The 57,671-nt window shown below is 71.4% G+C and carries 40 protein-coding genes and 1 tRNA gene; 21 read left to right on the top strand and 20 right to left on the bottom strand.

All coding sequences use genetic code 11. The features are described 5' to 3' along the window. The first annotated feature begins 60 nt into the window (after window positions 1–60). Window positions 61–2,319, top strand: coding sequence for an SF1B family DNA helicase RecD2 (gene recD2 / locus AC5P1C_RS23920; RefSeq protein ID WP_493867954.1), 2,259 nt, complete (start codon window positions 61–63; stop codon window positions 2,317–2,319). Between the two features lie 181 nt (window positions 2,320–2,500). After that, window positions 2,501–3,793 (top strand): citrate synthase, encoded by a 1,293-nt coding sequence (locus AC5P1C_RS23915; protein ID WP_493867953.1) that lies wholly within the window; start codon window positions 2,501–2,503, stop codon window positions 3,791–3,793. A 455-nt stretch (window positions 3,794–4,248) separates the two neighbouring features. Here AC5P1C_RS23915 and AC5P1C_RS23910 read toward each other — a convergent pair whose 3' ends face one another. The 4 genes from AC5P1C_RS23910 to AC5P1C_RS23895 all read right to left on the bottom strand — a co-directional run bounded on the left by AC5P1C_RS23910 (window position 4,249) and on the right by AC5P1C_RS23895 (window position 8,490). Further along, window positions 4,249–6,486, bottom strand: a complete 2,238-nt coding sequence (locus AC5P1C_RS23910) for a heavy metal translocating P-type ATPase (protein ID WP_493867952.1) — start codon at window positions 6,484–6,486, stop codon at window positions 4,249–4,251. Window positions 6,487–6,568: 82 nt separating this feature from the next. After that, on the bottom strand, window positions 6,569–6,889 hold the full coding sequence (locus AC5P1C_RS23905) for a heavy-metal-associated domain-containing protein (protein ID WP_493867951.1): 321 nt from the start codon (window positions 6,887–6,889) through the stop codon (window positions 6,569–6,571). 132 nt (window positions 6,890–7,021) lie between these two features. Further along, window positions 7,022–7,219 (bottom strand): MarR family transcriptional regulator, encoded by a 198-nt coding sequence (locus tag AC5P1C_RS23900; RefSeq protein WP_493867950.1) that lies wholly within the window; start codon window positions 7,217–7,219, stop codon window positions 7,022–7,024. A gap of 371 nt (window positions 7,220–7,590) precedes the next feature. Next, entirely contained in the window at window positions 7,591–8,490 is a 900-nt protein-coding gene (locus tag AC5P1C_RS23895) for a sugar phosphate isomerase/epimerase family protein (protein WP_493867949.1), read from the bottom strand. Between the two features lie 135 nt (window positions 8,491–8,625). On the opposite strand from AC5P1C_RS23895, the gene iolC reads away from it, so the two are divergent. The 8 genes from iolC to AC5P1C_RS23855 all read left to right on the top strand — a co-directional run bounded on the left by iolC (window position 8,626) and on the right by AC5P1C_RS23855 (window position 20,269). After that, complete coding sequence (gene iolC, locus AC5P1C_RS23890; protein ID WP_493867948.1) at window positions 8,626–9,606, top strand: 5-dehydro-2-deoxygluconokinase; 981 nt, start codon at window positions 8,626–8,628, stop codon at window positions 9,604–9,606. Then, entirely contained in the window at window positions 9,599–10,480 is an 882-nt protein-coding gene (locus AC5P1C_RS23885; RefSeq protein WP_493867947.1) for a Cgl0159 family (beta/alpha)8-fold protein, read from the top strand. Before iolC ends, AC5P1C_RS23885 begins: the two co-directional genes overlap by 8 nt. Before the next feature lie 9 nt (window positions 10,481–10,489). After that, window positions 10,490–11,305: a 5-deoxy-glucuronate isomerase gene (gene iolB / locus AC5P1C_RS23880; protein WP_493867946.1), complete on the top strand. Its 816-nt coding sequence runs from the start codon at window positions 10,490–10,492 to the stop codon at window positions 11,303–11,305. A gap of 36 nt (window positions 11,306–11,341) precedes the next feature. Further along, window positions 11,342–13,249 carry a 3D-(3,5/4)-trihydroxycyclohexane-1,2-dione acylhydrolase (decyclizing) gene (iolD, locus tag AC5P1C_RS23875; protein WP_493867945.1) on the top strand — a complete coding sequence of 636 codons (1,908 nt, stop codon included), beginning with the start codon at window positions 11,342–11,344 and terminating at the stop codon, window positions 13,247–13,249. Between the two features lie 35 nt (window positions 13,250–13,284). After that, window positions 13,285–14,787: a CoA-acylating methylmalonate-semialdehyde dehydrogenase gene (gene mmsA, locus AC5P1C_RS23870; RefSeq protein WP_493867944.1), complete on the top strand. Its 1,503-nt coding sequence runs from the start codon at window positions 13,285–13,287 to the stop codon at window positions 14,785–14,787. A 125-nt stretch (window positions 14,788–14,912) separates the two neighbouring features. After that, window positions 14,913–17,567, top strand: a complete 2,655-nt coding sequence (locus AC5P1C_RS23865; RefSeq protein WP_493867943.1) for an alpha/beta fold hydrolase — start codon at window positions 14,913–14,915, stop codon at window positions 17,565–17,567. Further along, window positions 17,564–18,439: an ABC transporter permease gene (locus AC5P1C_RS23860; protein ID WP_493867942.1), complete on the top strand. Its 876-nt coding sequence runs from the start codon at window positions 17,564–17,566 to the stop codon at window positions 18,437–18,439. The genes AC5P1C_RS23865 and AC5P1C_RS23860 overlap by 4 nt, the downstream gene beginning before the upstream one ends. A 132-nt stretch (window positions 18,440–18,571) precedes the next feature. Next, a complete protein-coding gene (locus AC5P1C_RS23855; protein ID WP_493867941.1) occupies window positions 18,572–20,269 on the top strand; it encodes a vWA domain-containing protein in 1,698 nt (565 codons plus the stop codon). Here AC5P1C_RS23855 and AC5P1C_RS23850 read toward each other — a convergent pair. From AC5P1C_RS23850 to AC5P1C_RS23840, 3 genes are all read right to left on the bottom strand, one after another. Then, complete coding sequence (locus AC5P1C_RS23850) at window positions 20,266–21,960, bottom strand: arabinofuranosyltransferase AftB family protein (RefSeq protein WP_493867940.1); 1,695 nt, start codon at window positions 21,958–21,960, stop codon at window positions 20,266–20,268. The genes AC5P1C_RS23855 and AC5P1C_RS23850 overlap by 4 nt on opposite strands. A gap of 79 nt (window positions 21,961–22,039) precedes the next feature. Next, the gene (locus AC5P1C_RS23845; protein ID WP_493867939.1) at window positions 22,040–23,263 is read right to left on the bottom strand and encodes an acyl-CoA dehydrogenase family protein; all 1,224 of its coding nucleotides are present in this window, start codon (window positions 23,261–23,263) and stop codon (window positions 22,040–22,042) included. A 46-nt stretch (window positions 23,264–23,309) separates the two neighbouring features. Then, window positions 23,310–23,780, bottom strand: coding sequence for an SCP2 sterol-binding domain-containing protein (locus AC5P1C_RS23840; protein WP_493867938.1), 471 nt, complete (start codon window positions 23,778–23,780; stop codon window positions 23,310–23,312). 108 nt (window positions 23,781–23,888) lie between these two features. Between AC5P1C_RS23840 and AC5P1C_RS23835 the strand changes: the two genes are divergently transcribed. From AC5P1C_RS23835 to AC5P1C_RS23825, 3 genes are all read left to right on the top strand, one after another. Next, window positions 23,889–24,527: a TetR/AcrR family transcriptional regulator gene (locus AC5P1C_RS23835; RefSeq protein WP_493867937.1), complete on the top strand. Its 639-nt coding sequence runs from the start codon at window positions 23,889–23,891 to the stop codon at window positions 24,525–24,527. A gap of 223 nt (window positions 24,528–24,750) precedes the next feature. Then, window positions 24,751–26,703 (top strand): AMP-dependent synthetase/ligase, encoded by a 1,953-nt coding sequence (locus AC5P1C_RS23830; protein WP_493867936.1) that lies wholly within the window; start codon window positions 24,751–24,753, stop codon window positions 26,701–26,703. Further along, a complete protein-coding gene (locus AC5P1C_RS23825; RefSeq protein WP_493867935.1) occupies window positions 26,693–28,597 on the top strand; it encodes a GMC oxidoreductase in 1,905 nt (634 codons plus the stop codon). Before AC5P1C_RS23830 ends, AC5P1C_RS23825 begins: the two co-directional genes overlap by 11 nt. Before the next feature lie 15 nt (window positions 28,598–28,612). On the opposite strand, the gene AC5P1C_RS23820 is transcribed toward AC5P1C_RS23825, so the two are convergent. Beyond that, window positions 28,613–29,041 carry a VOC family protein gene (locus AC5P1C_RS23820; RefSeq protein WP_493867961.1) on the bottom strand — a complete coding sequence of 143 codons (429 nt, stop codon included), beginning with the start codon at window positions 29,039–29,041 and terminating at the stop codon, window positions 28,613–28,615. Window positions 29,042–29,206: 165 nt separating this feature from the next. Next, window positions 29,207–29,279: transfer RNA gene (locus AC5P1C_RS23815), tRNA-Arg, on the bottom strand. A 307-nt stretch (window positions 29,280–29,586) separates the two neighbouring features. On the opposite strand from AC5P1C_RS23815, the gene AC5P1C_RS23810 reads away from it, so the two are divergent. The 7 genes from AC5P1C_RS23810 to AC5P1C_RS23780 all read left to right on the top strand — a co-directional run bounded on the left by AC5P1C_RS23810 (window position 29,587) and on the right by AC5P1C_RS23780 (window position 38,548). Continuing rightward, window positions 29,587–31,233 (top strand): dynamin family protein, encoded by a 1,647-nt coding sequence (locus AC5P1C_RS23810; RefSeq protein WP_493867934.1) that lies wholly within the window; start codon window positions 29,587–29,589, stop codon window positions 31,231–31,233. Continuing rightward, window positions 31,230–33,185, top strand: a complete 1,956-nt coding sequence (locus tag AC5P1C_RS23805) for a YfjP family GTPase (protein WP_493867933.1) — start codon at window positions 31,230–31,232, stop codon at window positions 33,183–33,185. The genes AC5P1C_RS23810 and AC5P1C_RS23805 overlap by 4 nt, the downstream gene beginning before the upstream one ends. Before the next feature lie 150 nt (window positions 33,186–33,335). Continuing rightward, on the top strand, window positions 33,336–33,767 hold the full coding sequence (locus AC5P1C_RS23800) for a single-stranded DNA-binding protein (protein WP_493867932.1): 432 nt from the start codon (window positions 33,336–33,338) through the stop codon (window positions 33,765–33,767). A gap of 320 nt (window positions 33,768–34,087) precedes the next feature. Continuing rightward, window positions 34,088–35,548, top strand: coding sequence for a Cys-Gln thioester bond-forming surface protein (locus tag AC5P1C_RS23795; protein WP_493867931.1), 1,461 nt, complete (start codon window positions 34,088–34,090; stop codon window positions 35,546–35,548). A gap of 198 nt (window positions 35,549–35,746) precedes the next feature. Then, entirely contained in the window at window positions 35,747–37,411 is a 1,665-nt protein-coding gene (gene ettA / locus AC5P1C_RS23790) for an energy-dependent translational throttle protein EttA (protein ID WP_493867930.1), read from the top strand. Window positions 37,412–37,418: 7 nt separating this feature from the next. Next, on the top strand, window positions 37,419–37,865 hold the full coding sequence (locus AC5P1C_RS23785; RefSeq protein ID WP_493867929.1) for an acyl-CoA thioesterase: 447 nt from the start codon (window positions 37,419–37,421) through the stop codon (window positions 37,863–37,865). Beyond that, window positions 37,862–38,548, top strand: a complete 687-nt coding sequence (locus AC5P1C_RS23780) for a DUF8185 domain-containing protein (RefSeq protein ID WP_493867928.1) — start codon at window positions 37,862–37,864, stop codon at window positions 38,546–38,548. The genes AC5P1C_RS23785 and AC5P1C_RS23780 overlap by 4 nt, the downstream gene beginning before the upstream one ends. A gap of 69 nt (window positions 38,549–38,617) precedes the next feature. Here the strand turns inward: AC5P1C_RS23780 and AC5P1C_RS23775 are convergent, their stop codons facing one another. The 4 genes from AC5P1C_RS23775 to AC5P1C_RS23760 all read right to left on the bottom strand — a co-directional run bounded on the left by AC5P1C_RS23775 (window position 38,618) and on the right by AC5P1C_RS23760 (window position 45,739). Then, the gene (locus AC5P1C_RS23775; RefSeq protein WP_493867960.1) at window positions 38,618–39,637 is read right to left on the bottom strand and encodes an ABC transporter ATP-binding protein; all 1,020 of its coding nucleotides are present in this window, start codon (window positions 39,635–39,637) and stop codon (window positions 38,618–38,620) included. 17 nt (window positions 39,638–39,654) lie between these two features. Continuing rightward, window positions 39,655–42,486 (bottom strand): FtsX-like permease family protein, encoded by a 2,832-nt coding sequence (locus AC5P1C_RS23770; protein WP_493867927.1) that lies wholly within the window; start codon window positions 42,484–42,486, stop codon window positions 39,655–39,657. A gap of 1 nt (window position 42,487) precedes the next feature. Further along, window positions 42,488–45,211, bottom strand: coding sequence for an FtsX-like permease family protein (locus AC5P1C_RS23765; protein WP_493867926.1), 2,724 nt, complete (start codon window positions 45,209–45,211; stop codon window positions 42,488–42,490). Between the two features lie 114 nt (window positions 45,212–45,325). After that, complete coding sequence (locus AC5P1C_RS23760) at window positions 45,326–45,739, bottom strand: globin (RefSeq protein WP_493867925.1); 414 nt, start codon at window positions 45,737–45,739, stop codon at window positions 45,326–45,328. Between the two features lie 147 nt (window positions 45,740–45,886). On the opposite strand from AC5P1C_RS23760, the gene AC5P1C_RS23755 reads away from it, so the two are divergent. Next, window positions 45,887–46,861 (top strand): methyltransferase domain-containing protein, encoded by a 975-nt coding sequence (locus AC5P1C_RS23755; protein ID WP_493867924.1) that lies wholly within the window; start codon window positions 45,887–45,889, stop codon window positions 46,859–46,861. 18 nt (window positions 46,862–46,879) lie between these two features. On the opposite strand, the gene AC5P1C_RS23750 is transcribed toward AC5P1C_RS23755, so the two are convergent. From AC5P1C_RS23750 to AC5P1C_RS23720, 7 genes are all read right to left on the bottom strand, one after another. Continuing rightward, window positions 46,880–48,178 (bottom strand): FHA domain-containing protein, encoded by a 1,299-nt coding sequence (locus tag AC5P1C_RS23750; protein ID WP_493867923.1) that lies wholly within the window; start codon window positions 48,176–48,178, stop codon window positions 46,880–46,882. 95 nt (window positions 48,179–48,273) lie between these two features. Beyond that, window positions 48,274–49,617, bottom strand: coding sequence for a VWA domain-containing protein (locus tag AC5P1C_RS23745; protein WP_493867922.1), 1,344 nt, complete (start codon window positions 49,615–49,617; stop codon window positions 48,274–48,276). Between the two features lie 103 nt (window positions 49,618–49,720). Then, window positions 49,721–51,094 carry a PP2C family protein-serine/threonine phosphatase gene (locus tag AC5P1C_RS23740; protein ID WP_493867921.1) on the bottom strand — a complete coding sequence of 458 codons (1,374 nt, stop codon included), beginning with the start codon at window positions 51,092–51,094 and terminating at the stop codon, window positions 49,721–49,723. A 2-nt stretch (window positions 51,095–51,096) separates the two neighbouring features. Further along, window positions 51,097–53,760 (bottom strand): serine/threonine-protein kinase, encoded by a 2,664-nt coding sequence (locus AC5P1C_RS23735; RefSeq protein ID WP_493867920.1) that lies wholly within the window; start codon window positions 53,758–53,760, stop codon window positions 51,097–51,099. Beyond that, the gene (locus AC5P1C_RS23730) at window positions 53,757–55,076 is read right to left on the bottom strand and encodes a coiled-coil domain-containing protein (RefSeq protein ID WP_493867919.1); all 1,320 of its coding nucleotides are present in this window, start codon (window positions 55,074–55,076) and stop codon (window positions 53,757–53,759) included. Before AC5P1C_RS23730 ends, AC5P1C_RS23735 begins: the two co-directional genes overlap by 4 nt. A 40-nt stretch (window positions 55,077–55,116) precedes the next feature. Further along, entirely contained in the window at window positions 55,117–56,127 is a 1,011-nt protein-coding gene (locus tag AC5P1C_RS23725; RefSeq protein WP_493867918.1) for a glutamate ABC transporter substrate-binding protein, read from the bottom strand. A gap of 17 nt (window positions 56,128–56,144) precedes the next feature. Beyond that, a complete protein-coding gene (locus AC5P1C_RS23720; RefSeq protein WP_493867917.1) occupies window positions 56,145–57,635 on the bottom strand; it encodes a GlnX family signal transduction membrane protein in 1,491 nt (496 codons plus the stop codon). Window positions 57,636–57,671 lie beyond the last annotated feature (36 nt).

Below are 57,671 nucleotides of genomic sequence, written 5' to 3'. Positions count from 1 at the left end.
CCCCTCCCAGAGTTATCCACAGGCCCCCACGCTGTCAGCGCCGAGCGGTAGCCTCGGATCATGTCGAGTCCAGCCGCGGCAACATCCGCGTCCGCAGTGGTCGAAGGCGTCCTGGAGCGGATCACGTACGCCAACGAGGAGAACGGGTACACGGTCGCCCGCGTGGACACGGGCCGCGGCGGCGGCGACCTCCTCACCGTCGTCGGCGCACTGCTCGGCGCGCAGGTGGGAGAGTCCCTCCGCATGGAGGGCCGCTGGGGCTCCCACGCCCAGTACGGCAAGCAGTTCACGGTGGAGAACTACACCACCCTCCTCCCCGCCACCATCCAAGGCATCCGCCGCTATCTCGGCTCCGGCCTCATCAAGGGCATCGGCCCCGTCATGGCCGACCGCATCACCACCCACTTCGGCGTGGACACCCTCGACATCATCGAGAAGGAGCCAGGGCGCCTCGTCGAAGTCCCCGGCCTCGGCCCCAAACGCACCAAGATGATCGCCGCGGCCTGGGAGGAACAGAAGGCCATCAAGGAAGTCATGGTCTTCCTGCAGGGCGTCGGCGTCTCCACCTCCATCGCCGTCCGCATCTACAAGAAGTACGCGGACGCCTCCATCTCCATCGTGAAGAACGAGCCCTACCGCCTGGCCGCCGACGTCTGGGGCATCGGCTTCCTCACCGCGGACCGCATCGCCCAGTCCGTGGGCATCCCGCACGACAGTCCGGAGCGCGTCAAGGCAGGCCTGCAGTACGCACTCTCGCAATCCACCGACCAGGGCAACTGCTATCTCCCGGAGGACCGCCTCATCGCGGACGCGGTGAAGCTGCTCCAGGTGGACACGGGCCTGGTCATCGACTGCCTCGCGGAGCTGGCCAAGGAGGAGGAAGGCGTCGTACGCGAGGTCGTCCCGGGCCCCGCCGGGGAAGAAGACGTCACCGCCGTCTACCTCGTCCCCTTCCACCGCGCCGAACTCTCCCTCTCCGCCCAGCTCCTGCGCCTCCTCAGGACCCGGGAAGACCGCCTGTCCGCCTTCCGGGACGTTGCCTGGGACAAGGCCCTCTCCTGGCTCGCCACCCGCACGGGCGCCGATCTCGCCCCCGAGCAGGAGGCGGCCGTCAAGCTCGCCCTGACGCAGAAGGCCGCCGTCCTCACCGGAGGCCCCGGCTGCGGCAAGTCCTTCACGGTGCGGTCCATCGTGGAGCTGGCCCGCGCCAAGAAGGCGAAGGTCGTCCTGGCCGCCCCCACGGGCCGCGCCGCCAAGCGTCTCGCCGAGCTGACCGGCGCCGAAGCCTCCACCGTGCACCGCCTCCTGGAGCTCAAGCCGGGCGGAGACGCGACGTACGACAGGGACCGTCCGCTCGATGCCGACCTCGTGGTGGTCGACGAGGCGTCCATGCTGGACCTGCTCCTGGCCAACAAGCTGGTGAAGGCCGTCGCCCCCGGCGCCCACCTCCTGTTCGTCGGCGACGTGGACCAGCTGCCGAGCGTCGGCGCCGGTGAGGTCCTGCGGGACATGCTCAGCGAGCAGAGCCCCATCCCCGCCGTCCGGCTCACCCACATCTTCCGCCAGGCCAAGCAGTCGGGCGTCGTCACGAACGCCCACCGCATCAACTCCGGGGTGCCGCCCATCACCCAGGGCCTGAACGACTTCTTCCTCTTCGTCGAAGACGAGACCGAGGACGCGGGACGGGTCACCGTCGACGTGGCGGCGAACCGCATTCCGGCGAAGTTCGGCCTCGACCCCCGCCGCGACGTCCAGGTGCTCGCGCCCATGCACCGCGGCCCCGCGGGCGCGGGGAACCTGAACGGCCTGCTCCAGCAGGCCATCACCCCCAGCAGACCGGACGTGCCGGAGAAGCGCTTCGGCGGCCGGGTGTTCCGCGTGGGCGACAAGGTCACCCAGATCCGCAACAACTACGAGAAGGGGCAGAACGGCGTCTTCAATGGCACCGTCGGAGTAGTCACCTCGCTCGACGCCGACGAGCAGCGGCTCACGGTCCTGACGGACGAGGACGAGGAGATTCCGTACGACTTCGACGAACTGGACGAACTGGCCCATGCGTACGCCGTCACCATCCACCGCTCCCAGGGCAGCGAGTATCCGGCGGTGGTGATCCCGGTGACCACGGGGGCATGGATGATGCTGCAACGGAACCTGCTCTATACGGCGGTCACGCGCGCCAAGAAGCTGGTCGTCCTGGTCGGTTCGCGCAAGGCTCTGGGACAAGCGGTGCGCACGGTCTCCGCGGGCAGACGCTGTACGGCCCTGGATTTCCGGCTCGCCGGAGGATCCTCCGGAAATTTTGATCGATCAAACGAGTAGGAAAGGTCACAGAGCACTTCCGCAACCGGGGCACAGGGGGCAGGATGAGTAGGTTGGCGGCACTGAGTGCCGCCAATAGGCCCATTGGTCGACCCCGAGTGCACTCTCCAGGGCCAAATGGGGGATGGTAGAGACAGTCAGGGCACCTCGAAGAAGAGGCACAACGTCGGTGAGGGATGACGTGAGCGACAACTCTGTAGTACTGCGGTACGGCGATGGCGACGAGTACACCTACCCGGTGATCGACTCAACTGTCGGCGACAAGGGCTTCGACATCGGGAAGCTCCGCGCCCAGACCGGTCTGGTGACCCTGGACAGCGGCTATGGCAACACCGCCGCCTATAAATCCGCCATCACCTACCTCGACGGCGAGCAGGGGATCCTCCGGTACCGCGGCTATCCGATCGAGCAGCTGGCAGAGCGCTCCACCTTCACCGAGGTGGCGTACCTGCTGATCAACGGCGAACTGCCGAAGGTGGACGAGCTCGCCGGCTTCAAGAACGACATCACGCAGCACACCCTGCTGCACGAGGACGTCAAGCGGTTCTACGACGGCTTCCCGCGCGACGCCCACCCGATGGCGATGCTGTCGTCCGTGGTCAGCGCGCTGTCGACGTTCTACCAGGACAGCCACAACCCGTTCGACGAGGAGCAGCGCGACCTCTCGACGATCCGCCTGCTCGCCAAGCTTCCGACGATCGCGGCGTACGCCTACAAGAAGTCCGTGGGCCACCCGGTCGTCTACCCGCGCAACGACCTCGGCTACGTCGAGAACTTCCTGCGCATGACCTTCTCGGTGCCGGCCGCCGAGTACGACCTCGACCCGGTCGTCGTCTCCGCGCTGGACAAGCTCCTGATCCTGCACGCGGACCACGAGCAGAACTGTTCGACCTCCACCGTGCGTCTGGTGGGCTCGTCGCAGGCGAACATGTTCGCCTCGATCTCCGCCGGCATCTCGGCCCTGTGGGGCCCGCTGCACGGCGGCGCCAACCAGTCGGTCCTGGAGATGCTCGAGGGCATCAAGCAGGACGGCGGCGACGTCGACACCTTCATCCGCAAGGTGAAGAACAAGGAAGACGGCGTGAAGCTCATGGGCTTCGGGCACCGCGTCTACAAGAACTTCGACCCCCGGGCGAAGATCATCAAGGCCGCGGCGCACGACGTCCTCTCGGCTCTCGGCAAGGACGACGAGCTGCTGGACATCGCCCTCAAGCTCGAAGAGCACGCGCTGGCCGACGACTACTTCGTCGAGCGCAAGCTCTACCCGAACGTGGACTTCTACACGGGCCTCATCTACCGCGCGATGGGCTTCCCGACCGAGATGTTCACCGTGCTGTTCGCGCTCGGCCGCCTTCCCGGCTGGATCGCGCAGTGGCACGAGATGATCAAGGAGCCGGGATCCCGTATCGGGCGCCCGCGCCAGATCTACACCGGTGAGGTTCTCCGGGACTTCGTCCCGGTCGAGGGTCGCTGACCTTCGCATCACCCCCAGCGAAAAGCGCCCCGCCGCCGATCCCCCCACGGGTCGACGGTCGGGGCGCTTTCCTGTTTCCCGGTGCGGATTCCCCCCACGGGATCCGGCCGGGCGTCTGTGGTGGCAGCGCGCCAGTTGTCCTGCTCGTACTGCCTGTACCGCTCGTGCTGCGATCTGCCGGGACGCGTACGTGTCGGGAGGGCCGCTCAAAGCTCCCCGGTGCACGTGCCCCGGCCAACGCATTCCTAGGAACATCCCCCAAGATGTCCCCGATGTCTAGAGACGTCCCCCAAGACGTCCCTGGCATCGCCCTCTTAGACTCGCGAGCCCCCCGAATGGTTACGTTCGGATCGCTGTGATCTGCGTCTCCTGCATATGTCCTGTACATGCGCAAGAGGTCCGATATGTCGATCGGGACTCAGGCGTGAGAATGCTGCAACCACTATGTGAAGAGTCTATGTGAAAGTCCTGAGACGGAGACTGTTCGTCACGACGAAAACCGACGAGAACGCCATCGCGGCGCCCGCGATCATCGGGTTCAGGAGCCCGGCCGCGGCCAGCGGCAGCGCGGCCACGTTGTAGCCGAAGGCCCAGAAGAGGTTGCCCTTGATCGTGGCGAGTGTCCTACGGGAGAGCCTGATCGCGTCGGCGGCCCCGCGCAAGTCCCCACGCACCAGCGTCAGATCGCTCGCCTCTATCGCCGCGTCCGTCCCCGTGCCCATCGCGAGGCCCAGATCGGCGGTGGCGAGCGCCGCCGCGTCGTTGACCCCGTCCCCGACCATCGCGACGACCTTGCCCTCGCGCTGCAGCCGTCGTACGACATCGACCTTGTCCTCGGGCAGGACCTCTGCGTACACGGCGTCGGTGTCGATGCCGACGGCCTTCGCCACCGCCTGGGCGACGGCCCGGTTGTCCCCGGTGAGCAGCACCGGCGCGAGCCCCAGGGCGCGCAGCTCGCGGACCGCTTCGGCGCTGGTGTCCTTGACGGTGTCGGCGACGGTGAGGACACCGCGTGCCTGGCCGTCCCAGGCGACCAGGACGGCCGTACGTCCTGCCGCCTCGGCCTCCGCCTTGAGCGCGGCCACCGAGGCGAGCCCCTCGACCCCCGCGTCCGTGAGCAGCCGCTCGCGCCCCGCGAGGATCGCGTGCCCTTCCACTGTGCCGCGCACGCCGGTCCCCGCGACGTTCGCGAACCCCTCCACGGCGGGCAGCGCGCCCGCCTCGATCCCCAACTCCGCGGCGGCGCCCGCCGTGATCGCCCGCGCCACGGGATGCTCGGAGGCGTGCTCCAGGGCTCCCGCGAGCCGCAGCAATTGCTTCTCCTCGGTCCCCTCGGCGGCGTGCACGTCCCGCAGCGTCATGCGCCCCGTCGTCACCGTGCCGGTCTTGTCCAGGACGACGGTGTCCACCCGGCGCGTGGATTCCAGGACTTCGGGGCCCTTGATGAGGATGCCGAGCTGCGCGCCGCGCCCCGTGCCGACCATCAGCGCGGTCGGCGTCGCCAGGCCGAGCGCGCACGGACAGGCGATGATCAGGACGGCGACGGCCGCCGTGAACGCGGCGGTCACATCGCCGGTGGCGCCGAGCCAGCCGCCGAGCGTGGCGGTGGCGATCATCAGGACCACCGGCACGAAGACCCCGGCGATCCGGTCGGCGAGGCGCTGCACCTGGGCCTTGCCGGTCTGCGCGTCCTCGACGAGCTTGGCCATCCTGGCCAGTTGGGTGTCGGAGCCGACACGCGTCGCCTCGACGACGAGCCGCCCCGAGACGTTCGCGGTCGCCCCGGTCACCGTGTCGCCCGCGGCCACGTCCACCGGGACGGACTCGCCGGTGAGCATGGAGACATCGACCGCGGACGCGCCGTCGACGACGGTTCCGTCGGTCGCGACGGTCTCCCCCGGGCGTACGACGAAACGGTCGCCGACGGCGAGACGCGCGACCGGTATGCGGACCTCCGCGCCGTCGCGCAGCACGGCCGCGTCCTTGGCGCCCAGTTCGAGCAGGGTGCGCAGGGCCGCGCCCGCCTTCCGCTTGGAGCGGGCCTCCAGCCAGCGGCCGAGCAGGATGAACGTGATGACGCCCGCGGCGACTTCGAGATAGAGCGTCGAGGACGCCTGCGCACGCGACACCGTGAACTCGAAGCCGTGCCGCATCCCCGGCATCCCCGCGTCCCCGAGGAAGAGCGCCCACAGCGACCAGCCGAACGCGGCGAGCGTGCCCACCGACACCAGCGTGTCCATGGTCGCCGCGCCGTGCCGCAGGTTCGTGAACGCCGCCCTGTGGAAGGGGAACCCGCCCCACACGACGACGGGCGCGGCCAGGGTCAGCGAGAGCCACTGCCAGTTGTCGAACTGGAGGGAGGGGACCATCGCGAGCAGGACGACGGGCAGCGAGAGCGCCGCGGAGCCGATCAGGCGCTGGCGCAGGGTGTCGGGCTCGGTGATGTCGGCGGTGGTCGCCGGCGCCTCCGGCTCGGCGGGGGCCGGGACGATCTCCTCCGCCGTGTAGCCCAGCTTCTCGACCGTCGCGATCAGCTGCGCGACCTCGGTCCCTTCCGCGTACGAGACCTTCGCCTTCTCCGTGGCGAGGTTGACCGACGCGGTCACGCCCTCCACGCGGTTCAGCTTCTTCTCGATGCGGGCGGAGCAGGAGGCGCAGGTCATTCCGCCGACGGCGAGTTCGACTTCGTTCATGGCTCTTTCGTACGTCCGGTGTGAAGCGGCTGCGGGCCCTGTGACGGTGTCACAGGGCCCGGGGTACCCGGCAGGGGGAGGGTCAGGCCTTGCTGACACCGGCGAGTTCGTAGCCTGCCTCGTCGACCGCGGCGCGGACCGCGGCCTCGTCGAGCGGGGCCTCGGAGATCACCGTCACCTGACCGGTGGCGGCGACGGCCTTGACGGAGCTGACGCCGTCGATCTCCGAGATCTCGCTGGAGACCGCGCCCTCGCAGTGCCCACAGGTCATGCCGGTCACCTCGTACACGGTCGTCACGGCACCCTGCGACGCCTCGGCGGCGCCGTCGGAGTGGCAGGAACCGCTGGGGGAGCAGCAGGAGCCGGTGGTCTCGGCCTGCGGGAGCTCGGTCTGGGCGCTCATGTCGTTCTCCTCGGTGAGGGTGCGGCGTGTGTGCGTGTGTATGCGTCGTAATGTGCAGGAGAGGTCCCGGTGTTCCCGGGCGTCCCCTGACACTCACCACACTATACCCCTAGGGGGTACGCCTCAATGGGGTCAGTCCTTGCGCCCGCGGTTACGCGGCCTGGAGGCGACCCAGGTGCGGATGGTGTCCGCGTACCAGTAGGGCTTGCCCGACTCCACGTGGTCGGGATCGGGGAGCAGGCCGTGCTTGCGGTAGGAGCGCACGGTGTCGGGCTGCACCCGGATGTGTGCGGCGATCTCCTTGTACGACCAGAGCCTTCGGTCCGTCATCAGTGGCACCTCCCTGCGGGCGCCACAGGGGCGGCTCGGGGGGAGCCGACGGGGGAGCTGCGGCGCGACGCTGGCGATCACTCAGCCTGTGCCCGGTGAACGACGCGGAGTGAGCGCAGGGAGGCGGCTGTCGCCCGGCTGTGACGGAAGACCCGCGTAGGCGGGACATGTGTGACAGGAGGAGGTTGTTTGTGACGCTTGTGATGCATGCGGCGGCGCGGTGGCGCGGCGGGCGCACGACCGCACCGCGCGGCCGTCTCGCCCGGGTGCGCCCCGCCGCCGGCATCCGCCGCGCCCGCTGGAGCCGCCGGGCCGGGTTCGGCGTCGCGAGCGTGCCCTCTCAGCCGTCCGCCGGCCCGTCGTCCACCGGACTAGGCGCCGCAGGAGCGCAGGTACCGGCGCGTGCGGCGGGCGATGGGCAGGGGCTTGTCCGGCGGGCACGGGTACATGTCCTGCTCGACGATGGCGAACAGGTCGACGCCCAGCTTCTGGGCCGCGGCGAGGACCGGCTCGATGGGAGGCACCCCGGTCGGCGGCTCGCACATCACGCCGCGGGCCACGGCGGGTCCGAACGGCATTTCCTGGGCGCGGACTTCGGCGAGTACGGCCGGGTCCACCTGCTTGAGGTGCAGATAGCCGATGCGCTCGCCGTAGGTCTCGATCAGCTTGACGTTGTCGCCGCCGCAGTAGGCGTAGTGGCCCGTGTCCAGGCAGAGCGAGACGAGGTCTGGGTCGGTCGCGTCCAGGAAGCGGGTGACGTTCTCCTCGTCGTCGATGTGCGTGTCGGCATGAGGATGCACGACCACGCGCAGGCCGTAGCGTTCGCGGACCTCGTGGGCCAACCGCTCGGTCTGGAGCGTGAGCTGACGCCACTGCTCCGCGGTGAGTGTGCGGTCCTCCAGGACCTCGCCGGTCTTGTCGTCGCGCCAGAAGGACGGGATGACGACGAGGTGCTCGGCGCCCATCGCCTGCGCGAGCGCGGCGTTGTCGGCCACATGGGCCCACGTCTTGTCCCATACGGCGGGTCCGTGATGCAGGCCCGTGAAGACCGTTCCCGCCGACACCTTCAGGCCGCGCCTCTGGGTCTCGGCGGTCAGGACGGCCGGATCGCTCGGCAGATAGCCGTACGGACCGAGCTCGATCCACTCGTAGCCGGAGTCCGCCACCTCGTCGAGGAAGCGGCTCCAGGGGACCTGGCCCGGATCCTCGGGGAACCACACGCCCCACGAGTCGGGTGCCGAGCCGATCCGGATGCGTGACAGCGTCGTCATGTCCGCCAGCTTTCAGGGCGCCGCGGAACGGTGTCAAGGAGTAGTCCGAATGTAAGGACAATGTGTTGACAGGGTTCGTGGGGCGGAATAGACCTAGGGGAGGATTCACGGGGCGATGCCTAGGAGGAGTGCAGGGTGACCGATCCGAACGACGCCGGCGATCCGTACGACGTGATCACGATGGGCCGGATCGGGGTGGACCTTTATCCCCTGCAGGCCGGGGTGCCCCTCGCCGAGGTCAGCACGTTCGGCAAGTTCCTGGGCGGCTCGGCGTCGAACGTCGCCGTCGCCGCGTCCCGGCTCGGCCGCCGGGCGGCGGTCGTCACACGCACCGGCGAGGACCCCTTCGGGGAGTATCTGCACCGGGAGCTGAGGCAGTTCGGGGTCGACGACCGCTGGGTGAGCGGGGTGGCGGGGCTTCCGACCCCGGTGACCTTCTGCGAGATCTTCCCGCCGGACGACTTCCCGCTCTACTTCTACCGGCAGCCGAAGGCGCCCGACCTGGAGATGTATGAGGCGGAACTCGACCTCGGCGCGATCGCTTCCGCGCGGGTGTTCTGGATGACGGGTACGGGGCTCTGCGCGGAGCCCAGCCGGTCGACGACGCTCGCGGCGCTGCGGCGGCGGGCGAAGGCGGGGCTCACGGTCTTCGACCTCGACTGGCGGCCCATGTTCTGGGAACGGGCCGATGACGCGCGCGGCTGCTACGCCCAGGCGCTGGCTCACGCCACCGTCGCGGTGGGCAACCTCGACGAGGTCGAGATCGCCACGGGGGTGCGTGAACCGGAGGCCGCCGCACGCGCGTTGCTGGACTCCGGGGTCGAACTCGCCGTCGTCAAGCAGGGGCCCAAGGGAGTTCTCGCCATGAACAGCGAGGGCGAGCGCGCGGAGGTGCCGCCGCTGCCCGTGACGGTGCTCAACGGCCTCGGTGCCGGGGACGCGTTCGGGGGTGCGCTGTGCCACGGGCTGCTCGCCGGCTGGGATCTCGAGCGGATCATGCGGTACGCGAACGCGGCGGGGGCGATCGTCGCGTCGCGCCTCGAATGTTCGTCCGCGATGCCGTTCCCCGCCGAGGTCGAGGCGGCGCTGGCCGCGGGAGCCGTGACACATGATTGACGTCGCCGAACTCGCAAGGACCCGGGCCCGGCACCCCGAAGCCATCGCCGAAGCCGCCGTCCGGCGCCCCCGGCGCCCGCTCCTCGGTGACAGCGGGCGGCTGATGATCATCGCTGCCGACCACCCGGCCCGCGGCGCGCTCGCCGTCGGCGGGGACAAGCTGGCCATGGCCAACCGCGGGGACCTCCTGGAGCGGCTCTGCCTCGCGCTCTCGCGCCCCCGCGTGGACGGCGTGCTCGCCACCGCCGACATCCTGGAGGACCTCCTCCTGCTCGGCGCCCTCGACGGCAAGATCGTCATGGGGTCGATGAACCGGGGCGGGCTCGCGGGCGCCTCGTTCGAGCTGGACGACCGGTTCACGGGCTACCGGGCCGAGGACATCGACCGGCTCGGGTTCGACGCCGGGAAGCTCCTGTTGCGCGTCGACCACGAAGACCCCGGCTCCCTGGCCACCCTGTACTCCAGCGCCCGTGCCGTCGACGCCATGGCCGCCCGGAAGCTGCCCGTCTTCGTCGAGCCGTTCCTCTGCCGCCGCGCCCCCGAGGGCGGTCCGCCGCGCAACGACCTGAGCGCCGGGGCCGTCACCACCTCCATCGCCATCGCGTCGGGGCTCGCCGGGACATCGGCGTACACCTGGTTGAAGGTGCCCGTGACCGAGAACCCGGACGACATGGCGCGCGTCATGGAGACCTCGACCCTGCCCGCCGTCCTCCTGGGGGGCGACCTCGGCGACGACAGCGACGCCGCGTACGAGAAGTGGCGCGGCGCGCTGCAACTGCCCACCGTGCACGGGCTCGTCGCGGGGCGCACGCTGCTGTACCCGGCCGACGGCGACGTGGCGGGCGCCGTCGACACCGCCGTCGGACTGCTGTAGGAGGGCCACATGACGTACGTACCGAAGGGCAGTGCGGCCGAGGGGCCGTACGCACTCGAACTCGATCCCAAGCGGTCCGGCCTGGTCTATTCCGCGCTGCGCGTGGTCGACATCGAACCCGGCGCCACGCACTCCTTCGCCACCGGGGAGAGTGAATGGATCGTGCTCCCGCTGACCGGCGGCTGTACGGTGCACGCGGAAGACGAGATCATCGAACTGCTGGGCCGTCGATGCGTGTTCAGCGGAGTGAGCGACTTCGCCTACGTGCCCCGTGACGCCCACATCCAGATCGCCTCCGGCGCGGGAGGCCGCTTCGCCCTGGCAGGAGCGAAGTGCGAGCGTCGACTCCCCGCCCGCTACGGCTCCGCGCCGGAGGTTTCCGTCGAGCGGCGTGGCAGCGGCAACTGCGCCCGCGAGGTCCGCAACTTCGCGTCCGCCGACGCCTTCGACTGCGACCGCCTCATCGCCGTCGAGGTGATCACGCCCGGTGGCAACTGGTCCTCGTACCCCCCGCACAAGCACGACGAGCACCGCCCCGGCGTCGAGGCCGAACTCGAAGAGATCTACTACTTCGAGATCGAGGCCGCGCAGGGAGGGCAGGAGGGCTTCGGATACCAGAGGGTCTTCCCCTCCCGGCCCGGCGGCACCGATGTCCTCGCCGAGGTCCGGACGGGCGACGCCGTGCTCGTTCCCGACGGCTGGCACGGCCCGTCGATCGCCCAGCCGGGGCACAGCATGTACTACCTGAACGTGATGGCCGGTCCCGGCGACGAGCGGGAGTGGCGGATCTGCTTCCACCCCGATCACACGGAGGGATACCGATGACGGCGGAGGGATACCGATGACAGTGGAGGGAATTCGATGACCTCGATCAGGCTGACCACCGCGCAGGCCCTCGTCCGCTTCCTGTCCCGGCAGTTCACCGAGCGCGACGGCGAGCGGCAGCGGCTCATCGGCGCCACGTGGGGCATCTTCGGGCACGGAAACGTGGCGGGCATCGGCCAGGCGCTCGTCGAGTACGGCACTGTGTCTTCTGGGGGGACACCCCCCAGCCCTCCCGTGATGCCCTTCCACCAGGGCCGCAACGAACAGGCGATGGTGCACGCGGCCGTCGGGTACGCCCGGCAGTCGGGCCGCCTGTCCACGCACGCCGTCACGACCTCCATCGGCCCCGGCGCGACCAACCTCGTGACCGGCGCCGCACTCGCGACCATCAACCACCTGCCCGTCCTGCTCCTGCCCGGCGACATCTTCGCGACCCGGCCCGCCGACCCCGTGCTCCAACAGCTCGAAGTCCCGTACGCGGGCGACGTATCGGTGAACGACTGCCTGCGCCCGGTGTCGAAGTACTTCGACCGGATCACCCGCCCCGAGGCCCTGATCCCGGCCGCGCTCGCCGCGATGCGGGTCCTCACCGACCCGGCGGACACCGGCGCCGTCACCCTCGCGCTGCCGCAGGACGTACAGGCGGAAGCCTTCGACTGGCCGGAGGAGTTCTTCGCGGAGAGGGTGTGGGGCGTACGCCGTCAGGCACCCGATCCGCGTGAACTGGCCGCCGCCGCAAGGACCGTGCGCGAGGCGCGGCGCCCGCTGATCGTGGCGGGCGGCGGAGTCCACCACAGCGCGGCCGAGGACGCGCTGCGGGACCTCGCGGACGCGACCGGCATCCCCGTCGCCTCCACCCAGGCCGGCAAGGGTTCCCTGCGGTTCGACCACCCGGCGGACGTCGGCGGCATCGGGCACACGGGCACGGCCACGGCCGACGAACTCGCCTGCACAGCCGACCTGGTGATCGGCGTCGGGACCCGCTACAGCGACTTCACCACCGCCTCCGGCACGCTCTTCGCCGAGCCCGGGGTCCGCTTCCTGAACCTGAACATCACCGCGTTCGACGGCCACAAGATGGCGGGCGCGCCCCTGATCGCGGACGCGCGCGCGGGCCTGGAGGCACTGACCGGCGCCCTTGAGGGGTGGCGTGTGCCGCCCGCGTACGTCGCCGAGTACACGGAGGACAAGGTCCGTTGGGAACAGCGCGTCGACGCGGCGTACGCGGCCGACGAACCCGACCTGCGGCCCACACAGCTCCAAGTCCTCGGCCTGCTCGATGAGTTGGTGGCCGACGAGGATGTGATCATCAACGCGGCGGGGTCTCTGCCCGGAGATCTCCACAAGCTGTGGAGGGCACGCTCGCCCCGGCAGTACCACGTCGAGTACGGCTACTCCTGCATGGGATACGAGATCCCCGCGTCCATCGGCGTCGCGATGGCGGCGCCCGACCGCCCCGTCTGGGCGCTGGTGGGCGACGGGACGTATCTGATGATGCCCACCGAGATCGTCACGGCCGTCCAGGAGAACATCCCGATCAAGGTCGTGATCCTGCAGAACCACGGGTACGCCTCCATCGGCGGGCTCTCCGAGTCCGTGGGCGGCGAGCGGTTCGGCACCGCCTACCGCTTCCGGGCGCCCGACGGCACGTACACGGGCGCACCGCTGCCCGTGGATCTCGCGGCCAACGCCGCCTCGCTCGGGATGCGGGTCATCCGCGCCAAAACAGTGGCTGACCTGCGCGATGCCCTCGCCGAAGCGCGGGCGGCAGACCGTCCCACATGTGTCTACGTGGAGACGGAAACGGCAGACACAGTGTCGCCCCCGCCCCCGGCGCAGGCGTGGTGGGATGTGCCCGTGGCCGAGACCGCGGACCGACCGTCCGCGATCAAGGCCAGGAAAGAGTACGACCGGCACGTCTCAGCCCGACGCCGCCACCTGTGAGAGTGCCGCCACCTGTGAGAGTAGGGATGCTTGTCATGACGAAGACCGTCAATCACTGGATCGGTGGGAAGACCGTCGAGGGTGCGTCGGGGACGTACGGTCCGGTGACCGACCCGGCGACCGGCGCCGTCACCACGCAGGTCGCCTTCGCATCCGTGGACGAGGTCGACGCCGCCGTCGCCGCCGCGCGCGAGGCGTACGCCACGTGGGGCAAGTCGTCCCTGGCCAAGCGCACCTCGGTGCTCTTCGCCTTCCGCGCGCTGCTCGACGCCAACCGTGACGCGATCGCCGAGCTGATCACCGCCGAGCACGGCAAGGTGCACTCGGACGCGCTGGGCGAGGTCGCCCGTGGCCTGGAGATCGTGGACCTCGCGTGCGGGATCACGGTCCAGCTCAAGGGCGAGCTGTCGACCGAGGTCGCCTCGCGCGTCGACGTCTCCTCTATCCGCCAGCCGCTCGGCGTCGTCGCGGGCATCACGCCGTTCAACTTCCCGGCCATGGTGCCGATGTGGATGTTCCCGCTCGCCATCGCGTGCGGCAACACGTTCGTCCTGAAGCCTTCGGAGAAGGACCCGTCGGCCGCGATGAAGATCGCGGAGCTGCTCTCGGAAGCGGGGCTTCCGGACGGCGTCTTCAACGTCGTGCACGGCGACAAGGTGGCCGTCGACCGCCTCCTTGAGCACCCGGACGTGGCGGCCGTCTCCTTCGTCGGCTCCACGCCGATCGCCCGCTACATCCACACCACCGCGACCGCCAACGGCAAGCGCGTCCAGGCGCTCGGCGGCGCCAAGAACCACATGCTGGTCCTGCCGGACGCGGACCTCGACGCGGCGGCCGACGCGGCCGTCTCGGCGGCGTACGGCTCGGCGGGCGAGCGCTGCATGGCGATCTCGGCCGTGGTCGCGGTCGGGTCGATCGGTGACGAGCTCGTCGCGAAGATCAAGGAGCGGGCCGAGAAGATCAAGATCGGCCCCGGCAACGACCCGACGTCGGAGATGGGCCCGCTGATCACCGCGGCGCACCGCGACAAGGTCGCCTCGTACGTCACCGGCGCCGCGGCCGAGGGCTGCGAGGTCGTCCTCGACGGCACCGGCCACACGGTCGACGGCTTCGAGGACGGCCACTGGATCGGGCTCTCGCTCCTTGACCGCGTGCCGGTGACGGCCGACGCGTACAAGGACGAGATCTTCGGCCCCGTGCTCTGCGTCCTGCGGGTCGACACGTACGAGGAGGGCGTGGCGCTGATGAACGCCTCGCCGTTCGGCAACGGCACCGCGATCTTCACGCGCGACGGCGGCGCCGCGCGGCGCTTCCAGCTGGAGATCGAGGCCGGAATGGTGGGCGTGAACGTCCCGATTCCGGTGCCGGTCGGCTACCACTCCTTCGGTGGCTGGAAGGACTCCCTCTTCGGGGATCACCACATCTACGGAAATGACGGGACGCATTTCTACACCCGCGGCAAGGTCGTCACCACCCGCTGGCCGGACCCGTCGGACGCGCCGGAGGGCGTGGACCTCGGTTTCCCGCGCAATCACTGACGGCGCACAGGGGCCCGCGTACCGCGACGGCGGTACGCGGGCCCTTTTGTCTACTCCCCAGGTAGTCAACCGGGTTCAACCCACCGGCTGCCTCGGTTGTCGGACCCCGCCCGTACCGTTGACGCATGGATCTACGACTGCCCAAGCTGCCCAAGCGCAGACTGCTCGCCGTGGTGGCCGCCGTCGCGCTGCTCGCGGGCGGGGGTACCTGGACGGCGGTGGCCTCGGACGACGGGCCCGCCGTGCACCGCGAGGACCGCATGATGCGGATGACGGGCGCGGGCGGCGCGAAGATCGACACTTCGTACTTCACCGCGGGTGACCCGGCCGAGAAGCGCCCCGCGGTTCTCATCGGCCACGGCTTCGGCGGCAGCAAGGACGACCTGCGCGCCCAGGCGGAAGGCCTGGCAGAGAAGGGGTACGCGGTCCTGACCTGGTCCGCCCGCGGCTTCGGCAAGTCCACGGGCAAGATCGGGCTCAATGATCCGAAGGGCGAGGTCGCCGACGCCACCCACCTCATCGACTGGCTGGCGAAGCGGCCCGAGGTGCAGCTCGACAAGAAGGGCGACCCGCGCGTGGGCATGACCGGCGCCTCGTACGGAGGCGCGGTCTCCCTCCTCGCCGCCGGGTACGACGACCGGGTGGACGCCATCGCCCCCCAGATCACGTACTGGAACCTCAGCGACGCCCTCTTCCCCGACGGGGTGTTCAAGAAGCTCTGGGCCGGTCTTTTCATCAACACCGGCGGCGGCTGCGAGCGCTTCGAGCAGCGGCTCTGTGAGATGTACAACCGCGTCGCGGTGAACGGAAAGCCGGACGCCGAGGCCCGCGAGCTCCTCGCCGGGCGCAGCCCGCAGGCCGTCGGCGACCGCATCGACGTGCCCGCCCTGATCGTGCAGGGCCAGAGCGACTCCCTCTTCCCGCTGGGCCAGGCCGACGCGACGGCCAAGGCGATCCGCGCCAACCACGCGCCCGTGTCGGTCGACTGGATCTCGGGCGGCCATGACGGCGGCGACCGTGAGATCGGGCGCGTGAACGCCCGTATCGGGTCGTGGTTCGACCGCTACTTGAAGGACGACGAGGGCGCGGACACCGGCCCCGCGTTCCGCGTGACGCGCACAGGCGGCGTCGACTCCACCGACGGCGCCGCACAGCTGCGGGGCGCCAGCGGCGACACGTACCCCGGCCTGGAGAACGGGCAGCGGGACATCGCCCTCAGCGGCCGCGAGCCACAGCGCTTCGAGAACCCCGCGGGCGCCGCGCCGCCCGCCATCTCCGCGCTCCCGGGTGCGGGCGGCGGCGGGCTCAACCAGCTGTCCTCGCTGGGCGTCGGCGTCTCCCTCGACTTCCCCGGCCAGCACGCCGCGTTCCAGTCGGCGCCGATCAAGGACGACCTGCGGGTCACCGGATCGCCGAAGGTGCGGGTGCACGTCAAGTCCGACAGCGAGGACGCCGTGCTCTTCGCGAAGGTGTACGACGTGGGGCCGGGCGGCACGCAGAAGGTGCTGCCCTCGCAGCTGGTCTCGCCGGTACGGGTGGAGGGTGCCAAGGCGGGCAAGGACGTCACCCTCACCCTGCCCGCCGTCGACCACGACCTGCAGAAGGGCCACCGGCTCCGCCTCGTCCTCGCCTCGACGGACCTGGGCTATGCCTCTCCGACGCAGCCCGCCACGTACACGGTGTCCCTGAAGAGCGACCTGTCGGTGCCCACGGCGCCCGGCGTGAAGACGGCGGCGGCTCCGCTGCCCGCCTGGGTGTGGTGGCTCCCCGCGTCCGGAGCGGTGATCGCGGCGCTCCTGCTGCTCACCGCGCGGCGGCGGACGACGGCGCCGGCGCCGGACCCGGCCTTCGCGGAAGTACCGCTGAAGATCACGGACTTGAGCAAGCGGTACGCGAAGTCGACGGACCGTTACGCGGTCCGTGACGTCTCCTTCAGCGTCGAGAAGGGGCAGGTGCTCGGCCTCCTGGGCCCGAACGGCGCCGGCAAGACGACGACGCTGCGCATGCTCATGGGGCTCATCCGGCCCGACGCGGGCGAGATCCGTGTCTTCGGGCAGGCGATCCGGCCGGGCGCTCCGGTCCTCTCCCGGGTCGGCGCGTTCGTCGAGGGCGCGGGCTTCCTGCCGCACCTCTCCGGGCGCGAGAACCTGGAGCTGTACTGGAAGGCCACCGGCCGCCCCGCCGGAGACGCCCGCATGGACGAGGCGTTGGAGATCGCCGGGCTCGGCGACGCTCTCGCCCGCGCGGTGCGGACGTACTCGCAGGGCATGCGGCAGCGGCTCGCGATCGCCCAGGCCATGCTCGGCATGCCGGACCTGCTGATCCTCGACGAACCGACGAACGGCCTCGACCCGCCACAGATCCGCGAGATGCGCGAGGTCATGATCCGGTACGCGGAGGGCGGCCGTACGGTCATCGTCTCCAGCCACCTCCTCGCCGAGGTCGAGCAGTCCTGCACCCACCTGGTGGTCATGGACCGCGGCCGGCTGATCCAGGCGGGCCCGGTCTCCGAGATCGTCGGTTCGGGCGACACGCTCCTGGTGGGCCTCGCGGCGGACATCGCCGACCCGATGGTCGACAAGGTGGCCGCGCTGCCCGGCGTCGCGTCGGCTGCCCGCGCGGACGGCGGCCTCCTCGTACGGCTCGACGGCACGGAGGCGGGCAGCGCCGCACGGCTCCTTCCCGAACTGGTGCGCCTGGAGCTGCCGGTGGAGTCCATGGGCCCGCACCGCCGCCTCGAAGACGCGTTCCTGACCCTGATCGACGGAGGCACCGCATGACCGCCACAGCCACGGAGCCGGGCACGGAACGCGCCACGGCTCCCGGATACCGCCCCGGCCGCACGCTGCCGCTGCGGGTCGAGGCGGTCCGCCAGCTGAAGCGGCGCCGGACCCTGGTCATGGGCGGGGTGATGGGCCTGCTGCCCTTCGTCCTCGTCCTCGCGTTCACCATCGCCGGTTCGCCGGAGGGCCGCAGCGGCCGGGTGACGCTGATGGACACGGCCACGGCGTCCGGGGCGAACTTCGCGGCGACGTGTCTGTTCGTGTCGGCGGGCTTCCTCCTGGTCATCCCCGTCGCGCTGTTCTGCGGGGACACGGTCGCATCGGAGGCGAGCTGGTCGTCACTGCGCTACTTGCTGGCGGCACCGGTGCCACGGGCTCGCTTGCTGTGGTCGAAACTGACGGTCGCACTGGGCCTCAGCGCGGCGGCGATGATCCTGCTCCCCTTGATCGCGCTGGCGGTAGGTACGGCGGTGTACGGCTGGGGACCACTGCAGATCCCGACCGGCGGCGCGCTGCCCGCCGGGACGGCGGCCCAGCGCCTGGTGATCGTCGTGGCGTACATCTTCGTCTCCCAACTGGTCACGGCCGCGCTGGCGTTCTGGCTCTCGACGAAGACGGACGCGCCTCTGGGCGCGGTAGGCGGCGCGGTGGGCCTGACGATCGTCGGCAACGTCCTGGACGCGGTGACGGCCCTGGGCAGCTGGCGCGACTTCCTGCCGGCGCACTGGCAGTTCGCCTGGGCGGACGCGATCCAGCCACGCCCCGAGTGGGGCGGGATGATCCAGGGGTCCGCTGTGTCGGTGACGTACGCGCTGGTGCTGTTCGCGCTGGCGTTCCGGGGGTTCGCGCGGAAGGACGTGGTGTCGTAGGGCCGGTCGCGGCGCCCCTTTCGTAACCCCCGCTGTTCCCTCATCGAGACTCTTCCGCAACGTCCCCGAGCGATCGTCCGAGGCACCCCGCGCGTCACAGTCATGAAGACGGACGACCCGAGGGGGACAAAGATGGGGACCCGGAAGATACGGCAGGGACTGCTGGCCGTGGTCATGGCGGGCGGGATGCTGCTCACCGGATGCAGTGGTGGCGGCAGCGACAACGTGGACCGCGCCACCGACAGCAGCGGCAAGGAACGAGGCGGCACCGCACCGCTGCCCGCACCGGGCCCCGCCTCGCCGGGCAGCGGTGACGCCGCCACTCCCGGCGAGCAACAGGACGGCAAGGAACGCGACTTCGCCCCGCCTCCCGACTACCTCTCCACTTTCGCCCTGGACGTCGACACCGCCTCCTACGGCTTCGCCCGCCGCACCCTGGGCGCGGGGAGCCTCCCAGACCCGGCGACCGTACGCCCCGAAGAGTTCGTCAACAGCTTCCGCCAGGACTACCCGCGCCCCGAGGGCGACGGCTTCTCCGTGAACGTGGACGGCGCCCGCACCGACGAGGACGGTTGGTCCCTGATGCGGGTGGGGCTCGCGACCCGCGGGGAAGGCTCGGAGGCCGAACGCCCGCCCGCCGCCCTCACCTTCGTGATCGACGTCTCCGGTTCGATGGCGGAGCCCGGCCGCCTCGACCTGGTGAAGGAATCCCTCGGGATCATGACCGACCAGCTCCGCGACGACGACTCCATCGCGCTCGTCACCTTCAGCGACAGCGCGGAGACGGTGCTGCCCATGACCCGCCTCGGTGACCACCGGAGCAAGGTGCACTCGGCCGTCGACGCGATGGAGCCGACCCAGTCCACCAACCTCGAAGCGGGCATCCGCACGGGGTACGACACCGCGGTGGGCGGCCGTCGCGACGGCGCCACCAACCGCGTCGTGCTCCTCTCCGACGCTCTCGCCAACACCGGCGAGACCAGCGCCGACGGCATCCTGGAGCGCATCTCCGACGCCCGCCGTGAACACGGCATCACCCTCTTCGGGGTGGGCGTCGGCAGCGACTACGGGGACGCGCTCATGGAGCGCCTCGCCGACAAGGGCGACGGCCACACCACGTACGTGTCGGACAGCGAGGAAGCCAGGAAGGTCTTCTGCGAGCAGCTCCCGGCAAACATCGAGCTGCGCGCCCGCGAAGCGAAGGCGCAGGTCGCCTTCGACCCGCAGACCGTCAAACAGTTCCGGCTCATCGGCTACGACAACCGCCAGGTCGCCGACGACGACTTCCGCGACGACAGCGTGGACGGCGGCGAGGTCGGGCCCGGACACACCGTGACCGCGCTGTATGCCGTACGGATGAGGCCCGGCGCGAGCGGGCACGTGGCGACGGCCAACGTCCGCTGGCTCGACCCCGACAGCCGCGCCCCGCACGAGGAGTCGAACCAGATCGAGTCGGGTGACCTGGAGGGCAGGCTGTGGGACGCCGATCGCGGACTGCGGACCGCCGCGGTCGCCGCGTACTTCGCGGACGCGCTGCGACACGGGACGTCCGCGCGGAGCGAGCCCGGCGACCCCGCCGTGCGGCCCAGCGGCGGAACGTCGACGACCGGCCCCGAACCGATGTCCACCTCCACCGGGTCTCCCACCTGGCAGCCCCTCCCCGGCGCACCCTCGCTGTCCGAACTGACGCGTAAAGCAGCGGAGTTGTCCTCGGACGGCGACGACAAGTCCCTGCGTGACCTCGCCACCGCCGTCCGCCAGGCCGACCGCCTCACCGGCGGCTACGGCGACGGCGGAGGCGGGGGAGAGGGCGAGGGCGAGATCCGCTAGCGGTTGCCGCAGAGCTGCCGCTCGGCCCGTACCGGGTCGTTGGGGAAGCGGAACGACGTCCGCTCCCACACCCCGGTGACATTGCGCAGGAAGCGCCCCGGCGTCATCGGATCCCGCGTCGCCGCCCGCAGCTCGGCCAGCGGCCCGCAGTCGAGCGCCCTGCGGGCCGCGGCGACACCCGCGGGGTCGAGGCCATCGGGGAGCGGGCCGCGGCCCCGGTCGGCGAAGATCCAGGTGTCGGGGAGCCGCTTGTCGTGGCCCACGCGGCCGTTGATCCGCTCGGAGTGGGCGGCCAGCGGGTAGGCCAGGCCGATCGGGTCGAGGGCGGCGCCGTCCAGGGGCACCACCGTGCCGCTGAAGCCGAGGGTCATGTAGACGCCGGTGACGCCGGGGGAGTTGGCGGTGGCGGGGGTCCTCGCGAGGAACAGGCTCGACGTGTCCGCGTGATCGGCGTCGCGTACGAGACGTGCGTAGGCGACGTTGCTCGGGTAGCCCGCGAAGTCGTGGTGGAGGGGGTGGGGGGCCGCGTTCTGCTGGACGTACACCCCGCGCTCGTCCGCGACACCGCCGGGCCCGATCCGCCCCTCGTACGGAATCCGCAGCCAGCTCGCGCAGGCGAGCGCCCAGATGCCGATGCCCACCGCCGCGATGGCCCACGCGCGCGTGAGGGGCACCAGGAAGACCGGCAGGAGCATGAGAAGCAGCCCCGGCAGGAACATCCGGCCGTGCATGAAGTCGCCGCCCACCTTGATGACGTAGGCCCAGCAGAGGAGCCCCGCGACGACGGGCGCCAGCGCGGGGACCAGGAACGTGGCGTCCCGCCGCGTCGTCATCGGTGGCAGCAACGCCGCGAGCAGGAACAGCGCGGGCACCCACAGCAGATAGGGCCCCGCGAAGTCCGCGAGGTAGTCGAAGCCGCGCCCCCACAGGCTCAGCGAGGCCTCCTTGGTCACGCCGGGCAGCGGCATCAGCTGCCCGTAGTACCCGACCCGGAAGATCTCGTACGCGACCGGCAGCGCGAGGGCGGCTCCGAGGCCGCCGAAGGCGGCGCGCCGCGAAGGACCCACCATCAGCCACTGCGCGCCGAGGAAGACGGCGGACACGAGCGCCAGGTCGGGCCGTACGAGGGGGCCGAGCCCGATGACCACGCACGTGGTGAGCGAGTGCGCCCGCGAGACGAGCAGCAGCCAGGCCCCGGCGATCCAGCAGGTGGCGAGGCCGGTCTCCAGACCGGAGGTGGCGAAGTCCCAGACGGGCGGCAGCGCGAGCAGGACGAGGCAGCCGAGGGGAAGAACTGCCTTGTCCGCGTAAAGGCGCAGCGCCCCGAGCGACGCGAGCGCGAACCCGGCCGCGGTCAGCAGCAGCCCGCCGTACATCGCGGCCCGCGCGATGTCGATGCCCGGCAGCCCCGCGAGCACGAGCAGCCACTGCCAGAGGGTGCCGGTGGAGGACTCGGCGCGCTCGCCCGCGTTGAAGACGGGGCCGTTGCCGGCCAGGATCTGGCGGACCGTGCGGACGTAGATGTGCCCGTCGTCGGACATCCAGCGGCGCTGGAACCCGGCGAACGCGATGACGCAGGCCGGCAGCAGACACAGGACGCCGCGCCGGAGACCGCGCGCGGCGTCGTGTCTGCTGTTGAGCAGCCCGAGGACGGCGTCGGGCTCGCGGAGGGAGAGTTGCGTCGACGTCATGATCTTTTCATCGGCGCAGGTCAGTCGTGGCTTGAGGGCGGTGTCTTCGGGGGGACCCCCGCGATGGGCTGAAGCCCCCTTATCGGATCTGCCGCCCCGAAATCGCCCGAGCGATCACCAGCCGCTGGATCTCGCTCGTCCCCTCGAAGATCGTGTAGATCTTCGCGTCCCGGTACATCCGCTCCACCGGATGCTCCCTGCTGTACCCCGCGCCCCCAAGGACCTGCACAGCCTTCTCGGTCGCCGAAACAGCCAGCTCACCGGCGCGCAGCTTGGACATCGAGCCCTGCCCCGCGTCGAACGCCTTGTCGTTGCGTGCCATCCACGACGCCTGCCAGATCAGCAGCCGCACCGCCTCGATCTCGGTCCGCAGATCGGCGAGCGCGAAGGCGATGGACTGGTTCTCGATGATGGGGCGGCCGAAGGCGACCCGGGAGCCCGCGTAGTCGAGCGCGTACTCGTACGCGGCCCGCGCGATGCCGAGCGCCTGCGCGCCCACCGTCGGCCTGCTCACCTCGAAGGTCGCCATGGCGGCCTGTCCGCGGCCCCCGGAACCGGCCTTCGTCCCCTCACGGGCACGGGCGAGCCGGGCGTCGAGCCGCTCCTTGCCGCCGAGCAGGCAGTGCCCCGGCACGCGTACGTCGTCCAGGAACACATCCGCGGTGTGCGAGGCCCGCAGACCCAACTTCTTTATCTTCTTGGCGCCTTCGAGGCCCCGCGTGCCGGGCGGCACGATGAACGCCGCCTGCCCGCGCGAGCCGAGGGCCGGATCGACGGACGCGACCACCACATGGACGTTCGCGATGCCGCCGTTCGTGATCCACGCCTTCTGGCCCGACAGGGTCCACTCGTCGCGGGCCGCGTCGTACGTCGCGCGCGTCCGCATCGCCGACACGTCCGAGCCCGCGTCGGGCTCGGAGACGCAGAACGCCGCGACCTTCGGCTCGGCCTCGTCGCCGAAGCACTGCGGTACCCACTCGGCGAGCTGGTCGGGCGTGCCTGCGGAGAAGATCCCGGCGACCGCGAGCGACGTGCCGAACAGGGCCATCCCGATGCCCGCGTCGCCCCAGAACAGCTCTTCGTTGGCGATCTGCAGCGAGAGGCCGCTGGGGTCGCCGAACAGGTCGGCGAGGGACTCGAACCCGTACAGGCCGATCTTCGCGGCCTCCTGGATGACGGGCCAGGGCGTCTCCTCGCGCTCGTCCCACTCGGCGGCTGCGGGCCGCACCACGTCGGCGGCGAAGCCGTGCACCCAGCCGCGCAGGTCCCGCTGTTCCTCGGTCAGTTCGAACGAGAAGGCCATGGTGTTGTCGTCCCCTTCCGGAACTCGGTGTGTCGGTCGGTGTCCGTCAGGCCTTCGGGATGTCGAAGTAGCGGGTCAGCCCCGCGGCGAACGCCACGTCGCCCGCGATCTTGAGCTTGCGCGTCATGAACATCGTCACGGGGCTGGAGTTGCCGGAGACCAGCTTGAGGAACTCGGCGTCGGCCATGACGAGCGTGACGCGCGGTTCGGCGTTCGAGCGGCCCTCGCGGACGGTGCAGGTGCCCTCCGAGATCTCCGTCTCGTAGACCGCCTCGTCGACGCCCGTGACCTTCCAGCGGATCAGGGCCTCGACGCTGCCCGCGGCCTCCGGCTTGAACTGCCGGCCCATCCGCCCGAACACCTCTTGCAGGACGCGGGCGCGCAGCCCGGCGTCCTGGGCGATCTCGGTGATCTCCTTGCCGGAAAGACCCTTCACGATCTTCGCGAACTCCTCGGGAGTCACGCTCGCGAAGTCGAGGCCGGCCAGGCCGTCGGCGCCGCCGATGCCGTCCGTCATGGCAATCTCCTTACTCAACAGTAAACTTACTAAGGGGTAAGGTAGCCCCGAGTCTGGGAGGCTGCAAGGGTGACGGTCAACGGGAGAACTGAGGGACGGCGTCGGCGCGTGCCGCGCCAGGAGCGCGAGCAGCAGATCATCGATGTGGCGGTGACGGTCTTCGCCAAGCGCGGCTATCACGCCGCGTCCGTGGACGAGATCGCCGAACTGGCCGGAATCTCGAAGCCGATGGTCTATCTCTATCTGGACTCCAAGGAGGGGCTCTTTCTCGCCTGCCTGCGGCGCGAGGCCGATCGCCTGGTCGCCGCCTTCCAGGGTGCGGCGCAGGCCGGAGGCGGTGCGCCCGAACTGCGCCTGCACGCGGGCCTCTCGGCGTTCTTCGCCTTCGTCGCCGAGCGTCGCGACAGCTGGGTCGTCCTGCACCGTCAGGCGTCGGAGCTGAGCGAGACGATCGCCGCCGCGGTGGCCGACGCGCGGCGGGCGGTGATGGCGCAGGTGGCGGGCCTGGTGAGGGACGGCATCTCGGAGAGCGGGGGCGGCTCCCGACTCGACGCGGAGGACGCGGACTTCGTCGCGTACGCGCTGGTCGGCGCCGCGGACTCGCTCACGGACTGGATGGCGGGCCACCCGGGGCAGTCGCCGGAGGGTGTCACGCTGCGGCTGATGAACATGGTGTGGGTGGGGATGGGGCGGGTGCTCGAGGGGGAGGTCTGGGTGCCGCGGGGCTCTCCCTCCTCGCAGGAGTGAGCGCTCTCCTCGCAGGAGCGAGTGCACTTGTCGCCGAAGCGAGTGCTCTTGTCGCCGGAGTGAGGGCCGCCCGCTGACTTCTTCGCTGCCGACCCCATTGAACTTTCCCTACGCTTGAGTAAGTTGACCTCCCAGTAAGTACGCACCGCAACACCTCTGCATGACCTCTGCACGACTGCATGACCTCTGCACGTCAGCTGGTAGCCGGGAGCCGGGAGCCGTCATGGGCGTACGCAAGGATCTGAAACGGGCGCAACGCCACAGCGAGTTGGCAGAGCGCGCCCCGGTGGAGCTCGTCCGGGACGAGCACGGCGTCGTGCGCGAGGCGCGCACGCCCCGGCTCGCGGCGAAGGCCACCGCGGGCAGCATCGCCGACATCCCCTTCACCAATGCCGCGGAGGCGCCCGACGCGGTCGTCCTGCGCCGCAAGCAGGGCGCCCAGTGGCGTCCGGTCACCGCGGCGGCCTTCGCACGCGAAGTCACCGCGGCGGCCAAGGGGTTGATCGCCGCCGGTCTCGAGCCGGGCGGCCGGGTCGCGCTCATGTCGCGTACGCGCTACGAGTGGGCCGTACTGGACTTCGCGATCTGGGCGGCGGGCGGGCAGACCGTGCCCGTGTACGCGACATCGGCGGCGGAACAGATCGAGTGGATCGTGCGGGACTCCGGCGCGACGCTGCTGATCGCGGAGACGGCGGAGAACGTCGCTACGGCCGAGACGGCGACGGGCAGCCTGGCCGAACCGCCGCGCGTCCTCTGCGTGGACGACGGGGCCATGGTGGAACTCGCCTCTCGGGGCGCGGAGTTGTCCGATGAGGAGGTGACCAAGCGGAGGTCCGCCCTCACCCCGGAATCCGTCGCCACGATCTGCTACACATCGGGCACGACCGGGAAGCCCAAGGGCTGCGTCCTCACCCACGGCAATCTGCACGCCGAGGCCGCGAACACCGTCGACCTGCTGCACCCGATCTTCAAGGAGATCACGGGCCAGGTCGCCTCCACACTGCTCTTCCTGCCGCTCGCCCACATCCTGGGCCGCACCATCCAGATCGCCTGCATGCTCGCCCGCATCGAACTCGGCCACTGCCCGAGCATCAAGCCGGACGAACTACGGCCCGAACTACGCTCGTTCAGGCCGACGTTCGTCGTCGGCGTCCCGTACCTCTTCGAGAAGATCCACGACACGGGGCGCGCGACCGCGGAGAAGATCGGGCGCGGGGCGTCCTTCGACCGGGCCGAAGGAATCGCGGTGCGGTTCGGGGATGCGTACCTGAACAAGTTCCTGGACGGGGGGAAGGCCAAGGGGAACGGCAAGGGCACGCGAGGGCCCGGCCCGTCCGTCGGCCTCTACCTCGGCTGGGCGCTGTACGAACTGCTGGTGTACCGCCGCATCCGCAAGGAGGTCGGCGGCAGGCTGCGGTACGCGATCAGCGGCGGCTCGCCCCTCGACCGGCGCCTCAACCTCTTCTTCTACGCCGCCGGGATCATCATCTACGAGGGGTACGGCCTGACGGAGACCACGGCCGCCGCGACCATCACGCCGCCGCTGAAGCCACGCCCCGGCACGGTGGGTCTCCCGGTGCCCGGCACCGCGGTGCGCATCGCGGACGACGGGGAGGTGCTCATCAAGGGCGGCATCGTCTTCGGCTCGTACTGGAACAACCCGGCGGCGACGGACGCGGTGCTGCGGGACGAGTGGTTCGCGACCGGTGATCTGGGCGCCCTCGACGCCGATGGCTATCTCACGATCACCGGGCGCAAGAAGGACATCATCGTCACGTCCGGGGGCAAGAACGTCTCCCCGGCGATCCTCGAGGACCGGCTGCGCAGCCGGGCGCCGGTCGGGCAGTGCATCGTCGTCGGCGACAACCGTTCGTACGTCGCCGCGCTCATCACGCTGGACCCGGAGGCCGTCGAGCACTGGCTCGCCGTACGCAAGCGCCCGAAGGACACCCCGCTCGCCGAACTGTGCCGGGACCCGAAGATGATCGCCGAGATCCAGAAGGCCGTGGACTACGCCAACACGGCGGTCTCGCGGGCGGAATCCATCCGCAAGTTCTCGTTGGTCGAGGGCGAGTTCACCGAGGACAACGGGCTGCTCACGCCCTCACTGAAGATCAAACGGCATGCGGTGGCGGCGGCGTACGCGGGCGAGATCGAGGCGCTCTATGGGGAGTGAGGCGGCAGAGGCTCCGCAGGAGGCGTACGACTTCGATGTGCTGGTGGTCGGCTCCGGCTTCGGAGGTTCGGTCGCCGCCCTGCGCCTGACGGAGAAGGGCTATCGGGTCGGCGTCCTGGAGGCCGGGCGCCGCTTCACCCGCGAGTCGCTGCCGCGGCACTCCTGGGACCTGCGGAACTACCTGTGGGCACCTGCCCTCGGTCTCTACGGCATCCAGCGCATCCATCTCCTGCGCAACGTCATGGTGTTGGCGGGCGCGGGGGTGGGCGGCGGCTCGCTGAACTACGCGAACACCCTCTACGTCCCGCCGCCCGCCTTCTTCCAGGACAAGCAGTGGGCGGGCATCACGGACTGGCAGGCGGAACTCGCCCCGTACTACGACCAGGCGCGGCGCATGCTCGGCGTACGCCAGAACCCGACCATCACGGAGGCCGACGAGCACCTGCGGGCGGCGGCGGACCGGATGGGCGTGGCGGACACCTTCCGGCTGACGCCTGTCGGGGTGTTCTTCGGCGACGGGGCGGACGCGGGTGGTTGTGGCGCGGCTGGGGGTGCGGGCGGTGGCGGTGGCGGTGCCGGTGGCGCCACCGGTTCCACTCCTTCAACGGCCGGAGAGGGCGCGGAAGTTCCCTCGCGCACGGAGGTTCCTTCGCGTACGCAGGTTCCTTCGCACGCGGAAGTTCCCGACCCGTACTTCGGCGGGGCGGGGCCCGCGAGGGCGGCCTGCACGGAGTGCGGGTCGTGCATGACGGGCTGCAAGGTCGGCGCCAAGAACACGCTCACCGAGAACTACCTGTACCTGGCGGAGCGGGCGGGTGCGGAGATCCGCGCGATGACGACGGTGGTGTCGGTGCGCGAGGTGGCCGGAGGCCACGAGGTGGTGACCGTCCCCACGGACAAGCGGCGCAAGGGCCGTATGGGCCGTACGGGTCGTATGGGTCGTAAGGGTGGCCGCACTGTCCTCCGTGCCCGCCATGTAGTCCTGGCGGCAGGGACGTACGGCACCCAGACCCTCCTGCACCGCATGAAGGACGAGGGCGCCCTGCCGCACCTCTCCGACCGGCTCGGCAGGCTCACACGCACCAACTCCGAGGCGCTGGTGGGCGCGGTGACGTTCCCGCGCCGCTACCGCAAGAAGCGCGGCGACGGCCGCCCCCTGGACTTCACCCGGGGCGTCGCCATCACGTCCTCCATCCACCCGAACCCCACCACCCACATCGAGAACGTCCGCTACGGCAAGGGCTCCAACCTGATGGCGCTGATCTGCGTTCCGCAGTACCGCCAGAACCTCCCCAAGCCCCTGGCCGCCGCGCTCGCCTTCCTCACCCACCCCTTGCTCGTGGCGCGCGTCGCGTCGACCCACCGCTGGTCGGAGCGCACGATCATCGGCCTCGTCATGCAGACCCACGACAACTCCCTCACCACCCGCCTGGGACGCCGCCGCCTGCTGACGGCGGAGCAGGGCCACGGTGCACCCAACCCGGTGCACATCGCGGAGGGCTGGGAGGCGGCAGGCCTGGTGGCCGACCGCATCAACGGCTTCCCCGGCACGAACCTGGGCGAGCTCCTCGACAAGCCTCTGACCGCACACTTCCTGGGCGGTTGCCCGATAGGCGATTCACCGGCCAAGGGAGTGATCGATCCGTACCACCGCCTCTACGGCCACCCGGGCATCTCCGTGGTGGACGGCTCCTCCGTCTCCGCGAACCTGGGCGTGAACCCGTCCCTCACGATCACGGCCCAGGCCGAGCGGGCGATGGCGCACTGGCCCAACAAGGGGGATCCGGACGGCCGCCCGGAGCAGGGCACGGGGTACGCGCGCATGCCGGCCGTCGCTCCGGGGGCGCCCGCGGTGCCGGAGGGGGCGTACGGGGAGCTGCGGCTACCGGAGTGACCCGTTCGCTGCCCCTCAGTCGATGCAGAACTCGTTGCCTTCGATGTCCTGCATCGGGATGCACGCATCATGGCCGTCGTACAGCGTCTGCACGTGTACGGCGCCGAGCGGGACCAGCCGCGCGCACTCGGCCTCGAGCGCGGCGAGGCGCTCTGGGCCCACGAGTCCGGTGCCGACGCGCACGTCAAGATGCAGCCGGTTCTTGGCGGCCTTCCCTTCGGGGACGCGCTGGAAGTACAGCCGCGGGCCCACGCCTGAGGGATCACTGCAGGAGAACGACGCATCCCGCTGCTCGGGCGGCTGCGAGAGCCTGAACTCCTCCCACGTGGCAAAACCCTCCGGTGGCGGCGGCACGACATACCCCAACACCTCGCACCAGAAGCGAGCGAGGCGCTCGGGTTCCGCGCAGTCGAAGGTGACCTGGAACTTCTTGATCGACACCATCCGGTCACCGTATTGGCGCGTGCCGCTCACGGAAACCCCGGCGTGCGCGCACGCTGACCTGGGGGCGTTACGGCGCTTACGCGCCCGCTACGTGGCGCCCGCTAGGGTCCCGTGACCAGTGAAAAGGCCCTCCCGGAGGGAGGGCCGAACAGGGATCGTGCGAAGCGCCCCCGGCAGGACTCGAACCTGCGGCCAAGCGCTTAGAAGGCGCCTGCTCTATCCACTGAGCTACGGGGGCCGGATGGTGGCCGGTGGCCTGGAGCCCGGGTGGGGACGAGCCGTGACCTTGCCGGGGACAAGGATAGGGCTCCCGGGTCCTTGTCCCTGGTGCTTCGCCTCCGAGGCGCTATGTGGAGGTTCAGTGAAGCGGTCCTGATAATCGCAGGCAGGTGCGAATCCTGCAGCGCTTTTGGCGTCTCACGCCCCGGGTGTTGTGCACTCGTTATGCCTGCGCCCCAGTCGCCCCTTCCGTCCCGTGTGTCCGATCGGCGCGCAGGGGTGCCCATATGCTTCAGAAAGCCGCCAAAATTGGGCATTCTTCGCATGTGGTGACCTTGGACGTACGGCCTCAACTGCTCGACGCACTCTCCGCCCTGCGCGAGCGTGTCGCCGCCGCACGCTTTCCGCTCCCCCTGGTGGGGGCGCCACGCGCGCGTGCCAACCGGGACGAGCTCCTTGCCCAGCTCGACGACTACTTGGTGCCCCGCCTGAGGGCCCCCGAAGCGCCGCTGCTCGCCGTGATCGGGGGATCCACCGGGGCGGGCAAGTCGACCCTGGTGAACTCCCTCGTCGGGCGGCAGGTCAGCGAGGCGGGGGTGCTGCGGCCGACGACACGGACACCGGTCCTTGTGTGCCATCCGGAGGATCATCACTGGTTCGCCGGCATGCGCGTACTACCCGACCTCACACGCGTGTGGGTGCCGCGTCCCGAGCCTTCCGACGTGGAGGACGACGAGGGCGACGGAAGCGACGACCTGCTGCCGATCGGGCCCGACGGCGAGCGTGCGCTGCGCATCGAGACCTCACCGACCCTGCCCCAGGGGCTCGCGCTCCTGGACGCCCCCGACGTCGACTCGCTCGTCGCCGACAACCGGATCCTCGCCGCCGAACTGATCTCCGCCGCCGACGTCTGGATCATGGTGACCACGGCGTCCCGGTACGCGGACGCCGTGCCCTGGCATCTGCTGCGTACCGCCAAGGAGCACGACGCCACCCTCGTCACGGTCCTCGACCGGGTGCCGCACCAGCTGGTGGCCGAGGTCTCGCGGCAGTACGGCGCCTTGCTCGCCAAGGCGGGCCTCGGTGATGTGCCGCGCTTCACCGTGCCCGAGCTGCCCGAGTCCGCGGGCGGCGGCGGGCTGCTGCCGTCCACCGCCGTCGCGCCGCTGCGCGCCTGGCTCGCCCACCGGTCCCAGGAACCCACGGCCCGCGCGCAGGCCATCGCGCGGACGGCACTCGGCGTCATCCAGTCCCTCAACGTGCGGGTCCCGGAGCTCGCGGGCGCCGTCGCCACGCAGTACGCGGCCGCCCTTCGGCTCACCTCAGCTGTCGACGAGGCGTACGCCAACGAGCACGCGCGCGTGCGGGAGCGGCTGCAGGCTGGGGCCGTCCTCGCGGGCGACGCCCTGAAGCGGTGGCGCAGCTACCCGCTGGACTGCGGCGCGGGCGAACTCCTCGACGCCGTCGCCGAGAGCCTGGAGGCACTGCTGCTGTGCGCGGTGACCGCCGCCGACGAGCAGATCGACGAGGCGTGGCGGCGTGAGCCCGCCGCGGCCGCCCCGGAACTCGGCGACCGTGACCGGGACGCCGAGAGCGCCGAGCACCGCATCGGGATGGCGGTACGGCGTTGGCGGCGCGTCCTGGAGGAGTACGCCGATGACGAGGTCCGCGGACTCGACAAGATCGAGAAGAACCTCATCCCCGACCCAGAGGCCGTGGCCGCCCTGCTCGCCACCGCCCTGCTGGGCGGGGCCCGCGGACGCTCGGCGGGCGAGACGCTCGCCGACCGGATCGGAGCCCACGGCGCGCTTCGGCTGCGGGACCGGGGCGGACGCCTGCTCACCACGTACCTGGACAACGTCCTCGGCGCGGAACGCGAGCGGCGCCTCGCGCCCCTCGACGCCCTCGACGTGAACCCCGAACCCCAGGCCGACCTGATCGCCGCGCTGTCCGTACTGCAGAAGGAGAGGTGACCGCGGTGACTGCTGTCACTGATCACACCGAGCACGAGCACGAGCACGAGCGTGAGGGCGAGGGTGAGGGCGAGCACGCGCGTGACGAACGTTCCGACGAGCGCTCCGGGGAGCGTTCCGGGGAGCCGAGGGACTCCGAGAGTGCCGCCGGGGACGCCGACAGCGGCTCCGAAGGCGTCTGGGACGACGGGCTGATCGCGCGGCGCGGCGGCGGTGGCGCGCGCGGTGGCGCAGGGCAGGGGAAGGGCTGCGGTTCCGACGCGTACGCACTGGCCGAGACTCCGTCCGTGGCGCCGTCCAGTACGCCATCCGGTGCTCCTTCCGGTACGTCGTCCGGCACTTCGACCGCGTACGAAGGGCCCTTGCGAGCCCGGCTCGACGCCCTGCGTGAACTGGTCGGGCTCTCCCGTACCCGCCTCGACAGCGCCACGCTCGCCGAGGCGGGCCGGGTCCTCGACGAGGCCGCCACGCGCCGCAGGCTCTCCGGCAGGCACACCGTCGTCGCCATCGCGGGCGCCACGGGGAGCGGCAAGTCGACGCTGTTCAACGCCCTGGCCGGGGTCACGATCTCGGACACCGGTGTCCGCAGGCCGACCACGGCGGCGCCCATCGGCTGCAGCTGGACCGACGGCGCCGCCGGGCTCCTCGACCGGCTCGGCATCCCGGGGCGGCTGCGCAGGCGCCCGCTCCAGGGGCCGGACGCGAGCACCCTGGAAGGGCTCGTCCTGATCGACCTGCCCGATCACGACTCGGCGGTCGGGGAGCACCGCGCGCACGTGGACCGGATCCTGGAGCTGGTCGACGCGGTCATCTGGGTGGTCGACCCCGAGAAGTACGCCGACGCGATGCTGCACGAGCGCTACCTGCGGCCCATGGCAGGGCACGCCGAGGTCATGTTCGTCGTGCTCAACCAGGTGGACCGGCTCCCGGGTGAAGCCGCCGACCAGGTGCTCGACGATCTGCGGCGGCTGCTCGACGAGGACGGCATCGCCCTCGGTGAGCACGGCGAACCCGGTGCAACCGTGCTTGCCCTCTCCGCGCTGACCGGCGACGGAGTCGGCGAACTCCGTGAGTCGCTCGGGCAGTTCACCAAGGAGCGGGGCGCCCCGGCCCGGCGGATCTCGGCCGACCTGGACGCCGCCGCCGACCGGCTGTGGCCGGTGTACGCCGCCGGGTCGAGCGGGGGCCGGGGCCGGACGAGCATCGGGCTCAGCGAAGAGGCGCGGGAGGAGTTCGCCGACCGGCTCGCGGACGCGGTGGGCGCGGCGGCGGCGGGGCAGGCGGCGGAACGGGCCTGGCGGCGCCACGCGGGCAAGGCGTGCGGCACCCCGTGGTTGCGGCTGTGGCGTTGGTACGAGGCCCAGCGCTCGCCGCGGAACGTCGGCTGGCCCGTGGCGCAGGCCACGACGGACGAGGAGGCCACGGCTCGGCAGCGCGTCGAGCACGCGGTGCGCACGGTGGCCGACGAGGCCGCCGCCGGGCTGCCCCAGCCCTGGGGTCTTGCCGTGCGGGAGGCGGCGGTGCGGGGCGCGGAGGGGCTGCCCGAGGCGCTCGACGAGCTGACGGTGACGGCCGGAGTGCCGGAGGGGAAGCCACCGCGGCCCGGGTGGTGGCCGGTCGCGGTCCTCGCCCAGGCGGCGATGACGATGCTCCAAGTCGTGGGCGGGCTCTGGCTCGTGGCGCAGATCATCGGGATCGCCCAGCCGAACCTGGGCGTTCCGGTGCTGTTGATGATGGCGGGCATCGTGGGCGGCCCCTGCGTGGAGTGGGGGAGCCGGATGGCGGCACGGGGGCCGGCGCGACGCTACGGCCTGGACGCGGAACGGCGGCTGCGGGAGGCGGCTGCCGCGTGCGGGCGGGCGAGGGTCCTGGATCCGGTGGCGGCGGAGCTACTGCGGTACCTGGAGGTCCGGGAGCAGTACGTGCGGGTGACGGGGGCGTCGGTCGGCTGAGGGGACGCGGCCGGGTGAGGGAGTTTTCCACAACTGCCCGGTAGCCCACAGGGCTCAGCGGGATCGGCGCGCCCGGTCCACTCTGAGATCGAAGCCGCGGGACGGATCACCGCGGCGGCGGAAGCGGAGTGGACGAGGGAGGGGTTCGGCATGAACGAGACCTTGGTGACGGTGGTGGGGAACGTCGCGACGACGCCGGTGTTCCGGGAGTTGCCGTCCGGACCGGTGGCGCGGTTCCGGCTCGCGGTGACAGCGCGGTACTACGACGCGGTGCAGAACGTCTGGGCGGACGGGCACACCAACTTCTTCACGGTGTGGGCGAGGCGGTCGCTCGGATCGAATGTGCAGGGCTCCCTGACGATCGGCGAACCCGTCATCGTGCAGGGGAAGTTGAAGGTGCGGGACGAGGAGCGGGGCGGCCAGCACTGGACGTCGGCGGACATCGACGCGATGACCATCGGCCACGACCTCTCGCGCGGGACGGCGGCGTTCCGGCGGGTGCTCAAGGCGAACGCGGCACTGACGGAACCGGCGGCGCTGCGTGAGCCGGAGCCCGAACCGGCGCCCGAACCGGTGGGGTGATGGCCCGTCAGGCGGGGCGCGCATCTCGGAGACCGATGTGCGGCTTATCGGTGATTGGGGGTCGTTGATTTGTCGATAAGCCCAGCTCGGCAAGGTTGTTGGCGATAACGATTCCGAGTCGGATCGGTTATCGAACGGTAGTACCGGGGATCGTGGTCTGTCGCGTACCTAGGATGCCGGACGTAGCTAACGGGGCAGTTGGTAGTGGATGCCACGCAGGTGGCAGGTGATTCTGCCCCCTTCAATCTGCTGGCGGGACCACCCCCCTCGAAGTGAACGGGTCCCGTCCGGAGGGGAATTCTGTGTCTTTTGCGCGTTCTGTGTTCGATGCGTTCTCTGCCCTCTCCGGGGGCCGCGCGCACGCTGCGCCGTCCCGGCGGAGACGAGGCGCCGCGCGCCTCGCCGCGGTGACGCTGGCGACCGGGGCCGTCGCGGCGGGCGCGATAGCCGCCGCGGGACCTGCCGCGGCGGAGGAGGTTCCGCAGCACCGGGGCGGAGCCGTCGCGACGCTGGGCGGGCTGCAGACGTACGCGCAGGCCGTCATCCGGGACAACGGGACGAGCCAGGAGGTGCCCGCCGGACTCTTCGAGATGTCCGTGGACGGCGGCGGCACCCTGCAGACGTACTGCATCGACGTCCTCAACCCGACGCAGAAGGACGCGAAGTACCAGGAGACCCCCTGGAGCGGCACGTCCCTGAACGGCAACAAGGACGCGGGCAAGATCCGCTGGATCCTGCAGAACTCCTACCCCCAGGTGAACGACCTCGCCGCGCTGGCCCAGAAGGCGGGCGCGCGAGCGCTCACCGAGCAGTCGGCCGCGGCCGGTACGCAGGTGGCGATCTGGCGCTACTCGGACGGCGCCGACGTGCAGGCGGTCGACCCGCAGGCCGAGAAGCTCGCGGACTACCTCTACAAGAGCGCCCGCGGTTCGGCGGAGCCCAAGGCATCGCTGACGCTCGACCCGCCCGCGGTCTCCGGGCGCGCGGGGGAGCGCCTCGGACCGGTCACCGTGCGGACCGACGCGGACGCCGTGTCGGTGACGCCGCCCGCGGACTCGGTGGCGAGCGGAGTGAAGGTCGTCGGCAAGGACGGCAAGCCCGTCACCTCCGCGGCCAACGGCAGCCAGCTGTTCTTCGACATCCCCAAGGGCACCCCGGACGGCTCGGCCGCACTCGCCGTGCAGGCGTCGACCACCGTGCCGGTCGGCCGGGCCTTCGCCTCCGAGAGCCGGAGCCAGACGCAGATCCTGGCGGGCTCCAGCGAGTCGACGGTCTCCGCGACGGCGAGCGCCACCTGGGCCAAGAAGGGTGCGATACCGGCGCTGTCCGCCGAGAAGAACTGCGCCAAGAGCGGCGTGGACATCACGGCGAGCAACAAGGGCGACCGGCCGTTCACCTTCCGCCTCATGGGTCTCAAGCACACCATCGAGGCCGGCACGTCGCGGACGGTGACGATACCGCTGCAGGAGGACCAGCCCTACGACTTCACGATCAAGGGCCCGAACGGCTTCGAGAAGCGCTTCAAGGGCGTACTCGACTGCCGGACCGAGGGCAGCACGATCGGCAACAAGACGGAGCCGGTGGCCGACCCGAGCCCCGCATCGGCGGGCGGCACCGGAACAGGCACCGGCGCAGGCGACCTCGCGGAGACGGGCGGCTCCAGCGCGACGCCGATGATCGCCGCGATAGCGGTCCTCATGGTCGTGCTCGGCGCTGCGGCGATGTTCCTGTTGCGCAAGAAGAAGGACCCGACGAGCGCGGAACCGCCGACCGAGGACTGAGGGCTGAGGTCTGAGGACCCGGAAGGGTGCGTGGGCCCCAGAAACGCCTGACGGTGACGGTCGGTGGGCGCTCGACTACCCAACTGGTCGGTGAACGTCCAGCTCATGGCCCCCCGGCCATACTGGTTTCCTCCGGGAGGTGGCCGTCAGGCAAGATGGGGTGTATCTGCCCACTCACTGATTGCCGGACGGTTTCTCTTGGCTGAGTACATCTACACCATGCGCAAGACGCGCAAGGCGCACGGCGACAAGGTGATTCTTGATGACGTCACCCTGAGCTTCCTGCCTGGCGCCAAGATCGGTGTCGTGGGCCCCAACGGCGCCGGTAAGTCCACGGTGCTGAAGATCATGGCCGGGCTCGAGCAGCCGTCCAACGGTGACGCGTTCCTCGCTCCCGGGTACAGCGTCGGCATCCTCATGCAGGAGCCGCAGCTCGACGAGTCGAAGACCGTTCTGGAGAACGTCCAGGACGGCGCCGCCGAGATCATGGGCAAGCTCAAGCGCTTCAACGAGGTCGCCGAGCTCATGGCGACCGACTACTCGGACGCGCTCATGGAGGAGATGGGCAAGCTCCAGGAGGACCTGGACCACGCCAACGCGTGGGACCTCGACGCCCAGCTCGAGCAGGCCATGGACGCGCTCGGCTGCCCGCCCGGCGACTGGGCCGTCACCACCCTCTCCGGTGGTGAGAAGCGTCGCGTCGCACTCTGCAAGCTCCTCATCGAGGCGCCCGACCTGCTCCTCCTCGACGAGCCCACCAACCACCTCGACGCCGAGTCGGTGAACTGGCTGGAGCAGCACCTCTCCCAGTACGCCGGCGCTGTCGTAGCGGTCACCCACGACCGGTACTTCCTGGACAACGTCGCGCAGTGGATCCTCGAGCTCGACCGCGGTCGCGCCCACCCGTACGAGGGCAACTACTCCACGTACCTGGAGAAGAAGGCCACCCGCCTCAAGGTCGAGGGCCGCAAGGACGAGAAGCGCGCCAAGCGGCTCAAGGAAGAGCTCGAGTGGGTGCGGTCCAACGCCAAGGGGCGTCAGGCCAAGTCCAAGGCGCGTCTGGCGCGCTACGAGGAAATGGCCGCCGAGGCGGACAAGATGCGGAAGCTGGACTTCGAGGAGATCCAGATCCCGCCGGGTCCGCGGCTCGGTTCCATCGTCGTCGAGGTCGAGAACCTGTCGAAGGCCTTCGGGGACAAGGTTCTCGTCGATGACCTGAGCTTCTCGCTGCCGCGCAACGGCATCGTCGGCATCATCGGTCCGAACGGCGCGGGCAAGACCACGCTGTTCAAGATGATCCAGGGTCTTGAGGAGCCGGACTCCGGCAGCATCAAGATCGGTGACACGGTCAAGGTCAGCTACGTCGACCAGGGCCGCGCCAACATCGACCCGAAGAAGACGCTGTGGGCCGTCGTCTCCGACGAGCTCGACTACATCAATGTCGGGCAGGTCGAGATGCCCTCGCGGGCGTACGTCTCCGCCTTCGGATTCAAGGGCCCGGACCAGCAGAAGCCGGCCGGTGTCCTCTCCGGTGGTGAGCGCAACCGCCTCAACCTGGCGCTGACCCTCAAGGAGGGCGGCAACCTGCTCCTCCTCGACGAGCCGACGAACGACCTGGACGTCGAGACCCTGTCCTCCCTCGAGAACGCGCTCCTGGAGTTCCCGGGTGCCGCTGTCGTGATCTCCCACGACCGGTGGTTCCTCGACAGGGTCGCCACGCACATCCTTGCCTACGAGGGCGACTCCAACTGGTACTGGTTCGAGGGCAACTTCGAGTCGTACGAGAAGAACAAGATCGAGCGTCTTGGCGCCGACGCGGCCCGTCCGCACCGTGCCACCTACAAGAAGCTCACCCGGGGCTGAGACTGACATGAGTCGCCATATCTACAGCTGCCCCCTCCGATGGTCGGACATGGATGCCTTCGGGCACGTCAACAACGCCGTCTTCCTGCGGTACTTGGAAGAGGCTCGGATCGACTTCATGTTCCGGCTCGCACCGGGGGACGGCAGCCCGTCGTTCTCGGGCGGGTCCGTCGTGGCCCGCCATGAGATCGACTACGTACGGCCGTTGGTCCACCGGCACTCGCCGGTGACCATCGAGTCGTGGGTGACGAAGATAGGCGCTGCCTCGCTCACCATCTCGTACGAGGTCAAGGACCCCGAGCAGGTGTACGTGCGGGCCACGACGATCGTCGTCCCGTTCAACCTGGAGGCACAGCGGCCGCGGCGGATCACCGCCGAGGAGAAGGCCGTTCTCCTGACCTACATGGACGACGACGGCGATCTCGCCGGAGGTTCGGAGGCGCTCGTCGCATGACGGCGCAGCTGCACTTCGCCGATGCCGGGGAGGCGGGGGATCTCGCCGCCTTCCTGGCCCGGCTGATCCACTACGACAAGGCTGCCGCGGTCCGGCTGCAGGCGGCGGGCGACACGCTCGCCGTGTTCGGCAGGCCGCCGTCGTTCGAAGTGCTCGCCATCCGTACGGCCCGGCTCGTGAAGCCGTACGAGCACGGGCTCGACTGCTCGCTCGACGTCACCGTCTCCGCCGGTGAACTCCTCGAATCCGTGGGGGAGTCGGCCCAGTCCGCCGTCGCGGACGGGGTGGCCGTCGTGCCGAAGGCCGTCACCGGACCGCCGTGGGCCGGGGTCCTCCCGCCACGGGGCGGCTGGCAGCCCGAGCGCGGGCTTCCGCCGATGGAGGCGGTGCGGGGTCTCGTGGCGGCCGCTGTCGCCGAATTCAAGTCCCGGGTCGAGGAGTTGCCGCAGGAGCGGCGGGTCCGGGCGGAGCTCGACCAGCTGGGCCGGGAGATCTGGTCAAGGACCGTCGGCGACACGGGCCTGCCCGTGCGGGCCGCGCACGCCGCGCAGGCCCTGGGGTTCCTGCGGGGGGACTCGCTCGACCTGCTGTCGTCCGGGGCGTGGCTGCGGCTGCGTACGGACTTCGGGTCGGTCGCCGTGCGCCGGGGTGGAGTCGGCGGACTCTCGGTGACGCCGGCCTAGGACAGGGCCTAGCGGTCCGCGTCAGTCGCCTGCGGGAGCGTCCGTGTCAGTCGCCCGCGATCGTCCGCGTCAGTCGCCTGCGTGACCGTCCACGTCACGTACGCGCCGATCGTCCGCGTCGCCCGCTTGCCGGTCGTCCGGCCATACCCCGATGTGATCCCGTTCGAGCTCCAGCGCCACCCTGTCCCGCATGTCCAGCGCCGCCGTGTATTCGGCGGGCAGTTGGAGGCGTCCCGCGCGATCCAGCATCGCGTACTCGCGGGAGGTCACGGACTCCTGGCCCGTCGACGCGTCCACCTCCGTGCGGCGCAGGACCTCCGTCGAGGTGCGGCCGTCACGGATGGCGACCGTGCGGCGGACCTCGGAGGCGACCGCCTGGTCGTGGGTGACGACGACGATGGTGGTGCCCAGCTCCTCGTTCGCCGTGCGGAAGGCGGCGAAGATCTGCTCGGCGGTGTGCGAGTCCAACTCGCCGGTGGGTTCGTCGGCGAGCAGGACCGAGGGGTTGTTGGCGAGTGCCACCGCGATGGCGACACGCTGCTGCTGGCCGCCGGAAAGCTGATGCGGACGCCGGTCGCGGATGTCGGACACCGCCATCAACTCCAGGAGCTGCGCGGCGTGTTCGGCCCTCCGTGCGCGGGTCGCCCGACGGCGCCCCCTCGCCCCTCCCTTCAACTGCATGGGCAGCGCCACATTCTGTGCGGCCGTCAGATACGGCAGCAGATTGCGTGCCGTCTGTTGCCACACGAAACCGACGACATCCCTGCGGTAGCCCAGCCGCTCCTTCGCGCCCATCGTCAGGAGATCGCGGCCCGCGACCCGTGCCGCGCCCGCGGTCGGCTCGTCGAGCCCGGCGAGGATGTTCATCAGCGTCGACTTGCCGCTGCCCGACGCGCCGACCAGAGCCATCAACTCCCCCTCGCGGACCAGGAGATCGAGTCCCTGGAGCGCCTGCACCTCGACGCCGTCCGTGGAGAAGACGCGGACCAGGCGATCGCAGGTGATCAGCGCGTCATGGCCGTACGCGGGGCGGTCGCGGTGGGCTGTGGCCCGCGCCTCCAGCTCCGCGAGTGACGACACGGTGTCCATGGAGGGTGTCCTGGCTGTCATCCGGTGTCTCCTGTCTTCGGCTCGGTCGCGGCCGTGCGCCGCGCGATCCACCACGCCTGTACGAAAGCGACCCCCGCCGTGAGGACCACCACACCCACGGCGGGCAGCAGCAAGGACCACGGATCGGCCCGCAGCGTCACATCGCCGAGCTCCGCGAGCCTGCCGCGGGCCGCGAGGGCGACATGGGCCAGGTCGACCCCGGGTGCGAGCAGGGTGATGGCGGCCACGGCCGACAGCACCCCGCCGCCCGCCGCGAGCAGCGCCTGCGGCAGCGACTCAAGGACCAGCAGGCGGCGGCCCTGGCCCCTGCTCAGGCCGATGGTGCGCAGCCTGGCGAGGAGCGCGGCCCGCTGCGGGGCGGAGTGCAGGAGGGCGAGCAGGACGGCAAGGACGGCGTACCCCGCGCCTGCCGCGACCGCCGCCGTGTAGATGCGCTCGGCGCCCGACTGGATCGGGGAGTCGGTCAGCGAGGCGCGCTCGGCGGCGCGGAACGTCGCGTCGACGTCGGCGCCCGCGGCCCGCGCCGACCTGGTCAGGGCCGCCGTGTCGATCCGCTGCCCGGAGGCGCCGGTGGCCAGGAGAGCGGTGTCCTCCGGGTGGTCGAGAACGCGCCGGTCGATCAGGAGGAACGCACTGCCGGTGGGGAGGGCGGGGGTGCCGTCCCGGACCGCTCCGACCGCCGCCTTGAAGGTCCCGGTGGGGGTACGGAAGGTGTGCGGGCCCTCGCCGAGCCTGCGGGCCACATCCGGCGACGCCACGGCGGGAAGGGTGGCGCGGCGGCCGCCGGGTGCCGCCGACCCGCCCTCGGGGCCCACCAACTCCCCCTGAGGTGCCGCCAATTCGTCCTCCCTGAGCGGGCCGAGACCCGTGGTGCGTGTGAGGCGTGCGTAGACGGCGGGGTCGACCGCGACCAAGGGGGCGGTCGACTGGTCCGGGAGCCGCAGATACCAGTCGATGTGGACGGCCGCGACCTCGCCCACGCCCGGCACCCTGCGGATCTCGCCGGCGAGCCCGGCGGGCAGGTTCCCGTCGGCGCGGTCGACGCGGACGTCCGCGCCCACCGCGAGGAGTGCCGTGCGGTCACGGGCGTCGGCGATGCCGGTCAGCACGGAGCCGCCGAACGCCGCCGTCGTCAGGGCGAGCAGCAAGGCGAGCAGCGGCAGTGCCTGAGCGGCGGACGCGCGGCCCGCGCTCGCCGCGGACAGGAACCCGACGGCGCCGCGGCGTCGTGCCAGTGGGCGCGCGAAGAGGCGCAAGGGCAGTGGATGGAGCCGGACGAGAAGGAGCGCGGCGACACCGCCGACGAGGAGGGGCGCAGCACTGACCAGCCAGCTCGCGGAGTCGCCCGCACCGCCTTGATCACCGGCGCCGCCCGCACCCGCGGAACCTCCGAGACCGCCCTGCCGCAGCGTCGCCACCGCCCCCACGGCCAGGACGAGCAGCACCAGTTCGGCCACCGTGCGGCGCCGCGAAGGGCGCGCCGCCACGAGATCGTCGCGGCCCCCGTGCGCCCGCGGCCTGCGGTGCGTGAGAGCCGCACGGACCGGGAGCGCGGCGCAGGCGAGCACGCACACCCCGGCCGCCGCCACCACCGGAGGCCACGCGCGGGCGTGCGGCACGGCGAGGAGCGCGAGCAGCAGCCCCAGCGCGGCGGCGGGCACCGCCACCACGGACGTCTCGGCGAGCAGCCGTACCGTCACACCGCGCACGGACGCACCGCGCGCCCGGAGCAGCGCGAGTTCGCTCCGCCGTCGTACGGCGGTGAGCGAGCAGGTCATCAGGAGGACGACGGCGGCCACCCCTCCGATGCCGTACGCGGCCACCGCGACGATCGGCGTCACGGCGCCGCGCAGCTCCTCGTACCCGGCCAGGACCTTGTCGAGGTCGGTGGAGACCAGCGCGTCGTGATGCGTGAAGCCGCGCAACTCGGCGCGCAACGGCCCGCCTTCGAGCGAGGCGATGCGCTGCTTCAGGGCGGGCAGCTCGCGGGAGGTCAGGGCACCGGGGTCGGGGGCGACGCGCCAGTACCGCTGCGGGTTCTGGTCGACGGCGGGCAGGAACGGCCCCGCATCGGGCGCGAGGAGCAGAGCGGCGTGCCAACGCCTCTTCGGCTCCTGGGCGTTGCCGCTCCGCACGTCGATCAGCGCGGGGCTGCGCAGGATCGGGTCGTACGACCAGTAGGCGCCCTTGGGCCGCCGGGGTTCGACGATCCCGGTGATCCGTACGGTGACGCGCTCGCCGAGCACGGAGTTCACATGGAGGGCGGAGCCGGTCCGAAGCTTCAGGGCGCGGGCGGTGTCCGCGGTCACCGCGGCCTCGACCCGGAGGCTGTCCGAGGTCAGCCCCTCGCCCTGGGGGAGCCGTCCTTCGCGTACGCGCGCGTGGGTGTTGACATCGGCCTGCGCGGCCAGGGTGAACTGCGGGGCGATCGAGTCGGGGCGGGGCAGCCAACGGTCCAGCCCCTCGGGCGGCTTGAGGGTCTGCGCGCCGTACGCGGACTGCGTGCGGTCGACGCGAATCGGCCGGGGCATGGCCGCCACGACCTTGCGGTACTGCCACTGCAGGCCGGTGGCCCGCAGCGCCTTCTCCCGCTCCCGCTGGTCCGCGTCGAGCCCGGGGGCTGGCGCGCCGAGCTCGATGCCGGTGCGCGCGGCCCCGGCTTCGGCGACCGCGCTCCGTACCCCTTTGCTCTCATACGTGTCGACGGCGCGCGGAAAGACAGCGGCGAGGAACGCGGTGGCGAACACGAGCAGCGCGAGCGCGAGTGCGGGCAGTGGCGCGGCGCGCAGGCGGGTGCGGGTCCAGGGGGCGACGGGGGCGGGGGGCACGTCAGTTGCCTCCGTCGTGGCGCAGCGACACCGTCGGGTCTCCCCGGCGCAGGGCGAGGGCCGTGATGATCAGGAGGGGCACGGCCGCCGTCGCCGCGAGGAGCGTGACCACGTGGGGGAGCGGCAGCTCCACCAGGACCGGCGGCACCGGCTGGGTGGCCTCGCCGGTGAGGACGATCAAGGGGACGACCGCCCGGGTCAGGACCGCACCGATGGCCACGCCCACCACCAGGGCGAGACCGAGCAGCAAACCCTGCTCCGCCGCGATCAGGCGGGCCAGTTGACGGCGCGGGGCGCCGAGCGCGCGCAGCACGGCGAACTCCGCCGAGCGCTCCCGCAGCGAACCCGCCGCGCTCACGGCGAAGCCCACCGCGGCCAGCGCGGCCGCCACCACCGCCACGGCGAGCAGTGCGGACTGCGGTCCCGCGCCCAGGGGGTCGTCGCGCAGCTCGGCCGCGATCTCGTCGCGGACCAGGACCTGTTCGGGGTCGATGTCGGGGCGGTCCCGCAGGACATCGGCCGCCTGCGCGGATGCGCCGGTGCGGGTGGTGAGCCACCATTCCGTGGGCAGCAGGGGCGCCTCACCGTCCTTCTTGAGCAGCGTGTTCACGCCCGGCAGGTCCAGGAGCAGAGCCCCGCCGTCCGAAGCGTCCGCGCCCTGAAGCCCATCGGCCGCACCCGTGGTCGGCAGCTCCGCCACGGCCTTGACGACGGTCACCCGCAACGAACGGCCGCCCAGCGGCACATCGACCCGGGAGCCCACCTCGGCCCCGCTGGAGCGCAGGAACCGCTCGGTGACGACCGCCCCGGGCTTCGGCGACCTCAAGGCCTCGGCCATCGCCTGCCGCTCCCCGCGGCCGGCACGGATCAGCAGCCCCGGCATCGCCCGCGCGCCGTCAAGCGCGAGCACGGTCGCCCGGCGGTTGTCCGAGAGGTCCATCATGGAGCGTGCGACGGGTGCGGCCTCCCGCACGCCCGGCAGGGACGCGTAGACCTCGGGCTGCCTCTGCTCCGGGACCCGGCTGCCGAGCACCCTGATCTGCGTACCGGCCCTGAAGTCCGCCTGGTCCTCCTGCGAGCGGTCCCAGGACGCGCTCTGGCCGATCGCCAACATGCCCATCGCCACGGCGAGAACCAGCAGCAGCACGGGACCCGCGCCCTGCAGCGGGCGGCGGCTCAACTGCCAGCCGGCGAGCGCTCCGGGCAGCCCGCGCCCCCGCGCCGCCTGCCGCTCGGCCAGCCGCGCGGCGGGCGGCAGCAGGCGCAGCGTCACGACCGTGCCCGCGAGGAGCGCGAGGGCGGGCGCGGCCACCAGCAGCGGGTTGATGCCCAGCGCACCCGCGCCGTCGCCGCTCAGCGCGCCCGAGCCGGATGTCCTGCCGTCCAACTGCCAGTAGGCCACCGCGGCGACCACCAGGAGGCCCACGTCGGCGCCCGCCCGCAGCGGTGCGGGCAGCGCGGCGGCCCGTGTCCGCCGCAACGACCCGGTGTCGGCCGACAGGGCGGGTGCGACCACGGCGAGCGCGCACCCGAGCGCCGCGACCACGCCGATCAGCCACACCTGGGCGCCCGCAGTCCCGTCGAGCCGCACTCCCGTCCGGGCCAGCGCGCCCTGCCCCGCGAGCAGTCGGGTCAGCGGGCCCGCGAGCAGCGGCGCGAGCAGCGCGGCCGGCAGCGCGAGGAGCAGTGCCTCTGCCGTGGCGAGCCAGACCACCCGGCCGCGCGAGCCGCCGCGCGCGAGGAGCAGGCCCGTCTCGCCGCCGCGTTCCCTGCCGAGCAGCCGGGCCACGAGCAGCAGCGCGTACCCGGCGAGCATGATCAGCTGCAGGGCGACGATGAGCAGCGTCGAGCGGGACACCAGGAGCGCGCGCTCGGCTCGGTCAAGGACCTCCGGGAGTGCGGTGCTCGCGTTCGGACTTCCGCCCAGGGAACGGGACTTCACCACGGCGGCCGGACCGCTCTTCGCCGCTTCCCGCAGTGCGTCGACGCGGTCCGTGGTCATGGTGCGGAAGTCCGCCGTGGCCAGCCACTGCGTACGGTCCGCCGAGACGTGCCCCAGAACAGTGGGGTCGGCCAGCAGCGGCCCGTACGTCAGGAAGACGCTCTCGCGCACACCGCGGCCGCCGAGGTCGTCCAGTTGCCAGTAGGGCTCGGTGGGGTCGGCAGGGCGGTACACGCCCGTCACCCGGACGGTGATCCGCGGTCCGGTGAGCCGGTCGGTGAGGGTGAGCGGGGCGGAGCCGGGGCCGAGCTTCAGACGGGTGGCGGCGGCTTCGGGGAGAGCCACTTCCACCGGTGCTCCGTGGTGCGACTTCGCGTACGGAGAAGGCCAACTCCCCTTCGTCAGAAGGACCCTGGACCGGTCGAGCGCCGCGAAATGGGTGAGGTCCGGTTCGGCGCCCCGCTGGGCGCCCGGCAGTGCGTAGGACCCCGAGCGGGCCAGGGAGCGCAGCCCCACCGGCAGCCCGTCGAAGGTGCGCCGCGCGGCGTCACGCACCGCCCGGTCCGCCGACTTCTGCGTGCCGGGCGGGACTTGGGCCCGCACGACGAGTGAGGCCTGTGCCGCCGAGCTCGTCCGCAGGCTGTGCCGCAGGGCCACGTCGCCGATGGAGCCGGAGAACGCCGTGAGCGTGGCCAGGACAGCCGTGGTCAGGAGCACCACGAGGAGCGCGGCGGCCAGCAGGAGCCGATGCGCGCGCACGCGCAGAAAAACGAACCCCGTCACAGCCCCGCGACCCCCCGTGCCCGTGCCGTACGCCTTTCGCCCCCGAAAGTCTGTACGGATGCTTTCAGAGTGCAGGCAGTACGGGAAGGGGGGCGGGGAGAGCGGGAAGAGCCGTCAGCCCTCGGAGTTGACCATGGACGCCGCCGCGTACGTCAGGTAGTTCCACAGCGTCCGCTCGTGCTCCTCGGAGAGCTTCAGCTCCTCGACGGCGGTCCGCATGTGCTTCAGCCAGGCGTCGTGCGCGGCCCTGTCCACGGTGAACGGGGCGTGCCGCATCCGCAGCCGGGGGTGGCCGCGGTTGTCGCTGTACGTTCGAGGACCGCCCCAGTACTGCATCAGGAACAGCGCGAGGCGCTCCTCGGCCGGGCCCAGATCCTCCTCCGGGTACATCGGCCGCAGCAGCGGGTCCTCCGCGACCCCCTGGTAGAAGAAGTGCACCAGGCGCCTGAAGGTCTCCTCGCCGCCGACCTGTTCGTAGAAGGTCTGCTCTTGAAGCGTGCCGCGCGGGATCTCATTCACACCGTCCATGGTCTCAGACGGGACGACCGAGGATGGAGGACTTAGGACCCACGGTCCGCACATCGGGATCTTCGGCTGCCGGATCGGGACCGATCTCCTCCGGATCGGTACGTCCTGCCGCTCGCATCGGGGGCCATACCGCAGCACAGTGGCTATATGGGACCCACAGTCGACCCCCTTCTCGCCGCGGAGGCCGGAGCCGCTCTGGTCCGCGAGATCGAGGCCAGCGGCGCCTGGGAGCGGGACCCCGAGCTGCGGGCGGCGTTCCGGCACGTCCCGCGGCACCTGTTCGTTCCGTACTACTACGTGGCCTCGTCGGGCGGTGGCCACGAACGCCTGTGGGGAGAGGACCCCGATCCCGAACGCCGGGCACGCTGGCTGCGCGGCGCCTACGCGGACGCCCCGCTCGCCACCCGCGTACGCGACGGCGAGCTGCTCTCGTCCAGCAGCCAGCCCTCCCTGATGGCGAAGATGCTGGAGGAGCTCGATCTGCGCGACGGGGACTGCGACGTCCTGGAGATCGGCGCGGGCACCGGCTACAACGCGGCCCTCCTCGCCCACCGGGTCGGCGAGGAGCACGTCACCACCGTCGACCTGGACCCGGAGATCACCGAGTCCGCGCGGCGGCATCTCACGGCCGCCGGGTACCACCCGGCCGTCGTCACCGGGGACGGCACCGCGGGGTGCCCCGAGCGCGCCCCGTACGACCGGATCATCGCGACCTGCACCCTGACCTCCGTGCCGCGGCCCTGGCTGGCCCAGAGCCGCCCGGGAGCCCGCATCCTCACCCCGCTCGCCACCGGTCTGATCGCCCTTACGGTGCGGGACGCCGAGCACGCCGAGGGCCGCTTCCTGCACACCCCCGCGTACTTCGTGCCGCTGCGCGGAGGCAGCAGAAGGGCCCCGCACGAGCAGCACCTCGGGGGGCTGCCGCGCAGGGCCCTGCAGAACGAGCTCTTCCGCTTCCTGCTCGAGCTGACGGCCGGGAGCCTCGATCCCTATGAGGTCCTCGCCCTGTGGCAGCGCGAGGACCGGCCGGTGCGCGAGCGGTTCGGCGTCACCGTCAGCGGGCCGCACGAGTGGGCCTGGCTCGACGACCCCGAAGGGCCGTACGCCTGGCCACTCGCGTGAGCCCCTGTGCGGTGATCCTCAGCTGTGCCGGATCGTGATCGTCGTCCAGGCGCCCACATGCACCCGGTCGCCGTCCTGGAGCGGCACCGGGACGAACGGCTGGATGGGCTCCTCGCCGTTGTTGACCGTGGTGCCGTTGGTCGAGTTCTGGTCGACGACCGCCCAGGTGCCGTCCGGCTGCTGGACCAGGACCGCGTGCTGGTGCGATACGCCCGGGTCCTCCGGCGGCACGGACAGGTCGATGTCCGGGGTGTCTCCGGTGGAGTGGCGGCGGCGGCCGATGGTGATCTGGTTGCCGGCCAGCGGGCGCTGCTGCTCGGGCGAGTACGCGGGCAGGTTCAGGCCCGAGGCCTCGGGGCCGCTGCGGTGCATCATCGCCATGAAGTACTCGCGGTCAGGACCGATCGTCGCCGACCAGGAGACCGTGCCGGTGCTGGGACCGGGCACCGCCTGGTAGCCGGGAGGGCCCTGCGGCGCCTGCGTCTGCCGGCCGGGCTGCTGACCCGGCTGCTGATGGCCCCAGCCGCCCTGGTCGGGGGTCTGCGGTGCGCCGGGGCCCGGAGCGGACGACGACGGCGGCGAGAGCACCCAGTCGTCGTCCGTGCCGAAGGCCGGGCCCGGAGGCGCCGACGGACTCGGCTGGGGCGCGGGCGGCGGAGCCCCCGTGTCCTGCGGGAACGCGGGCGGCGCCGGCGGGCCCTGCTGCTGGAACCCCTGCGGGGGCTGCCCTGACTGGTCGCCGCCGAAGGGCGGCACCGGGCCCTCGCCGTTGTACGGCGGGGGCACCTGGCCCGACGGGTTGCCGTTGCCGTTGCCGAACGGCGGGATCGGCTCGGCGGGCCGGTTCATCTGCGAAGGGCGCGAGCCCTGGTAACCGAACGGGTCCTGGCCCGGCTGGGTGCCCTGGGGCTGCTGGCCGCCGTGCTGCTGGAACTGCTGCGCCGGGTTCGACGCGGGCGGGTGCGGGGCGGCCGGGGTGTACGAGGTCGCCGTGTTCGTCAGGAAGTTCCAGCGGCACTCCTCGCAGAACGGCGCGTTCGCCTCGCGGGGCGTGCGGCACTGCGGGCAGAGCTCGGCCTCGGCGGCCTGGTCCGGGACCGCCGACAGGTGCGGCCGGCCGGGGGCCTGCTGCTGCGGGTATCCGGGGTCCTGCTGCGGATAACCGGGGTCCTGGCCGGGGCCCGGCGGCGGATAGCCGTAGCCGGGAGCGGCCGGGGGCGGCGGGGGAGGCGGCGGCACGGCACCGGCCATGCGGTGACCGCAGACCTCGCACCAGTCGTCGGAACCCGACTGGTGTCCGTTCGGGCAGGTCGGCATGTCGGCGCTTCCCCCTCTCCTTCTCCGGCCCTGAGGGCCGTACGTGCTGCTGTGGGGCTACTGATGGCTTTGGGTGGTGCTACTTCTTCACGCTGTTACTTCTTCACGCGAACAGTCTTCGTGGACCGTGTCTCGAGAGTCATCTCGTCGGCCTCGGCGACCCTCGCCTTCAATCGAACAGTACCTGCCACGGCATCGACCACGTCGACCACCTTCGAAAGCAGCTTCGCGGTGTCCTCGTTGCCCGAGGCACTGGCGAGCTGAACGGCACGACCCAGTTTGGCCGTTGCTCCATCCATATCGCCCGACTTGCGCGCGTCGAGTCCCTGCTGGATCACCTGAGCCAGTTCCGCCTGGCCCGTGTAGTGCGCCACCTGAGGGTTGATCGACGTAGAAGCGGACATGTCGTCCGTCCACACGGCCCGCACCAGGCCCTGCGAGAGCGTCTGGGCGCTGCCGTCCGGCTGCGGGACGATCAGCGAGACACGGGCCGCGAGCATCTCCTGGCCGAGCTCGGCGTTCGGCACCTCGACACAGATGTGGTAGTCGCGGGACTCGTCGCCCCAGGACCCCGTGGGGTAGTCGCCCGCGCGCGGTCCCGCCTCCGTGCGGCGGTCGGTCAACTCCTCGACCGTGGGCGCCACTTGCTTGACGAACTTGATCTCCACGCCCAGCGGTGTCCACAGCCGCAGGCTGACGTCGGCGACCTCCTTGCCCATCGCCGCCTCCATCATCTGCGTGAAGTCGGCGGAGAGCCCCGCCGGGTCGGCGACGATGTCGGCGGTGCCGAGGAGCGCGGAGGCTATCCCTGTGACCTCCTTCACCTCCCAGTCCGTGCCGACACCGCGGGCGTCGCAGGTGAAGCGGCCCGCGCAGGCGTCCAGAGAGGCCTGCAGGTCCTCGGGTGACTCGTGTTCATTGCGGCCGTCCGTCAGCACGATTCCGTGCCGGATCGAGACGTCGGCCGAGGCCAGGAGCCGGTCGGCGAGGCGCAGCCAGGTGCCGATCGCCGTGCCGCCGCCCGCGCTGAGCTTGCGCAGGGCCTGCTTGGCCTGCCCCCGGGTCTCCGCGCCCGCGACCGCGAGGCGGCCGTTGCCCGGATAGACCTCCTTGGCGACATGGGTGCCGCCGATCACCGCGAAGTGGACTCCGTCACGTACGGCGTCGATCGCGGCGGACGTGGCGTCGCGGGCGCCGCGCATCTTCGTCGGCGGGTAGTCCATCGAGCCGGAGCAGTCGACCATGATCGCCACGGCCGCGTCCGGGGTCTGCCCCGCCGAGTAGAGGTGCGGGGCGCTCACCGCTGATCCCACCGTGCCGCCGCCGGTCGAGGTGACCGTGGCGATCGCGTTGACCTCGCGGCCGTCCTCCGGGAGGTACTCGTTCTGGTACACGTCGACCGAGAACTGCGGCACGTTCGACTTCGAGAAGTTGGCCATGGATCTCTGCTCCCCCTGTACGTTCTCAAGACGTTCCGTTCCCACCGGCTTCCCCAAGCCGGTGGGTGACGAGTGCGCGTGGGGGCCCGTCATGGGCCCTCCGCTAGGCCGATCCTGCCCCTTGCGGCACCACACGGAACGGCAGAATCGCCACTGTTACGTTGTCGTGGCCCCCGCCGTCCAGTGCGTGGCCGACCAGGACCTGGGCGCTGTGCAGCGGGCGCAGGGCGGAATCGACGGGCACGGCCCGTGCCATGTCCTCCACCGCTTCCGCGTAGTTCCAGAGCCCGTCCGTGCACACCACCACTACACCCGCACGGTCCGGCTTGAAGGAAGCGGTGTGCGGCTCCAGTTCGTACGCGTCGGCGCCGAGCCAGCCCGTGATGGCGTGCGCGCGCTCGTCCGCGTACGCCTCCGCCTCGTTCATCAGGCCCGCGGCCACCATCTGCGCCGCCCACGAATCGTCCTCGGTGAGACGGACGGTCGGGCCGGTGCGGTCGTCGGGGACCCAGTACGCGCGGCTGTCGCCGACCCAGCCGACGACCAGCAGGCCACCGGCGACGATCGAGCCGACGAGCGTGCACGCGGGCGCGTTCTGGTGCGGGGAGTGCTCCCTGGCCTGAGTGGGCTCCGCGGCAAGGGCGTTGACCGCGTCGGAGGCGGACAGGATCGCGTCGTGCATGGCCTGCTGCGGGTGCGTGCCGCGCGGCAGGGCGGCGAGCAGCGACTCGTTGGCCGCGCGTGACGCGGCGAGCGAGGCCTCGTCGGGGCGGGTCGCGGACGAGACGCCGTCGCAGACGATCGCGACGACGGCGGGGGAGCCGTCCGGCAGCGCCGCCGAGGAGATGGCGAACGCGTCTTCGTTGCGGTGGTGGCGCAGGCCGCGGTCGCTGACCGCGGCGACCGCGTCGAGCTCCTGCTCCATGTGGTCGCGCTCGCGCGGCTGGGCGTGCCCGCAGTTCTCGCAGTACCCGTCCGGGTCGACGCGGCCCGAACGGCACGCCACGCAGAGCTTGGTGCCCGCGGGCGGCGTGGGGTCGGACAGGACCGTGCGGGGGTCGGCGGGCTCGGGCTCCGGCGGGCCGCCGGGGACGCCGGGGGCCGGCAGGGGGTACTCGTCCGGCTCGACGGGGCGCTCGACGGGGGCGTCCGTCCGTACGGCCCGCGCGTCCCCCGCGTTCGGGGAGTGCTCGCCGCCCGACGACTCCGTGACCGGCAGGTCGGTGGGCAGGTGCACGGGCACCGGCATGTCGGAGCTGTCCACGTCCGGGGCGATGGGCCACTGCGACGACGCGTCGGGCGGTGGCGCCGACGACGAGCCGTTCATCGCGACGGTGGGGCGGTCGTCCGACCCGGCCGGCTGCGCCGACAGGTCGAACCCGCACGCGCCGCAGAACAGGTCACCCGATTCCAGCGGCTCTTCGCAGCCGGGGCACGTGGAACCTGCCCCGGCAGTCTGCTGGTGCATCTGCGACATCTTCACACCCACGTCCGAGGGCGGAAACGGTTGGCCCGTTCCACCAGTTCGATCCTCTCCTCGCCACCCTGTGCGAGCCGGGCAAGCGTTCGGTACGAGCGCTCCAGGCCGAACCTGAGGCCGCGCTCGTCCAGGTCGCTGCCGAGCAGCACGGTCCGCGAGCCGCCCGCCGGTGCAGCGGGTGCTGCCGGTGGAGCGGAGGCGTGACCAGAGTGCCTACCGGAGAGTACCCAGTCCAACGCGGTGCCAAGGACCTCGGTGGAGAGCCGCTCACGGCGTACCGCGTCAAGTCCGAAGCCCGCGAGGGCCTCGACCTGCCCCGCCGCCGCCGTCAGGTCGTCGAGGAAGGTGCTGCCGGGAGACGGCGCGGTGTCCAACGTCATACGGTGCCGCAGCCTCGCCCGCACCGCGGCGACGCGGGCCGCCGTGTAGTGGATCGAGGCCTCGGGCACCGACTCCAGGGTGTGCACGGCGCCGCGCCGGTCGTCCGACGCCAGCTGTACGCGGGCCAGGCCGAACGCCGCGCTGACATAGCTCGGGTCGGTGGCCCATACGAGGCGGTAGTACTCGGCCGCGTTGTCCAGCTGCTCCAGGACCTCCGCGCAGACGCCCAGCGCCAGCTTGGGCGCGGGCTCGCCGGGGAACGCGTCGTACACGGCGTCGAAGGAGAGCGCCGCGTTCTCGTGGTCACCGGTCGCCAGTGAGGCCACGCCCCGGTACCAGACCACCCGCCAGTCGTCCGGATGCTGGGCCTCCAGCTCGGTCAACGCCTCCGCGGCGGGCGCCGGTTCGCCCATGGCCAGGCGGGCGCGGAGCCCGCGCAGGCGCAGCTCCACGGAGTCGTTCGGCGCGGCCCCCAGCGCGGTGATCAGCTCGGCGGGCGCGGAGGCCATGAGCCCGGCGAGGAAACCGGCGTTCGGGTCGTTCGGGTCGACGCGCGGCACCGGCAGCGCCAGGGCCGTCGCGGGCGCGTCGAGCGGGCGGACGATTCGGGCCGGCGGGGCGGCCGGAGGAACGGCCTGCTGAATGCCCGGCTGTGTACCCGGCTGTGCACCCTGCTCAGCGGCGGGAAGCGCGGGCGGCGCCACGGGCGGCGGGAGCGCCGGGGCGCCGTTGGCCTGGCCCCGGCCGTTGCCCGCCGTCAGCTCGGGGCGGCCCTTGCGCCGCCCCGCGGGCAGCACGCGTACCCCGAACTGTGAGACATCACCGGTGAGTTCGGCGAACAGCTCCGTGTCCGTGACCTTCACCTCGGGCCCGAACAGCGTGGAGAGCGCGGGCCGCGGCCGGCCCGTCTGGAGGGCCACGACCTCCCTCAGGACGCCCGTGAGCTGCTCCGCCATCTCCTGCGCCGATGCGAACCTGCGGGCCGGGTCCGGGTCCGTGGCGCGCACCAACAGCCGGTAGAACGACTCGTACGTACGGAAGACCTCGATGTTGTCGGGGTCCGGCAGGGAGTCCACGAAGACGTTCGTGTAGCCCTGGAAGTCGAAGGTGAGCACCGCCAGGGTGCGCGCCACCGTGTACAGGTCGGAGGCCACCGACGGGCCGAGATCGGCTACTTCGGGGCCCTGATAGCCGACCGTGCCGTAGATGGCCGACTCGTCGTCGTCCATGCGGCGGACCGCGCCCATGTCGATCAGCTTGAGCTGGTCCTCGGTCTGGATGGCGTTGTCGACCTTGAAGTCGCAGTACAGGAGATTGCGGCTGTGCAGATGGCCGAGGGCCTCAAGGGCCTCGATGCCGAACGCGCAGGCCTGTTCGACGGGCAGCGGGTCGCGCTTGCCCTGCGCCGTGCGGCGTTCGTTGGCGATCTCCTTGAGGGACTTGCCGCCGACGTACTCCATGACGATGTAGCCGTCCATGGAGCCCGTGCGCTGGTCGAGGTGCTCCACGAAGTTGTAGATGCGGACGATGTTGCTGTGCTCGATCTCGGCGAGGAAGCGGCGCTCGGAGATCGCGGCGGCCATCGCGTCCTGGTCGCCCGTGTCGAGCAGACCCTTGAGGACCACCCAGCGGTCGGAGACCGCGCGGTCGACGGCGAGATACACCCAGCCGAGGCCGCCGTGCGCGAGACAGCCCACGACCTCGTACTGCCCGTGCACGATGTCGCCCGCGTTCAGCTTCGGCACGAACGAGTACGGGTGGCCGCACTTGGTGCAGAACCCCTCCGTGCGGCCGGGCCGGTCCCCGCGCGCGCGGCCCACCGGCGCCCCGCAGTCCGAGCGCGAGCAGAACCGCTTCCGCTCGGGAACCTCGGGGTTCTCCTGCACCGCCTTGCGCGGATCGGGGCGCGGCACCTCGGGCACCTGCACGAGGCCGATGCCCAGCCTGCTGCGGGCCGATGTGCCCGCACCGGAGCCGGAGCTGCGCACCGAGACCGAGCGGGAGGTGGAACTCCCGGACAGCGAACGCGAGAGCCGCCCCGACACCGAGCGGCGCGAGGACTGGGAGCGCGCCGAGCGGGAAGAGGAGCGCGAACTCGACCGGGAGCTGCTGCTGCCCGAGCCCTTGCCGCCGCCGGTGATGCCGGTCGGGGGAGAGGACACCATGCCCGTCGGCGAGACGACCGGGGCCAGGCCGCAGGTGTCGCAGTACAGCTCGCCGCCGCCCACGTCCTCGTACGACCCTGTGCATCCGGGTCGCTGGCACTTCCGCTGCTCACTCATGCTTCCCCCCTCCGGTCGGTGGGACCGCCCTGTTGCGGGACCCTCGATGCAAGGACTTCGGCGGCCGCCTGCTGATAACGAAGCACCGCCTGTTCGGCGACGCGCAGATCGCAGGGCGCGCTCCACAGCATCCGGCGCGCCGCGTCGTACCGCTCGATCAGGAGCGGGTCCTCCGCGTGGCCGAGCCGGGCGACCTTCGCCTTGTACGCGTCCAGGCGCCCGCGCAGCTCAGCGCGGACAGCGAGGGGCTGCGTGACGGCGGTCAACGACTCACGGGCGCGCAGGAGTTCGTCCTCGGCCTTCTCCTCGAGGGACTCCAGGAGCGGGGAGAGCCGGTGCCACTGGGCGTGCCTGCGGTAGTCGGACGCCATGGCCAGCTGCTCCTGCAGCGCGGTCGACGGACCGCTGACGGCGGGCACCTCGGACGCGGCGATCTTGGCGAGGACCTCGCCGCGCGCGGAGCGTGCCTCGGCCAGCGTGCGGTCCGCGCGCGAGAGCACGTCACGGAGCCTGCCCAGGCGAAGCTCCGCGTCCTGCCGGACGGTGAGCACCGCGTCGATCTCACGGCGCACGTCCTCCAGGGCGCGGGCCTCACGGTCGTACCGCTCGGTGTGCGGGCGGCCGCCGCCGGGCGCCGAACTGCCGGGCGCGGGCTGCCAGAAGGCCAGCGGATCGGAGATCACCTGCTCGCGCAGGAGCGTCAGCTCCGAGGTGATCCGCTCCAGGTCGTCGCCCGCCGGGTGCTCACCGGGGCGTACCCCCACGGAGTGGGCGAGCTGGCGGGTGCGCTGCAGTTCGGCGGAGAGGAGGTCGATCCGGGCGGGCAGCGCGGACCAGACCGAGTCGGCGGCGACGACCATGTCCAGCGAGTGCGCGTACAGGTCGTTCATCCGCGCGACGAGCTCGATGAGCGTGAAGCGTTCGGTGAGCTTGGCGGGTCCCGTGATCGAGGCCGACGGCGCGGGGGCGGCGCCGCCGGCGACGGTGACGCTCTCGCCGCGCAGCAGCTCGGTCAGCTCCACCAGGTCGTCCCTGTTCGGCCAGCGTCTGCGGGCCCGCACCTCGTGCGCCGTGCGCAGGGCGGCGGCGTACGCGTCGAAGTAGGCCCAGAGCAGGGTGATTTGCTGCTCGGTGGAGTGCCAGCGCTCCTGTGTGGTGCCGGTGAGGCCGGCGCCTTCGAGGAGCCGGCGGCCGGCGTGATCCTGAAGGGCGAGGAGTGAGGTCTCGATCGCCTCGTGCTCGGCGTCGAGCCGCGCCAGCGCACGGTCCACCTCGTCCCGGTCCATCACAGGACCGGGGGGTCCCGCGACGCTCATCGATCACCTCTCCGCTCTGCGTTGCTGTGCACGGTCCGGCTCAGTCGTTGTACTTCGGTGCGGGCGGTCCCGCTGATTCGCCGAGGGCCGGCTCCAGCCATTTCTCGTACGACTTCTGCCATCCGCTCTTGCGGTAGTCCTCCAGGACTTGGTTGACCCGCCGCACCAGGTCGTCCTCGCCCTTCTCCGGCTTCTTCATCGCCACGCCGTAGTACTCGGTGTTGAGCGGTGCGTCGCCCTTGAGCTCGACCGTCGGGTCCTGCGCGGCCTGGCTGGCGGCCAGTGCGCTGTCGGTCACGACGGCGTCCACCTCGCCGAGCTGGAGCCTTACCAGGCAGTCGAGTTGGTTCGGGACCGTAGTCCCGATGTCGGCATCCAGGCCCTTCTTCTTGAGCTCCTCCAGCTGGGCCAGTGCCGTGGAACCCTTCGCGGAACAGACCTTCTTGCCGTCCAGTGTGTCGTCGAACCCGGTGATCTTCGAGGACTTGGGGGCGAGGACCTGCTGGCCGGTCTTGAAGTAGGCGGTGGAGAAGGAGACTTCCTTCTCGCGGTCGCAGGTGATCGTCATCGTCCGCACGACCATGTCGACCTGGCCGCTCTGTATCGCCTTGACGCGCTGGTTGGTGGGGATGGCGCGGAAGAGCACGGCGTCCCGGTCGCCGAGGATCTCCTCGGCGATCTCGTGCGCGAGGTCGATGTCGAAGCCTTCGAGGGTCGCGGTCGCCTTGTTCGGGTCGCGGTAGCCCCAGCGGTAGCTGTTCTGGTCGACGCCGACGATGAGCTTCTTGACCTTGCGGTCGCGGATGGCCTCGATCGTCGGGCCGTCCTTGTCGTCGGGCGACAGGCTCGCCTCCGGGCTCTCGCACTCCTCGGCGCGCGCGGGAGCGGCCGCCGCGGAACCCTGGGAGCCGCGGTCCGCGCCGCCGCCGGCCTGGTCCGCGCCGCCCGCCTCGGGCAGCACGAGCACGAGGGAGCCCGTGAGCGCGCAGGCCACCGCCATGGCGGCAGCTCCACCCCAGCCGCGCAGCCTCGCAAGTCCTCGCGTACGCATCGTCCGCTCGCCCCCTCTCACCTGTACTCCGACAGCCTGCGCCCGATGCCGAGGACGGCACCCGCGGCGGCGAGGACCGCCAGCACTGCGGCGCCCTGTGGGAGTCCGGTCATTGCTCCCTTGCCGTCCTTGGCCGCCTGCTCGAACTCGTTCTGCTCGTGGCCCAGCGCCTCTTCGAGTGCCGCGTCGACGTTGTCGAAGCACTCACCGGTGGGTTCGTCGCTCTTGTCGCCGACGACCTTGGCGAGCGCTCCCTGGTAGTCGCCCGCGTCGTCGCTGTCCCGCGCGGTCTTGTGCCGGTCCTTCCAGACCCCCACGTTCTTCGCGGCGGCCTCGACCGGGTTCTTGCCCGCGTCGTTGTCGGCGATGGCCACGGCCCGGCCGAGCAGTCCGCTGTCGGCGCTGCCGAGCTGCTTCATCTGCTCCTGGTAGGCGACGTCGAACTTGTCCTTGACCGTCTTCTCGGCGCCGACCTCGACGGTCTCCGCGCCGCGGCTGACCAGCGTGAGGTTTTCGTTGCTGCGGGCCTTGAGCGAGCTGATGCGGGCGTCGTTCAGGACGTTCAGGGACTTCACGCCCTCTTCGTACGACTCATTGAGTCCCGCGCGGGCGAACGTGTGCCCGGCGACCAGCCAGAGCAGGACGACCGTGGCGGCGGCGGTCGCGGCGACCAGTCCGTGGTTCAACACGCGGTTCGTCCGGCGGTAGTTGCGGCGCTGGGCCCAGAACAGGGCGCCGAGTGCGAGCAGGCCGAGGGCGATGGCGATCCACGGGTAGGGCTTCGCGTCGTCGTAGTCCGAGTTGAGGCGCTCCTTCTCCGCCGTGTAGAGCTGTTCGGCGGCGGGGAGCATCTGGGTCTGCATCTTGTCGTTCGCGTACCGCAGATAGGCGCCGCCCAGGGGGAGGCCCTGGCGGTTGCTCGCGCGGGCGCGCTCGATCAGGCCGGTGTACTCCGGGAGCAGCTTGTTCAGCTTGCTCACCGAGTCGGCGGCCGATGAGCCCGATCCCGCGTTCGACGCCGCGTTCGCCAGCTTCTCGGAGGCGCGATCGATGTCCTCGTTGTACCGGTCGCGCACGTCGGCCGGTTCCTGACCGCCTGCCAGGAAGCCGCTGGACGCGGCCGTGTTGGCGTCCGCGAGCGAGCGGTAGATGGCCGCGGCGTCGTCGCTCAGCGGCTGGCTGCGGTTCAGGACACTGCTCGCGGCGGCCGAACGGTCCGACATCTGCCAGGTGGTGACCGCACCGAACGCCACGACGAGCAGGGCGAGGACGGCGCCGATGATCCGCAGCTTGCCCGGCTCCGTGGTCGCCGCGGCGCGCAGCCGGTCGCGGCCCTCGACCCACGCGGGCCTGCGGGGCGCCGCGGCCTGTCCGGGTTCCGCGGGCGCCGCGGAACCCGGCCCCGCCTGCGGCGGGACGGCGGGCATCGTCGGCGCGGCCTGTCCAGGCGGCGCGGCACTGCCGTTCGGCGGGTATGTCACCTCGACCTCGACCTCCCCCTTGGTCATCGGACGTCCACTTCCACCCGGCGGGCGCTGCGCGGG

It is taken from the genome of Streptomyces sp. A18, from assembly GCF_059026065.1.
Note: the sequence above shows the minus strand (reverse complement) of the source record. Positions and strands in the feature narration are given on the sequence as shown.

Coding starts and splice junctions, on each gene's coding strand:
- recD2 (WP_493867954.1), top strand. CDS start 61: ATGTCGAGTCCAGCCGCGGCAACATCCGCGTCCGCAGTGGTCGAAGGC.
- AC5P1C_RS23910 (WP_493867952.1), bottom strand. CDS start 6,486: ATGAACGAAGTCGAACTCGCCGTCGGCGGAATGACCTGCGCCTCCTGC.
- AC5P1C_RS23905 (WP_493867951.1), bottom strand. CDS start 6,889: ATGAGCGCCCAGACCGAGCTCCCGCAGGCCGAGACCACCGGCTCCTGC.
- AC5P1C_RS23900 (WP_493867950.1), bottom strand. CDS start 7,219: ATGACGGACCGAAGGCTCTGGTCGTACAAGGAGATCGCCGCACACATC.
- AC5P1C_RS23895 (WP_493867949.1), bottom strand. CDS start 8,490: ATGACGACGCTGTCACGCATCCGGATCGGCTCGGCACCCGACTCGTGG.
- AC5P1C_RS23885 (WP_493867947.1), top strand. CDS start 9,599: ATGATTGACGTCGCCGAACTCGCAAGGACCCGGGCCCGGCACCCCGAA.
- iolB (WP_493867946.1), top strand. CDS start 10,490: ATGACGTACGTACCGAAGGGCAGTGCGGCCGAGGGGCCGTACGCACTC.
- iolD (WP_493867945.1), top strand. CDS start 11,342: ATGACCTCGATCAGGCTGACCACCGCGCAGGCCCTCGTCCGCTTCCTG.
- mmsA (WP_493867944.1), top strand. CDS start 13,285: ATGACGAAGACCGTCAATCACTGGATCGGTGGGAAGACCGTCGAGGGT.
- AC5P1C_RS23865 (WP_493867943.1), top strand. CDS start 14,913: ATGGATCTACGACTGCCCAAGCTGCCCAAGCGCAGACTGCTCGCCGTG.
- AC5P1C_RS23860 (WP_493867942.1), top strand. CDS start 17,564: ATGACCGCCACAGCCACGGAGCCGGGCACGGAACGCGCCACGGCTCCC.
- AC5P1C_RS23855 (WP_493867941.1), top strand. CDS start 18,572: ATGGGGACCCGGAAGATACGGCAGGGACTGCTGGCCGTGGTCATGGCG.
- AC5P1C_RS23850 (WP_493867940.1), bottom strand. CDS start 21,960: ATGACGTCGACGCAACTCTCCCTCCGCGAGCCCGACGCCGTCCTCGGG.
- AC5P1C_RS23845 (WP_493867939.1), bottom strand. CDS start 23,263: ATGGCCTTCTCGTTCGAACTGACCGAGGAACAGCGGGACCTGCGCGGC.
- AC5P1C_RS23840 (WP_493867938.1), bottom strand. CDS start 23,780: ATGACGGACGGCATCGGCGGCGCCGACGGCCTGGCCGGCCTCGACTTC.
- AC5P1C_RS23830 (WP_493867936.1), top strand. CDS start 24,751: ATGGGCGTACGCAAGGATCTGAAACGGGCGCAACGCCACAGCGAGTTG.
- AC5P1C_RS23825 (WP_493867935.1), top strand. CDS start 26,693: ATGGGGAGTGAGGCGGCAGAGGCTCCGCAGGAGGCGTACGACTTCGAT.
- AC5P1C_RS23820 (WP_493867961.1), bottom strand. CDS start 29,041: ATGGTGTCGATCAAGAAGTTCCAGGTCACCTTCGACTGCGCGGAACCC.
- AC5P1C_RS23800 (WP_493867932.1), top strand. CDS start 33,336: ATGAACGAGACCTTGGTGACGGTGGTGGGGAACGTCGCGACGACGCCG.
- AC5P1C_RS23785 (WP_493867929.1), top strand. CDS start 37,419: ATGAGTCGCCATATCTACAGCTGCCCCCTCCGATGGTCGGACATGGAT.
- AC5P1C_RS23780 (WP_493867928.1), top strand. CDS start 37,862: ATGACGGCGCAGCTGCACTTCGCCGATGCCGGGGAGGCGGGGGATCTC.
- AC5P1C_RS23775 (WP_493867960.1), bottom strand. CDS start 39,637: ATGGACACCGTGTCGTCACTCGCGGAGCTGGAGGCGCGGGCCACAGCC.
- AC5P1C_RS23760 (WP_493867925.1), bottom strand. CDS start 45,739: ATGGACGGTGTGAATGAGATCCCGCGCGGCACGCTTCAAGAGCAGACC.
- AC5P1C_RS23755 (WP_493867924.1), top strand. CDS start 45,887: ATGGGACCCACAGTCGACCCCCTTCTCGCCGCGGAGGCCGGAGCCGCT.
- AC5P1C_RS23750 (WP_493867923.1), bottom strand. CDS start 48,178: ATGCCGACCTGCCCGAACGGACACCAGTCGGGTTCCGACGACTGGTGC.
- AC5P1C_RS23745 (WP_493867922.1), bottom strand. CDS start 49,617: ATGGCCAACTTCTCGAAGTCGAACGTGCCGCAGTTCTCGGTCGACGTG.
- AC5P1C_RS23740 (WP_493867921.1), bottom strand. CDS start 51,094: ATGTCGCAGATGCACCAGCAGACTGCCGGGGCAGGTTCCACGTGCCCC.
- AC5P1C_RS23735 (WP_493867920.1), bottom strand. CDS start 53,760: ATGAGTGAGCAGCGGAAGTGCCAGCGACCCGGATGCACAGGGTCGTAC.
- AC5P1C_RS23730 (WP_493867919.1), bottom strand. CDS start 55,076: ATGAGCGTCGCGGGACCCCCCGGTCCTGTGATGGACCGGGACGAGGTG.
- AC5P1C_RS23725 (WP_493867918.1), bottom strand. CDS start 56,127: ATGCGTACGCGAGGACTTGCGAGGCTGCGCGGCTGGGGTGGAGCTGCC.
- AC5P1C_RS23720 (WP_493867917.1), bottom strand. CDS start 57,635: ATGACCAAGGGGGAGGTCGAGGTCGAGGTGACATACCCGCCGAACGGC.